The organism is Algibacter luteus, assembly GCF_030344935.1.
Classification (GTDB): Bacteria; Bacteroidota; Bacteroidia; order Flavobacteriales; family Flavobacteriaceae; genus Arenitalea; species Arenitalea lutea.
The window spans coordinates 346,029-403,699 of record NZ_CP128313.1 but is presented as its reverse complement, the minus strand read 5'-3'; the positions used below and the strand labels follow the sequence as shown (position 1 = coordinate 403,699).

Below are 57,671 nucleotides of genomic sequence, written 5' to 3'. Positions count from 1 at the left end.
ACATTTTCATTTGTTTGTACACCTTCATATATTTATCCCCTTTTTCAATATCGCTTAAAAGCGTATCGATTGCAGTTGATAAATCTACACGTTGTTCTAACAATACTTCTAATTTTTTTTGGCAAGCTGCTTTATGTTCCGAAGAAGCGTCATTACGTGTGGCTTCCTCATTCATATGATAAATTTTCAAAGCCAAAATAGATAATCTATCAATGCCCCAAGCTGGACTTTCAGTATTAATAGTTGCATCCTGTTTTGGTGTAATATGACTGTATTTTTCTAAGAAATAACTATCAATATATTCCACCATATCGGTTCTATCCTGGTTTGAAGCATCAATTTGACGCTTTAAAGTTAAGGCGGCTACTGGATCTATTTGTGGGTCTCTAATGATATCTTCATAATGCCACTGAACGGTATCAATCCAACATTTTCTGTACAATAAATGATCAATTAATTGGCTTTCCGGATAGGCATTTTCAAAAGCTTGATCTACGGTGTTTATAATGTGGTATTTTTCAATAACTTCTTGGAAAATTCTATTCGCTTTATCTGTAAACATCTTGTATAAATTTAAAGTACAAAACTACGTAAATTATATAAGAATTTTGAAAGGCCAATAGTTCTATATCATAAAGATTAATTTTCTAAGAGGGTTTCATTAACTTTACTTTTCTAAACTATGTAATCTCGCCATGAATATTCATAACCTTTCACTTCAAAATTCCATTTTAAATCAATTTATTTCAGAAATTCGAGATGTCAATATTCAAAAAGATAGCATGCGATTTCGTAGAAATATTGAACGCATAGGGGAAGTATTAGGTTATGAAATGAGTAAAAGCCTCAGCTTTGACCCTAAAGTAGTTGAAACACCATTAGGAAATTGCAAAATTGACTTACCTCAAAAAGATATTGTTTTATGTTCCATTTTAAGAGCTGGCGTTCCATTACATAATGGCTTATTAAATTATTTTGATGCTGCAGAAAATGCTTTTATATCAGCATATAGACATCATGAAGAAAACCCTGAAAGTTTCGAAATTATTGTTGAGTATTTAGCTTGCCCTGACTTAGAGAACAAAACGTTGATATTAGCAGACCCGATGTTAGCCACGGGAAAATCGATGCACGCTACTTATGAAGCTTTAAAGCCTTTTGGTACACCCAAAGCAGTTCACTTGGTAAGTATTATTGGATCTCAACAAGGCGTCAATTATGTAAATGAAAATTTTGATGACAATACCCATTTATGGATTGCGGCAATTGATAAACGTCTCAATAAATACGGCTATATTATTCCCGGACTTGGAGATGCGGGCGATTTAGCCTTTGGTAAAAAATTACAGCATTAACAACACAAACGGCACAATAATTAGCACCGCCAAAAAGATTTCTTTAAACCATTTTTCTTGAATAATATCAATGTAATTTGCTATAATAATCGCTAAGGGCGCAAATAAAAATAAAAATTCGCTTCCATCCTTATTAGGTACAAATATAACTACAAAAAAACCGATTATAGCAGCTATAATAATGGTTTTAAAGGATACACGAAATGCCTTTTTCTTCTTTTTAATATTATTCGAATAAAAAATTGAAGACCATACCCCAAAACTTAAAAGCACTGTTATAGCTATTAAATATGATATGGAATTATAATTGCTGAAGTCGTAACTTATTTCTGGTGAAAACTTATATATTTCAAAGAACTCATTATACAATATCACGGATAAACTTGCAGTAATAACTAATACGGTTAACACGCCTAAAAAAGGAATGAGCCAATGTCTAATATTATTATCGGTATACAATACAAGTGAAAGTAATATTAGAACAAAAAACAAGATGGCCCAAAAATAAAACAAGGCTGCAATAGAAATCCAAATAGCCGCATCAAATAGCTTTTTCTTTGTATTTGAGGGCGAGCGCAAGCTTATTATTCTTCTTAATCCTAAGAGCACAAATAGGTTAGACCAAATAACATTTGAGTTAATAGTTGTTTGAGTTATAAATAGTAAAAAGAGGCTAAATAACAGAATTTCATAATTGTTTTTATTAGTTAGACTGTTCTTGTTTACAATAAAATTGAGTAGTAAGATGGATGCATATACAACAATAAGCAGAAAAGCTTGTTTTAATAAAAAATCGAAATTAAAGTCTTGATTAACACCATTAATTCTTGCAATTACAAAAGCCAAAAGCGCAATAAAAAAAACAATAATCAAATATATTGATCTAGATTTATTAAAAAAGCTTGTAATCATTAACTGTTTTTGTATTTTTGCTACGTAAATATACTAACTATTAAATGGTTGGTAACTATTAAATAAATTCAAAATGAAAGATTTCTTTTACGCTATACAAGATTTGTTTGTTGATGTTCTTTTTGCTCCATTGGATGCCTTAAGAGCTTTAGAACTTGAAAACTGGTTTTTAGCCAACGGTATTTCTTGGTTATTTACAATAATCGGTTTCGTAGCAATGGTTTATTGGATGAAGCAATTAAAAAGTTTCAACGATAATAACGAGGAAGATAAAAGTATTTCTTCACACTCGTTTTTATAAATCGAAACCAATATCTTTACGATAATACATCTTATCAAAATGTAGTTTTTCTATACTTTGGTAGGATTTTTTTATGGCTTCTTGATACGTATTTCCATATGAAGTGATAGCCATAACCCGTCCACCTGATGTTACAATTTTTCCATCTTTTACTTGTGCGCCCGCGTGAAATGGAATTGAATCTGTAATCGCATTTATACCTGTTATTTCTTTACCTTTTTCATAGGCTTCAGGATAACCACCAGAAACCGTCATTATGGTTGTTGCTGCACGTTCATCAATTTCAATATTAATTTTATTTAGGGTACCACTTGCCATAGCCTGTAAAATTTCAACAAAATCGTTTTTTAATCTTGGTAAAACTACTTCCGTTTCAGGATCACCCATGCGTACGTTATACTCAATTACTTTTGGGTCATCGCCTACTTTTATTAGACCAATAAAAACAAAACCTACATAAGGCAAGTTGTCTTTTTTGAAACCATTAATTGTTGGTTTGACGATTCGCTCTTCAATTTTGTTTAAAAACTCTGGGGTTGCAAAAGGTACTGGAGAAACAGCTCCCATTCCACCAGTATTTAAACCAGTATCGCCTTCACCAATACGCTTGTAATCTTTCGCTGTTGGTAATATTTTATAATTGTCACCATCAGTTAGTACAAAACAACTTAACTCAATACCATCTAAAAACTCTTCAATAACCACTTTTGTACTCGCATCGCCAAATTTAGCATCTACTAGCATGCTTTTTAATTCAGCTTTAGCTTCGTCTAAATCTTTCAAAATCACAACACCTTTACCTGCTGCAAGACCATCTGCTTTTAAAACGTATGGTGGATTTAAAGTTTCTAAAAAATCATAGCCCAAAGCCACGGTTTCTTTTGTAAAACTTTGGTATGCCGCTGTTGGAATGTTATGTCGGAATAAAAATTCTTTCGCAAACTCCTTACTACCTTCTAACTCTGCAGCTTTTTTTTGAGGCCCAATAACCGATACATGTTTTATAGCAGCGTCATTTAAAAAATAATCGTGAACACCTTGCACTAGTGGGTCTTCAGGTCCTACAACAACTAAATCTATATTCTCTTTGAGTACTAATGCTTTAATGGCCGGAAAATCAGTAACTCCAATATTTACATTTGTGGCTACTTCGGCGGTACCAGAATTTCCGGGTGCTACAAATAGTCTATTGCATTTAGAGCTTTGTGCAATTTTCCAAGCAAAAGTGTGTTCTCTACCTCCAGAGCCAAGTATTAAAATGTTCATAGTTTTTTGTTGTTTGCGCAAAAATAAAATTAATGACTCGAATACACGAATATTTTTTATTTACTTTACAAATTATATCCTTTTTACGTGAATTTATTTGATATTTCATTGAAACTAAACGGTTTTCCTATCAAGAAAGCTATTCGCGTATTACAAGACATTCAAAACGTAGACGAAAGTTATTATTCAGAATACATCGCTTCTAAAAAACAAGAGATTCTTAAATATCATTTAAAACATAACTCGTTTTATAAATCGTTTGGAAAACAGGTTGATATTGACAATTGGAAATCGGTTCCAATCATGACAAAAAAAGAATTGCAACAACCATTAAAGTCTCGTCTTTCAAAAGGGTTTAATGAAAATAATACGTACATCAATAAAACTTCAGGGTCATCTGGCGATCCCTTTATTTTTGCGAAAGATAAATTTTGTCATGCTTTAACCTGGGCTGTAATTCAAAATAGATTTGGCTGGTTTCAACTCAATTTTAATAGTTCGAAACAGGCCCGTTTTTATGGAATTCCTTTAGATAAAAAGGGGTATTATAAAGAACGTTTTAAAGATAAATTAAGTGGGAGGTATCGTTTTTCGGTATTTGATTTAAGCGATGACGCTTTTGAAAAACATCTTGAAACATTTAAATCTAAGCCATTTGATTATATCAATGGGTATACAAGTTCCATTGTGCAATTTGCCAAATTTCTAAAGCGAAAAGACATCGTTTTAAAAACTATATGTTCTACATTAAAAGCTGGTGTGGTCACTTCCGAAATGCTATTTGATGTTGATAAAACCCTTTTGGAAACACAGTTAGGAGTGCCTATAATTAACGAATATGGGGCATCAGAATTAGATTTAATTGCCTTTGAAAATCCAAGTGGAAAATGGCAGGTTAATAGCGAAACCTTATATGTTGAAATTCTTGATGATAACAACCATATTTTACCTTATGGTGAAGAAGGGCGGATTGTAATCACTTCACTTTACAACAAAGCGCATCCATTCATTCGGTATGATATTGGCGATATTGGCATCCTTTCAAAAACAAGTTCAATAAAAATGCCTATTCTTGAAAAACTAACAGGGCGTACTAACGATATCGCCATATTACCAAGTGGTAAAAAAGCTGCAGGTTTAACTTTTTACTACATTACAAAAAGTATTATTGAAGAAGATGGCAATGTCAAAGAATTTGTAATCGAGCAATTAAAGCCAAATGAGTTTAAAGTTCTTTATGTGAGTTCTGAAACTCTTTCGGAAGAAAAAATGAAAACTATAATTTCTGAAATGGAAAATTACCTTGAAAAAGGGCTTTTAATTACTTTTGAAAAACAAGATCGACTCGTTCGATCAAAAAGCGGTAAATTGAAACAGTTTACCTCCTATTTAAACCAAAACACATGAATATAACTATAGTTGCAGGTGCAAGACCAAACTTCATGAAAATTGCTCCCATCATTGAAGCTATTCAAAATAAAAAGGAAGAAGGTTTTAACTTAAATTATAGGTTAGTACACACAGGGCAGCATTACGATAAAAATTTAAGCGGCACTTTTTTTGAGGAGTTAAACATACCGTTACCTGATAGTAATTTAGATGTGAAAAGCGGTACTCAAGCTGAACAAACCGCGGCCATAATGATTGGATTTGAAGAAGAATTAAAGCAAAATCCATGCGATTTAGTGATGGTAGTTGGCGATGTTACTTCAACTATGGCGTGTACTATTGTAGCGAAAAAAGCGCATGTAAAAGTGGCTCATGTTGAAGCGGGAATCCGTTCTGGAGATATGCGTATGCCCGAAGAAATAAATAGAATTGTTACCGATAGTTTAACTGATTATTTCTTCACAACTTCAAATTACGCCAATGAGAATTTGGTAAGATTAGGGGTTTCAAAATCGAACATCTTTTTTGTTGGCAATGTTATGATAGACACGCTGCTGAAAAACGAAAAAAGACTGCAAAAACCAGAGCTTTGGGAACAGTTAAACTTGTCTTCAAAAAAATATTTGGTTATGACGCTTCATAGACCAAGCAATGTTGATGAAGAAAAGCAGCTTAAAACACTAATAACCCAAATAGTTACATTAGGAGAAGCATATCCTATTATTTTTCCAGTACACCCAAGAACGCAAAAACTATTAAGTAACTTTAATTTGAATTTTAAAAACCTGCATTATGTGAATCCTTTGGGTTATTTAGAGTTTAATTATTTAGTAAAACAAGCATTTGCGGTAATTACAGATTCTGGAGGTATTACAGAAGAAACCACCGTAATGAATGTACCTTGTATGACCCTTCGCGACAATACAGAGCGTCCTGAAACTTGTGATATTGGCACCAATATTTTAGTGGGAAATGATCCTGAAAAAATTGAAAAAGCCTTCAAAATTTTGTTCTCAGGAACATGGAAACAAGGCGAAATTCCTGAATTATGGGATGGTCATGCTGCCACAAGAATTGTTCATCATTTAGCAACTATGTCAAGTTAATATGAAAGACATTCTGATTATAACGAATTACTTTCCACCTGAAACTGGAGCAGCATCTAACCGTATTTATCATCTAGCCGAAGGACTTCAAAAATACAATTTTGTAGTAACCGTAGTTACACCATTACCCAACTATCCTAAAGGCGAAGTGTTTAAAGCCTATAGAGGGCAATTTAAACACACTTCAACCGAAAATGACATAACTATCCATAGGCTTTGGCTTTATGCTAGTAATTCAAAGAATAAGCTGTTACGCCTATTTGCTATGTTATCGTATAGTTTCAGCCTCATTTGGTTTTTTATGTGGAATAAAATTCCTAAGAAAGTCATCATTCAATCGCCACCGTTATTGGTTGCATTTACGTCCGTGTTTTTTCTTAGATCAAAGAATCGTAAAGTCATACTGAATGTAAGCGATTTATGGCCACTTGCTGGATTAGAACTCGGAGCTTTTAAGAAGAATTTTAGTTACAAACTCTTAGAAAAAATAGAGCGTTTTAACTATAAACACGCCGATTTAATTCTGGGTCAAAGCCAAGAAATTTTAAGTCACGTAAACTCCATTTTCCCTAAAAAAGAAACTTTCTTGTATAGAAATTATCCCGATTTTGATGCCGCATTACCTAACCTACAGACTGATTCTTCTATGAAACTAAAAATGGTTTATGCAGGATTGTTAGGCGTTGCTCAAGGAATTTTAAAACTTTGCCAGGAGCTAGACTATACTAAAGTACAATTTCATATTTATGGAGCAGGGGCAGAACAAATTGCGATACAGGAGCTTATTAAAAAATATCCAGAATTAGATATTATTTATCATGGCGAAATTTCAAGGACTGCATTGCACCAAGAACTAATCAATTATGATTTTACCATAATTCCTTTATTAAATCGGATTTATGGCTCTGTGCCCTCTAAAATATTTGAATATGCCCGATTAGGTATTCCTATGCTATATTTTGGAGGTGGTGAAGGCGAATATCTTATTAAAAAGCATGAATTAGGTTGGGTTGCAGAATCAAGCAATTATAAGGATTTAAATACTGTAATTTCCAAAATAGAGCTTTCTAAGCTAGAGTTAACAAATAGAAAAAAGATTCAACTAACAGCTTTAGAGAATTTTGATTTCAATAATCAATTAATTCAACTTGTTGAGGTTATTTAATAGGCCTTTTCCTCGCCTTTTAAAGCATTAGTAAAAGTTTGGATCATTATCTTAATATCTAGAAGCAAAGACCAGTTTTCAATATAAAATATATCATACTTCACACGATTAATAATGTCTTTATCGGTTTCTATTTCACCTCTAAAGCCACTTATTTGCGCTAATCCAGTAATTCCTGGTTTTACAAAATGACGTACCATAAATTTGTCTACTCTTTGTGCATATAAATTTGTATGGCTTACCATATGAGGTCTTGGGCCAACTACCGACATATCGCCAAACAGCACATTAAAAAACTGTGGTAATTCATCAATACTAGTTTTTCTAATAAATGCTCCTATTTTTGTAATTCTTTGATCTCCTTTAGTGGCCTGATGTAAATGGGCATCTTTATTTGGCGTCATAGACCTAAACTTATAACAATCAAATTCTTTATAATTAAATCCGTTTCTTGATTGTTTAAAAAATACAGGGCCTTTCGATTCCATTCTAATAAGAATTGCCAATATTGGAGTTAACCATGATAGTACAAAAACAATAATAAACAACGACAATAATATATCAAAAAGCCTTTTAACGAACTTATTTACGGGTTCTTGCAAAGGAATGGATCGTAAGGATAAAATAGGTATGTAATCGTAATATTCATATTTAAGTTTCTTCGAGTATATATCTTTATTATCTGGTATAAATTTGAGTTCGCGTAAGTTATTATCAGCAAAATCTATGAGCTTATTTATTTGTCTATTGGATAATTCTGAAACTGAAAAATAGATTTCATCAATATTATTCTCAATAATATAATCGAAACATTTATCCAATGAGAAATTACCATCTTTTACACTAAACTTAGCTTGTAGTTTATACCCAAAATCTAATCTCGTATTAAACGTTTTTATTAATTGTCTCGCCTTTTCATTACTCCCAATTACTATTACATTTCTAGTATTACCATGTAGAACAGTTCTGTATTTCTTCAATAAAAAAGTTGTGAGAAGCTTAAAAACAGAAATTAGAAAGAAGGTGAATATCAAATAATTCCCAAGAGCTAATCTACTTATTATAGGTTGTTTAAAAAACCCAATAAAGGCATATACAAGAATTGAAAAAATAATAATTTGCCGAAACAATAATGGAATAATTTGAATAATTCTTGTGTGTCTTTGCACTTCATAAAAATGATTTTTCACAGATATAATTATCCACATTAAAGAAATATAGAGCAGAAATAAATAAACATTATTCTTTAGGTTTATTTCATAGTTAAAAACTGTTACATTTATAATAACTAAATCAATTAACCCAAATAACGGTTTTATTAAACCAGAATATCGTCCCTTTTTATAATTCACTTATTTCTTTATATGTTTCTTAAAATCTTTATGTGCACTCTTATATAACTCCTCTTTTGATAAGGATTTAAAATAATTGTATGTTAATTTCATTCCTTCTGCTCTACTAATCTTTGGTTCCCAATTTAGTATTTTTTTTGCTAAAGTAATATCTGGCTGTCGTTGCAATGGATCGTCTTGTGGTAATTCTTTATAAATAATTTTTTGTTTTGTTCCAGTAAGTTTTATAACCTCTTCTGCAAATTCTTTTATTGTTATTTCATGAGGATTACCTATGTTTACCGGGTCGGAATAATTGCTTAATAACAATCGGTATATACCTTCTATTTGATCGTCAACATAGCAAAATGAACGTGTTTGAGAACCATCTCCAAAAACTGTTAAATCTTCTCCTCTTAGCGCTTGACCAATAAATGCAGGAATAACTCTGCCGTCATTAAGCCGCATTCTGGGGCCGTAAGTATTAAATATTCGCGCAATTCGAGTTTCTATACCATGAAATCTATGATAGGCCATTGTAATTGATTCTTGAAATCGCTTGGCTTCATCATAAACCCCACGTGGACCAATAGCATTCACATTGCCATAATAATCTTCTGATTGTGGATGTACTAAAGGGTCTCCATAAACTTCAGAAGTAGAAGCTATTAACATGCGAGCATTCTTAGCTTTAGCCAACCCCAAAAGATTATGAGTGCCTAACGCACCAACTTTTAATGTTTGAATTGGTATTTTTAAATAGTCTATAGGGCTTGCAGGTGACGCAAAATGTAAAATATAATGTAGTTTGCCTCGAAGCTCAATAAAGTTTGTCACATCATGCGCTACAAATTCAAAATGCTCTAAACCCATTAAATGTTCAATGTTTTTTTTATCACCAGTGATAAAATTATCCATTGCAACTACATGGTAACCTTCTTTTATAAATCTATCACAAAGATGTGAACCCAAAAAACCTGCGGCGCCTGTGATTAAAACTTTTTTTTTCATTTAAAGATTTAAGCTTTTAAACGTTTTTATAAAGATGGATTAAGCAGGTTAATAGATTATTCATAACAATGAACTAATTCAATTATAATATCGTTATATACATTTTTAATATTAGCGCAATGGATATAATCAAAGGTTGCAATTTGTGCAAAATATTAACTTAAGTACATTTTTTTTAACGTTTCTTCGAACTTAAGACTATTATTCGAATTATTAATAATTGAATTTAATTTTTTATTAGAACCTTTCAATATCTTGATTTCATTCTTTCTAACAAATTCTGGATTAATCATTACCTTGATATTATAGCCGGCTATTTCTTCCATCAAGCTTATTATTTTTTTAATATTTATGGCGTGTCCACTACAAACATTAACTATTTCAGATTTAGAGTTGGATTGCATAAGTTTGGTATAACAGTTAACAACGAAATCTACATTGTTAAATTCTCTATATACGTCTATATTTCCTAATTCTATTATTTGTTTATTATCTTTAAAATGAGAAACTATCTTTGGTACCAAAAAATTACTTTCTTGACCAATGCCAGTATAATTAAATGGTCTCATTATTATGATATCTTGCTTCTCAAAATAAGTCTTGGCCATATTCTCCATAACCAATTTACTATTACCATAATGATTTACAGGTTGCGGACACATATCTTCGTTTAGCTCGCCTTCAATATTCCCATAAACAGCAGCACTGCTTGCAAGTAGTATTTTATTAGGCTTGTATTGAAGTTTTTGGACAGCATCTAATAGATTTAATGTTCCGAATATATTTACATTATATATTTGTTGTTGATTTTTTGATGCTACAAACGAGATTGCAGCTAAATGAATTATATAATCAGGTTTGATATTATTTAAAACTTCGAATAAAGAATTTATGTTTAAAATATCACAAGAAAAATGTTTTTCTTTTTTGGGCCCGCTTAATACAGAGCCATAAACATCATATCCTAAACTTTTTAGATAACTTTCTAAATGTTTACCAGTAAATCCTTCAATTCCTGTTATGAAAACTTTTTCTTTAGAAAGTTCCTCCATTTTGATTTCTTTCAATATCTTTTTTAACCATCATATCACATAATTCTTTAAGAGTTGTTTTTGGTTTCCAATTTAATTCTTCATTTGCTTTTGAAGCATCACCAATTAATAAATCAACCTCAGCTGGACGATAGAATTTCGGGTTAACCTTTATCAGTTCTTTTCCTGTTTTATCATCAAACCCAATTTCATTTTCTTCTTTTCCTTTCCATGAAATATCAATGTCAATTGCTTGAAAAGCTAAATAAACAAAATCTCGCACTGTTTGGGTTTGATTTGTAGCTAATACAAAAGTTCCTGGTTCATCTATTTGAAGCATCTGATACATTCCAACTACATACTCTTTGGCAAAACCCCAATCTCTTTTTGCATCCATATTACCAAGTTCTAATAGTGATTGTTTTCCTAAATGAATTTTTGCTACTGCATCAGTAATTTTTCTAGTCACAAACTCCTTTCCTCTAAGAGGAGATTCATGATTAAATAAAATACCACTTGTGGCAAATAGATTATAAGATTCTTGATAATTTAAAGTTGCCCAATGCGCAAATACTTTTGCTACGCCATAAGGACTTCTTGGGTGAAAAGGCGTTTCTTCATTTTGAGGAATCGCATGAACTTTACCAAACATTTCAGAAGTGGAGGCTTGATAAAATTTTATTTTTGGATTAATTGTTCTAATGGCTTCCAATAAGTTCATCGCCCCAACACCAGTTATTTGAGCTGTAGCAATTGGTTGCGTAAATGATACGCCTACAAAACTTTGTGCTGCTAAATTATAAATTTCATCTGGTTCGATTTCTGAGATAATTCTATACGCACTAGACAAATCAATTAAATCATATTCCAATAAAGTTAAATTAGGGTTTTTATCAACTCCTAATTCTTCTATTCGCCAAAAATTAGTGGAACTTGTTCTTCTATATGTTCCATAAACTTTATACCCTTTTTCCAATAAAAGTTCAGCTAAATATGCTGCATCTTGACCTGTAATTCCTGTTATTATTGCTTTTTTCATTTTATTGGTTTTCTTTCCAATTGTTATACAATGTTTCTACTGTTTCTTTAAATTCATTTTCAAATCGTTCAATACTAAACCGATCTGTATTTTTTCTAATCGTTTTTTTGTCAAATAAAGCCTCATTCATTTCAAAATAATCAATTGCTTCCAAAAGAGAATTTACGTTTTGTTTGTTAAAAAACACCCCTGTTACCTCGTCCGAAATCTTATTTTTACTTGGAAAGACCCCATTAATCGTTTCAAGAGCCCCTCCCTTGCCAAATGCAATAACCGGAATACCACAGGCTTGAGCTTCAATTGGTGCTATACCAAAATCTTCTTCAGCTGCAAAGATAAATGCTCTAGATTGTTTTATCAACTTTTGCATCTCATCTTTTTCAACATACCCCATTAATTCTATATTTGGCTTCGCTAATTTTTTTATTTTTTTAAAATCTGGTCCTTCTCCAACAACAACTAATTTTTTTCCTGATTTGGAAAACGTTTCAACAATCAAATCAATTTTTTTGTAAGGAACCATTCTTGAACAAGTTATGTAATAGTCCTTTGTTTCATCTGTGAGTGTAAATGAATTCGTGTCAACTGGAGGGTATATAACAATAGCTTCTTTATTATATATTTTTTTTACTCTCTTAGCTACGTATTTAGAAATAGCAATATAATGATTTGGCCTATTGGCTGTTGAATAATCCCATTGCCTTAATTTAAACAAGAAATACCTAGCAAAAAAACCTTTTATTCCTCGATCTAATTTTGCTTCTTTGATATACTGTGAATACAAATCCCAGGCATACCTTACCGGTGAATAGACATAAGAAATGTGTAATTGATCTGGTCTTGTTAAAACACCCTTTGCAACAGAAGATGAAGATGAAACTATTAATTCGTATTCTGAAAAATCTAATTGTTCAATGGCAAGTGGAAATAAAGGGAGGTAACTTCTATATTTTTTTTTTCCAAAGGGTAATTTTTGAATAAACGAATTTTTTGTTTGTTTTCCTTTTAAAATTATATCTCTGTTTTTTTGCGATAAATCATCTATCAAAGAAAAGTGATCGAAATCATCCCAAATGTTGTTAAAACTTTCAACACATCGTTCTGCACCTCCATATACAGTATACCAATCATGTACTAAAGCTTTTTTCATATTAATTCTTTTATTATCGATTCTAATTCAGTGGTTGCTGTATCCCAACTAAAACGTTTTGAGTTTTCAAGTCCTAATTTTTTAAGTTGCTCTATTTTATTTTTATTATTAATTACTTCTTCTATTTTATTTCTCATACTTTCAACAGAATAAGGGTCGAAATATTCAACAGATTGTTCATAAACTTCAGGCAAAGACGTAGCATTAGATACGATACAAGCGCTCCCACAGGCTTGAGCTTCTAGAGGCGGAATGCCAAAGCCTTCAAAAACTGACGCATAAATAAATATCTCAGCGGTATTATAAGCATCAATTAGCTCTTCATCTGTTAAATACCCTGTAAATATAATATTCTCATTAAGTTGTTTATCATCTATACCAATATTAGAAAATGTTTTGTTTTTCGCGCCTACAATTTTAAGTTTATAATCTGAATCTATACCGTTAAAAGCTTTTATAATTCGTTTTAAGTTCTTTCGAGGATCTATAGAAGACACGGTTAATATAATCTTTTCTTTTTTTAATCCTTTATTCACAAATTGTAATGATGGTGCCGGATAAATAACATCAATTTTATTTTCAGAAATTTTATAGGTTTCAATGATGTCAGACTTTACATAATTACTATCTGTAACTATTCGTCTGGAGTTCTTAATGCTTTTAGGAATTAATAGATTGTATGATTTTTGAAATGCAAAAGAGAACCATTCCGGATGATGTTTAAAAGCCAAGTCATAAAGAAATATTAATTTATTCTTATAAAATACTGGGCCTATTCCAACAAAATTAATAAGCAACGGATTCCCGTTTTTTTTCAGATAAAGCGGTAAATCTATTTGTTCCCACAACTGTCCTTTAAGTTTTCCAGTAAAAACTATATTAAAGTCTCCGTCCAAATGATTAAGGATTTCATCATTAGGCGCAACGAAAATAACTTTTTTATTGCCTATTTGATTTTGAATCCTATTACAAATTTCAAAAGCAACACGTTGTACTCCGGTTAGCCTTTGTGTCAAAAATCTTGCGTTAATTACTATCATAAGATTTTTTTAGAATAAATAAGAGTAAAAAAATGAACCATATGAACTCAAGAAAATATTTTCTGCTAAAGAAAAGAATATTATGATTAATTAAAAAACAAAAGTACATATAATTAACCCATTTAAACGTTTTCTTAGTTTTATAAAAACTAATCTCAAAATGTGAAAAAATGTATCATTAAGCTTCTTTAAACATTTTGAAAACAAAGCACTTATTTAATCTTTCATTAACTGGGATAAAAATTGGAAACAATTGCTAACATTATTAGTTACTTATTTTTTTATTAAATAAGGTAGAGTAAGCCATTAAACAATTAAAACTTATAAACAAAACTATTCCTGTGTTTCTGACTAAAAAATTCTCCGTAAAAAACGACGAGTAAAATAAGATTAAAATATTAAAGTACTCATTGTTTTTGTATACTATAGCAATTCCTAAAAAATATATAAAGGAAAATAAAATTAAGATTAAGCCAATTACCCCAAAAGAAAGAATATAATCAAGATACTGATTATGAGTGTTGTAATTCTTGTTATTGAAGGCACTAGTGTTAAATTTTTTATAACAATTATTGAGTTCTTGTTGCACATCACCTGGTCCGTAACCCATAATTGGAGTTTCCTTAATTAGAGAAAAAGAGCAATTATATATAGCCATTCGTAAATTAAATGAATTATAGTATTCCTCCTTTGGATAAATATGTTTAGTCTTTATAATTTCATTTACTCTATCTTTAATTGGTGAGAAATAAGCAATAGTTACAAAACCGAATAACGACAAGGCAATTACCATGATTACTTTTACTTTACTTTTTATTTCTTGAAAAGCCAGCAAAATTCCAACAAGCAAAACAGATAGAATAACTCCCTTTGAACTCGCTATCACAATACCCATTATAAATAATAAACACAAAAAAATATTCAGCCATTGATATTTAAATCTATTATAAAAAAGCAATAATAATGCTATTGCCATTATTAACGAAAAGTAAATAGTATGCTCTCCAATGATAGGTGTTAATTCAATAGTCTCTCTAAGTTTGATATTAATAGAATATTCGTTTCGCTGATTAAAAATATTATTTATTCTAAAAAGAATATAAATAACTGTAATAACCATAGAAATGGCAGATGCCATTATAAATACTTTATTAAAATTTTTAAATTGAAGTGTCGATTTAAATGGTTTTAATATAAACACCGTAATTGGTAAAACAAAAAAAGACAATGTTTTTCCAGCATACCTAAATCCTACATCCAAATTTTCTGTCCAAAAAAGTGATATTAAATACAATAAAAAAGGCAATATACAAAACAAAACTACTTTATTTATCTGTAGTTTACCATTGTTGTTTCCCGATTTTTCGTAATAAATTAAACTTAAAAAAGATCCTATAAAGAAAACAGTAATAGCAACACTTACCATAAACAACGACATAAGTGGTAAAAGTGCTAATATATAAATGTATTTCTCTTTGAAAAATCTCAAACTCATTTTATGATTTTTTCTTTATATTTCATGGCATAAGGTATAGCCAAAAACACCCAAATGAATAGCATTATAAAAGAAGGAAATGCATTAAATGAAATTAAAGTAGCAATAACTCCTCCTGTAATAATATCGTTTTTATTTTTAATTGCTACAATTAAAGTTTTACTTAAAAAAACTATAAAAAATAGAAATCCAACTATACCATACTCAGACCACACTTCTAAATACACATTATTTGTAATACCTCTTCTGTTTCTCCTTGCAATAAAATTATCAAACCATTTAGAAGGATTTTTTACAATTTTTTTATAATCATTATATCTATCATAGTGAAGCGCATAGTTATAGGGTCCAACTCCTATTATTGGATTATCAATGCCTTGTTTGAACGCAATTCTTCCTGTTAAATATCTATCTACTTTAGAAAAATTTCCTTCAGTAAGGTAACTAACTGGTTGAAAAATTTTTGCTTTTATAAATTTTTGATAATACTCTGTTTGAGCGAAAAACAAAAATCCGGCTAAAATTAAAGGGTAAATAATTAAAATTTTTCCTGTAAATAATTTCTTTCTATAAATATAAATTAAAAAAATGGCTCCGCTTACTATTGAAATCGTAGACATAGTAGTGATAATTGTAAATAATAAAAACCATCCTACTTTTGTTTTCCCTTTAAAAAAAGCAACTGCAGAGGATAATATTAAAAAAAGACCAAAGAAGTTTCCTTCTTTAAATGTGCCACATCTTATGATTCCAAATAAATTTTGTGGAGATGGCTCCATGCCAAATAATTTTACATAAGGAAAATCAAATGCAGAAAAAATAAACAAATACCAAGAATACCAAGCCGCTATTAAAGCACCCTTAACCCAGTATTTTAATACATTTTCATTTTTTGATATGAAATATAAACTAGCAAAAAATGCTATTATATTTAATTGTATATAACAAAATCTTAAAAAACTGTCCCCGAATGCACTTATTCTGAATGGAACTTCCTTTAAAGGATATTCATATTTCCATAAACTGTTTATTGTAAATGAAAATAGTGTCCAAAGCAAAAACAAGACTAATGTTTTACTATTTACAACAAAATACAAATATTCTTTAGGTAAATACCCAACAAACATATAGAGAACAATTATTATCATTAATAATAATTCTGATCCTTTTAAAGGAAATCCTATATTTATTGTAAGCGCTTGAGTGAAAGGCAAAAAAAACAAAAATAAGCAAAAAAACGTAGTGAATTTAACTTTCATTATTATGTTTTAAATAGACTTTAATACTCCTAAATATCTTCTCTTATTATACTTTAAAATTCAATTAATGGGTTGTATTTTGTAACAAAATCAAGCCTTATTAATTGTTCCTTTCTTCTTTCAACAAATTCGTCATGATTTTTTAAAATATCAGATATTACATTAACAGTGCTTTCCCATGTCTTACAAACTGTACCTATATCCAGTCCTAAAAAATCATAATAAAAATTTACCCTTCTAGTATACTCAACTAAATCATGGCACATAAATACGATAGGTCGATTTAATAGTAGAAAATCAAAAAAAACACTTGAATAATCAGTTATCAATACATCAGTGAATTTAAGCAAAGGATATGGATCCGAATAAGGGTAAACTAAAACGTTTTTAAACTCCTTTGTAATATCTTTTAATAGATTAAAATCTAAAAAATGAGCCTTTATAACGAAAATGCTTTTGTTGTTTTTGCAATACTCATTCATTTTACCTAAATCCAAACCTGAATCTTTAATTACATCCAAAATCGTTTTATTAAATAGTTTTCGTTGCGTTGGTAACCACGAAATTATACCATTGTAATTTTTTCTAAGCTCTAATAGCTTATCTGCTTCTGGAAAATAGTTTTTATTTAGATTGTATGAGTCTTTAAAGCAAAGAGTTCTAGGCTGTTGAGATAATACGATATTGTCTTTAATCTTATTGTCTCTAAATGATTTAGAAAATGGCTCAATATAATTATCCTTTGCCTTTGCACATGGTGCCAATAAAACATCACATTTCATATAATATGCATATGGCAGCCATTTAGAAATAAAAAGCTTAGTTTTTCCAGAAAGACTATTGTCGTTCCAATCGCCTCCATATCCAATCTTTCTTAAAGGCATACCGTGCCAAAACTGAATAATTGTTGCCCCCCCGATTAACGGACCATTAATATCTTGTAATTGATGAGAGAGATATGCTTTTTGCGCTCTTAATGCAGTATAAAACCCTTTAATAGAATAAAGAAATTCGGCAGGAAGCCCTTTTAACTTTAATTCTTTCACTAAATTTCTGTTTTTTGTAATCCAAACCAGGTTTAAATCATTCCTTTCTTTACTATAATACTCTATATAATAATACTTAGAATTATCAGCAAAATGATTACCTAAAGAAGAGCCTATTACAGCTAAGTTTTTTTTCTTTGGGAAGAATATGGAAAGATAATAAATAGGGAACCCTATGCCTATATTAATTACTGTTAATAAACCCTGTAAAATCCTCCTCATCTTATTAAATAGCTTTTTTATTTATAAATCGTTGTTGTTTTAAAAACTTTCTAACTCCTATATATCTAATTCCTAAGACAATAAATTGAGTGAAAATTAGCAATAATACCATTAAATAAATTGAAAGGAACGTAGAAATAAAGAACAAAATAATTACGTGAATTATACAAGCAATAACCACACTATAATTGGCATATTTTTCAAAACCAAAAGCGCCAAGTAATGGGTAGCCTATAAAAGTGGCAGGAACAATAATTAACGATAAAAAGCAGAAGTATTTTAATAATATCGCACTTTCTTCATATCCTTCTCCAAATACAAAATAAACTATTTCACTTGAAAAATAAATTGTGATTAAGCTAACAAAACAATTAAAGACTATAGCCGACAAAAAAACCTTTTTAAAAAGATTTAGATCTTTTTTTTGAACCATATAAGGGTAAATCGCGTCGGACAATGGGCTATAAATTACTGTCATTGCAGTAAATAACCTTTCTGCTACGCCGAATATACCTGCATAAAATTCTCCTAGAACTAGTCCAACAATAAAATTGTTACTAGATGTATATAAAGCAACTGATGCTCGAGAAAAGAAATATTGTGAGCTACCTTTTAATTGTTCAATAATATTATTCCATTTTGTAAAATAAAAAGTAACTCCAAATTCTTTATAAGCAAAAATTAATGATAGAATGCCCGCAATTACAAACCCAATAGAATATAGTAATGGTACATAAATGAAATCTTCTATGTTTTTTATAAATACAAAAATTAAAAGAGTAAACAATGACTTTGAAACCAAGTTAACTATAGTAATATATTTCATTTTTTCCATCCCTTGAAACAGCCATGTAGGTGTTAGAACTTGGCCTAATACAATCCCGAAACCCATAAAATATGCAGCCTTATTAGTTGCTAAAACCGGAACATAAGTCGTCAATATCAATAAAATTAATAGAGAAATTATTAGTAACCCAACTTTCGCTAATAGAATACTGCTGAAAATAGTATTTACCTTGGAAATATTTCTTCTAAACAATGATATTTCTTTCGTAGCTGACAAATTAAAACCATAATCACAAACTACTGATAGCAACTGCATTATTGAATAGACCATTGCCACAACTCCATAATTAGAAACTCCAAGAACTCTGGTTAAGTAAGGCAATGTCACAAATGGTAAAATAAGATTAACTCCTTGTAGTGTCGAAAGTGCTAAAAAATTTTTTACTAATGCGTGCTTAAAATAAGAAAGTTTCATGTAATTAATTAACTAATTATTTTCAAAATTTCTATCCCTATGTTAAAAATTTACTTCTTTGCTCTTAAGTTTTTTAATGTTTCATTTATTAGGGTAGATGATGTACCCTTTGTATAAGGGAAGTAAATAATTTTAACACCAACAGCTTCAAACTTTTCATCTAATTCTTTCCATTTATCACTCTCAAACCAATCATCTCCCACAAACATTACATCAAATTTAAGACGCTCCCACATTTTATATTTATCCATATCGTTTTGAGGGACAACTGCATCAACATGTCTAATATTCCTGACTATTTCCATGCGTTCCTGATGTCCTATAACTGCCTTTTTGTTTTTATAAGCAACCAACTCATCAGAAGTTACTCCTACTATTAATTTATCACATAAGCCTTTTGCATTTTTAATTAAATTTAAATGCCCAATATGAAATAAATCGTATACTCCAGAAGTATACCCAACTATTGTTTTTTCGTCTCCTCTTTTATACATAATTAACTTTTTTTACCACTTCCACTGTTTGTCAAAGTAGTTTCTTTTAAATAATTCTATATTAATGAACATCCAGAGAATTTGTCCAGCCCTAGGTTCCGTTTTGCTTTTTTTAATTAAGTCGTAAACCACTCCTTTTTTCAACCACTCGGCATTTGGTAAAAGTTCAGTGGCTAGAGATTCCAAGTTTTCAAACCATTCTGTTAACGGCACAGGGAATCCTATTTTTTTGCGTTCTATAATTTCTTTGGGTAAGTATTTATAGGATACTTTTCTAAGTAAGTATTTTGGAGTATCTAAGGTTTCACTATACTTACTAGAGTTCATTGATCTTGCTTCATTTTTAGCATCATTACTTATCCATCGTAATTTTAAATCATAAGGAATATTACTATACGAAAATTCGATTAAGTTATGATCTAAAAAAGGTACTCTAGCTTCTACAGAGGTCTGCATTGTTGTCATGTCTACACGCTGCAATAAACCTTTTACGTGATATTTATGAAAGAATTTAAATATACTCTCTTCATTCGATCTATTGCTGAAATCAGCCCTCAACTTAATATCAAATTCTTCCCTATAGTTTTTTGGTGTATTAATTAATTCATCTCTCATGGATCTTGGTACGTAATCATATTTTGAGATAAAATAATCGTAAAAAGGAACTTTCGAGCCTTCATTTTTATAGTCAAAAGGAGCTCTGTAAATTCTACCATATCCACCCATTAATTCATCTGCCCCTTCCCCTGATAACACTACTGTTATTTTTTCTTTTAACTTGCTAGACATTACAGCTAATGGGATTTCATTAGGGACGCCTAATGGTGCGTCTTTAAAATTAATAAGACGTTCCCAATTAGACATATAGTCCTCTTTTCGCATTAAGATTTCATGATGATTTGTTTTGTATTTTTCGGCAATAACCTCTGAATACTCAAACTCATTTATTTCCTCAAACCCAATAGTATAGGTGTTAACTTCTTCCTTCTTATTTAAAGCAGTGATCGCGGTAATTAAACTAGAATCTACACCGCCACTTAAGTAGGTGCCTAATGGAACATCTGCAATAAGTCTATATTTAATGGCTTTATTAATTTCCTCATCTAATCCATTAAGTATTTCCTCTTCATTATACTCCTTGGACATATTAAACACTTCTGGTATATCCCAATATTTAATCTCGTCAATTGATAGCTCTTTGTCAATGCGTAAATAAGTGCCTGGATTTACTTGAAAAACATCTTTAAAAAATGTATAAGGGGTTCTTATATATCTGTTTGCTAAATATTCATCTACTGCCTCATCATTAAATTGAGCATCAACTAAACCACTTGATAGTATCGCTTTAATTTCTGATGAAAAAACTAAATGCTCTCCATCATTATAAAAATAAAGAGGTTTTATTCCCATTCTATCTCTAACCAATAATAAGGTTTTGGTTTCAGAATTATACAATGCCATGGCAAACATCCCGTTCGCTTGATTTAGAAACCAATCTATTCCTTTTTCTTGAACTGCGGCAATGATAACTTCTGTGTCAGAATTTGTTTTAAATTCATAATTTAGTTGCGATTTGATTTCAAGAAAATTATAAATCTCCCCATTAAAGACAATATGCCAAGAATTATTATTTGAATGCATAGGTTGATTAGAAACCTCTCTTGTGTCTATAATACTTAATCGTCTATGACCAAGCGTCAGGTTATTATCTTTATAATAACCTCCAGCGTCTGGCCCTCTATGCCTAATTGAAGTATTCATTTTCAGAATTCTTTCTTCAATATTTGAAATATTTTTTTTTGAGTATATTCCTGTTATTCCACACATTTAAAAATTGAATTTTTTTATAATAAAACGCTATTTTTAGGTCTAGCTGCAAAAGTACGATAATTCTTTGCCTTAGCAAGTTTTACTTTATTTGATAAATTGTTTTCTTTTATTATTTCCTCAGCAAAATCAAACCAGGTCATAACTTTTTCATCACAAAAATGTTTTACACCATATTCGATAGATTTATTAAGTATAAAATCTATTATATATTTTGCCAAATTTATTGTATTTGTTGGACATCCTATTTGCTCTGTTGTAATAGTTAACTCCTTTTCCGTTTTAGCTTTCTTTAAAATGGTCCTATAGAAGTTATTGCCGTATTTTTTACTATATAACCAGGAGGTTCTTATAATAAAATAGTTTTTCAAAATTTGTTGAATATATTGTTCTCCTAAAAGTTTAGATTTTCCATATTCGTTGATTGGATTTGGTAAATCTTTAATCGTATAAGACCCTATTTTATTTCCATCAAAGACATAATCTGTTGAAATATGAATCAATACAACATTATTATCTTCACAAGTTTGGGTCAAATACTTTACACCTTCAGCATTAATAAGATATGCTATTTCAGGCGTTTTTTCGGCTTGTTCCACATTGGTATAAGCTGCACAATTTATACAATAATCGAAGCTTCTTTTACTGAAAAAAGATTTAATATCATCTTTTTTTTTAATATCTAATTCTTGCTTTGTAACAAAAATAAATTCTAAACCCAGATCATTTATTTGATATAACTCTTTAATGGTTTTTCCTAATTGACCATTGGCACCCGTAACTAAAACTTTCTTTATCATCTGAATAGGTTTTCAAACGTTTCTAAGTTTTTGTCTTTTTCAGACACGATTATTTTTTCTTCAGGAAAATTCCAGTCAATATTTAACGTTTTATCATTGAAAATGATTCCAGATTCTGAATTCTTATCATAAAAATTATCACATTTATATGAAAAAATGGAGTTGTCTTCTAATACTATAAATCCGTGAGCAAAGCCTCTAGGAACATAAAGTTGAACTTTATTCAAACCATCTAATGTTATTGAAAAATGTTTTCCGAATGTTAGCGAATCTTTTCTTAAATCTACACATACATCTAAAACTTTCCCTTTTATAACTTGAACTAGTTTTGCTTGTGCAGCCTCTCCTTCTTGAAAATGTAGCCCTCTAAGTACACCCTTTGAAGACTTCGATAAGTTGTCTTGAACAAAATGCGTTCTAATTCCTGTTTCTTTTGAAAAAACTTGCTCATTAAAGGTTTCTAAAAAGTAACCTCTGTCATCTTTGAAAACTTTAGGCGTAATTACAAAGCAGCCTTCTAAATATGTTTCTTCAACTTTCATTTTATATTAGACTATTTGTTGAAGATAATCTCCATAACCACTTTTAAGTAACGGTAGAGCTAATTTTAATAATTGAGCTTTATTTATATAACCCATTTTATAAGCCACCTCCTCAATACAACCAATTTTTTGGCCTTGACGTTCCTCAATAACTTGAACAAACTGAGAAGCCTGCATTAATGAGGTAAACGTGCCGGTATCTAACCAAGCCGTTCCTTTATCTAAAATTTGAACATTAAGCTTGTCTTTATTCAAGTATGCCTTATTTACATCTGTGATTTCCAATTCACCACGCTTACTTGGTTTTATTGCTTTGGCTATTTCAACTACAGTGTTATCATAAAAATAAATACCTGGAACAGCAAAATTAGATTTTGGTTTTTCAGGCTTTTCTTCAATTGAAATGGCTTTATTGTTTTGGTCGAATTCGACCACACCATAGCGTTGCGGATCTTGAACATGATAAGCAAAAATAACACCTCCTTTAGGGTCTATATTATTTTGCAATGTAATATCTAAACCAGAACCATAAAAAATATTGTCTCCTAAAATTAATGCGACACTATCTTTCCCTATGAAAGATTCACCAATAATAAAAGCATCGGCTAAACCTTTTGGTTCCTCTTGAACAGCATATTCAAACTTACAGCCATATTCATTCCCATCGCCAAAAAGTGCTTTAAAATTAAGTAAATCTTTTGAAGTTGAAATAATTAATATCTCTGTTATGCCTGCGGACATAAGTGTCGTTAACGGATAATAAATCATGGGCTTATCATAAACGGGCATAAGCTGTTTACTTACTACTTTCGTAAGCGGATACAGCCTTGTTCCTGAGCCTCCAGCTAATATAATTCCCTTCATGATTTAGTTGCAATATTGTTTTTTATAGTATGATTGATATGCTCCACTCGTTACATTGTTAAGCCATATTTGATTATTTAAATACCAATAGATTGTTTCTTTTAGACCTTCTTCAAAAGTTACCGATGGAGTCCAACCTAATTCATTCTTTATCTTTGATGCATCAATCGCATATCTTAAATCATGTCCTGGGCGATCTTTAACAAATGTTATCAATTTTTCTGATATCCCTTTTTTTCTACCTAAAGCGACATCCATTTGTTGACAAAGTAATTGAACTAAATCAATGTTTTTCCATTCGTTTAAACCTCCGATATTGTATGTGTTTCCCTGTTTTCCTTTATGAAACACTAAATCTATTGCTATGGCATGATCTTTTACATATAGCCAATCTCTAGTATAATTACCATCTCCATACACTGGTAATTCCTTGTTATTTATTATATTATTAATAAATAAAGGAATTAATTTTTCTGGAAATTGATTTTGACCGTAATTGTTAGAACAATTTGTAATCACATATGGCAGGCCATAAGTTTCGCCATAAGCTCTTACAAAATGATCTGAACTTGCCTTTGAGGCTGAGTATGGAGAATTCGGATTATAGGCGGTAGTCTCAGTAAATAAACCCGTCTCTCCTAATGTGCCGTAAACTTCATCAGTGCTTACGTGATAAAATAGTTTGTTTATAAAATTACCTTTCCAATTTTTCTTTGCAGCATTTAAAAGATTAATTGTTCCAATTATATTAGTTTTAACAAATAATAAAGGGTCCTCTATAGACCTATCAACATGAGATTCTGCGGCCAAATGAATTATGCTCTCAAACCTATAAGTTTTAAAAAGCGCGTTTAAAGTACTTTCATCAATTATGTCTGCTTTTATAAAGGTATAATTAGGTTTGCCTTCAATATCCTTTAAATTTTCTAAATTTCCCGCATAAGTTAAAGAATCTAAATTAAAAATATGATAATGAGGGTATTTTTCTACAAAAAGCCTTACGACATGTGATCCTATAAAACCTGCTCCTCCTGTTATCAAAATAGAATTCATTAATACTTTTTTAACTTTTTATCTTCCTCGGATAAAAACTGACCAAAACCAATTAACAGGAAGCCAATAAATGTTAGTATAAAAAACAATATTGGTAAGACAAACGTTTTTCGGTCTGTCCATTCAGAAATGTCGTAACCCGCATCAGGAAAATCTGATATAACACTGACAATATCATTATTCACCACAAGATCCTTTTCAATATTTCTTCTCTGTGCTTCTAGTCCTGAAATCTTTTCTATAAGTTCTGATTCATTGACTAACAAATCACTTTTTTGTTGTCCGTTAGCCATAAAAAAATTAGTTCCAGAACCGGCTTGAGCCTCCTTTTTAGATTCCCGTTCTCTGATCATTAAATATACGTCTACCAATGAATCTATTTTTCTTTGTTCTTCTTGTATTGAAATATCTTGGGTTTTAAAATTCTTCAGAGTTACATTTTTTAAATTAATTAAATAATCATTATCCGTAATTGCTTTGACTAATTTACCTCGCAGTTTTCGGTATACAAAACGGTCCGTTGATGCTACCCCTATTTTATGACGTTTGAAACTATAATAATTTATAGACGCAGTAAATTCTTTATATGTATACTCAGCTCTCGCTACGGAATCCAATCCATTTTTGAAATTAACAAACATTTTAATTTTATCATTCTCGTCAATGTCTGGTTCTATATAAAATCCTTTTAATTTAGCGGCATCTGCAACAGGTATTTCTAGTTTTCTTGCTAATTCTGTTGAATCTTTATCTACATATGCCAATTGATGCAAGTACTGCATGTTTTCATATACTTGATGTGAAGCATTATAATTAGTCTCAATAAATACATTGGCGCCATATATTTCCCCACTTAATTTATCTAAGAAATACCCTGAAATTAAACCTAAAAAAATTGCTAAAGCATACCATTTCAATCGTTTAAAAACGTGGATTAAAAACAATAAAATTATTCTATATATTCCTTTAAAAATAGATGAAACAAAATCAAATAAACGTTGAAATAAATTACCAATTATTTTAAACAACTGCCCTAAGTCGACTTCTTCTCTTTGTGGTTGTTCTTGTAAATTTTTGCTCATGATATTAATTAAATATTTGTTCTAAAATAGTTCTTGTTATTAAATATGTCGGTTTCACGCCCGAAGTTCCCAAGCCACCCGATGCCAATGTTGCTCCCGTTTTTAAAGGATTATCACTAGCATAATATGCGTATCTTACTTTAACATCTGGTTTTATACTTCCACGAACTTTTGAAGCCGCTTGGATTGCTTTTTGATAATGTGCACCTTCCATTTCCAAGCCTATAACCTGCCATGTGGAATTATAAAAGAATTTTAATATGTCCTTATTCTGTAAAGAGGTTCCTAGAACTGTTATCATTGATCCTTTACATATATTTATTCCATGACCTTCTAAAACTTCCTTTTTTAATTCATTTTCAAAAGGATAATTGTCGGCAGTCCCTTCAAAAATATGAGCTGAAGGAATCATAATATCTCCTTTATCACCTTCTAAAATACCCGCTTTCCCCATAATAGATATCGACTCTACATTAAGATGGTGTTTCTTTCCTTTTTGTTTATAAGGTTTTAGTAACTCATCTATGGTTTCGTAAGCTTGCTCTCCAAAAGCATAATCCATGACTAATATAACAGGTTTATTTTGTTTTATACTAGTCTGAGAAATTTTAATATCCATTTTAGAAATGTCCAATTTAGTCGTATCAAATATTTGAACATCTATATTCGTCCCAGAAGTATCTTCTATATAAATCATGCCTTTTTGCAACGCTTCTTTTGTTACTTTATTGCGCAATAATTTATTTTCATTTTTACTTAAAGATTGATAGACCGCAAAAATGTCTTGTTTATATGAATTAGGCTTTAGCGCATTATAAGCGTACAGCGTATTCATAACACTATGCATGTTAGCACTAATGATATGAATTGGTCTTTCTAATAAATCATTTTTAAAAAGTGTGTCTTTGATTTCGTCAGCCCAAATTTCCCCATGGATATGATGCCCAATTCGTTCTCTTAAAACAGGGCTAAATGTAATTGTGCGTTTGTTATTATTTATTAATTCTTCTATGGCCAGTTTACCCAACCAATAAACTATATGTAGTAACCTTTCAGGTTGTGAAGGTTTAGCAAACGCCTTATAAACCGTACTTAACTCATTAAACGTTCTCCCTAAAATATTAGCTGTATGAGTAATAGCTACCTCTCTTTCTTCTTGAGTAAGCTTCTTTTTAGATAAAACTGCCTTTTCTAGTTTAATCCAATCTCTGGTGGTTGATCCATGCTCGTCAATTAATACACGTTTACTTATTTTGTGCGATTCAATAAAAAGAAAAGTGAGGTGAGTGAGAATATCATAAATTTCAGATCGCCCTCTTGTGATTTCGATATTCATTTGTTCGTTATCAATCCTATAACAGTTTCGACGACGTTTCTCTGGAATTATAGGTTTGAAGTGCGATTCTGAATAGCCTTCATCACTTGTTAAGTTAATAAACGTGCATTCTTCTATACCTTGTGGCAATCTATCTATAACATAAATTAAGCCTTCTAGTTCTGCTTTTTCATCTCCAATTGAACCGTAAATTTCTGGTCTTAAAAGTAATAATGCATTTCGTAGTGTTTCACCAGAAATACCCATTGGTTTGTAGAAACCTCTATTAAATAAATGGCGCATAGTAACGTACATTCTTTCAATAGCGTTTGAGCTTTCTTGAGCTCTAGTTCTTTCATGATGCTTTTTACGACTCATAGTTTGGTTTGGTTGTGGCAAATATACTACTATTTTGATTTAATTTAACCGAAGTAAATCGAGGAAAACAATAATGTGATTTTAGTGGTCTAACTTATTTATTTAGGTACCATTGATAAAGTTTTTCAACCCCTTCTTCTATTTCTATTTTATATTGCCAGCCCATGTTATTTATTTTTGATACATCTGTTAGTTTCCTTGGTGTACCATCGGGTTTATCGTGATTAAATACTAACTCGCCTTTATACCCTACAGTATCTTTAATTATTTCAGCAAGTCTTTTAATAGAAATATCTTTTCCTGTGCCAATGTTTATGTGTGTATTAAGTATTTCTCCATTTTCTTCAGAATAAGTGTCTTTAAAATCACAGTTTTCCATTAAAAAAACACATGCCTCACCCATCTCTTCACTCCATAAAAACTCTCTTTTTGGTTTACCTGTCCCCCAAATTTCAACGCTAGTTTCTGTAACCCCAAAAGGTAATAAGTATGTTTTGGCTTCTTTAATAGAATCAACGTTCAGGTCTTTTAACACCTCATCATATTTCGATTCAGATAATAATTTAGCCAAATGAATTTTTCTAATTAATGCAGGTAGCACATGCGATGTTTCTAAATCAAAATTATCGTTAGGACCATAAAGATTAGTTGGCATAACAGAAATGAAATTTGTGCCATATTGTAAATTATAGCTCTCGCACATTTTAATCCCTGCAATTTTTGCAATCGCATAAGGTTCATTGGTATACTCAAGTGGCCCTGTTAACAAACTATTCTCTTTCATAGGCTGAGACGCGTTTTTAGGGTAAATACAGGTGCTCCCTAAAAACAATAATTTTTTAACGTTATTTAAATAACATTGGTGAATAACATTGTTCTGTACCATTAAATTCTCATAAATAAAATCAGCTCTATACTTATTATTGGCAAGTATTCCGCCAACCTTAGCAGCTGCTAGTACAACATATTCAGGTTTTTCTTTTTTAAAAAATTTAATGACGTCTTCCTGAATGAGCAAATCTAATTCCTTATGAGTTCTAGTTATTAAATTAGTATATCCTTTACTTTTTAGGTTTTTAAGAATAGTTGATCCTACAAGACCTTTATGACCAGCAACATATATTTTTGAATTTTTTTTCATTTCTTAATTAATTTAATATTACCCTTTTACTAGAAACAATAATCTTTTAAGACTTTGTATTTATATTAGATCAACAAAAACGTTCAACAATTTTCCTGTCATTAGACAATCTAGGTAATTTATTCTGCCCACCCAATTTCCCGACGGATTTCATATACTCTTGAAAACCTCCAGTTTTTACTTTTGTAATCTTGAGTGGCTGCAACACTTTACCTTCAATTAGATCGAAATAATAAGAGTTTTGTTCTTGAAGTGACTCGTCTATTTTTTTCGCTAAAGCCGATAGGTTGTCCGGTTCATTTTCAAATTCTATAAACCATTCGTGATATGGCAACCCCTCATTAGGATTAATTTGAGGCGCCACAGTAAATTCTGAAACTCTAATATTTGTATTTGCCGTTGCTTCTTGAATGGCTTGCTCTACCTCTTTACCTATTACGTGCTCACCAAATGCCGAAATAAAATGTTTTATCCGTCCTGATACTATAACACGATATGGTTTTGTTGATGTAAACTCTACAGTATCTCCAATATTATAAGCCCATAAACCTGCATTAGTTGAGATAATCATGACATAATTTACACCAAGCTCAACATCTTTAATAGTGATACGTTTTGGGTTCTCTTCAAAAAATTCATCTGCTTTAATAAACTCGTAAAAAATACCCGAATTTAACTGAAGTAGCATCCCTTTTTCATCCTGTTTATCTTGGAAAGCAAAAAACCCTTCACTTGCAGGATACAATTCTATGCTATCAACTTTTCTGCCTATTAGATTTTCAAATTTAGCCCTGTAAGGTTCGTAATTTACACCTCCAAATATAAATAAGTTGAAGTTTTTAAATACATCACCTACTTTTTTTCCTGTTTTCTGTTGAATTTTTTCAAAATACATTTGAACCCAAGAAGGGATTCCAGAAATAACTGTCATGTTTTCGGGTAAAGTTTCTTCAACTATTTTATCAACCTTTGTTTCCCAATCTTCAATACAGTTAGTCTCCCAAGAAGGCAACCTGTTTTTTTGCAAATATTTAGGCACATAATGGGCTACTATACCTGATAAACGCCCTAGCTGAATGCCGTTTTGCTCTTTTAAAATAGGACTTCCTTGTAAAAAAATCATTTTCCCATCTACAAATTTGGCGTTTCCAGTTTCATGAATGTACATTAAAATAGCGTTTCTTGCTGCTTCAATATGCGATGGCATACTCTCTTTTGTGATTGGAATATATTTCGATCCTGAGGTTGTACCGGATGTTTTGGCAAAATAAATTGGTTTTCCTTTCCAAAGAATATCTTCTTCACCGGCAACTACTCTTTCAACATAAGGTTTTAAGTCTTCGTAATCTCTTATTGGAACACGTTTTACAAAATCTTCATGATTATTAATACTTACAAAATCATGGTCCTTTCCAAACTGAGTTTTTGTAGCCTCAGAAATTAAATCTTGAAATACTTGTCGCTGGTTTTCAATTGGATGCGTTGCCCATTTTTGGATTTTTTTATAAATACGTTTTGCAAAAGGTTTTGCCAATGCAGACTTTAATGAAATCATATCTATTTAAAATCTATAAAATTAGTTGGGTTAATGGGATAACCATCATTCCAAAGTTCAAAATGCAAATGTGGTCCTGTTGAAAGTTCGCCAGTATCTCCTGCCGTTGCAATTACTTCTCCTGCTTTAACTAAATCACCCTGACTTTTTGTTAAGGATGCATTATGCTTGTAAACTGAAATTAAACCATAACTATGCTCTAGAATGATTACGTATCCTGTACTAGCGGTCCATTCTGCAAAAACCACAATGCCATCGGCAGTTGCTTTTATTGGTGTATCTTTTGCTAATACAATATCTACTGCATAGTGCTTTTCTTTTGCATTATATGGCTCGCTTATCGTACCGCTAACTGGTGGGAACAAAACAAAATTAGTGGCTGAGGTTGCTGATTCAAACAAGTTATATTTATCCTCTTTATTTACTTTTTCACGAAGGAGTGAATCCTCGGCAATTGGCGTTAAATCTACTTCGCTAGCTTCTAGTTTTACAGCCTGAACAATAGAGTCTTTATTAAAGTCTATCGCATTTAAATCGCCTGTTAACACTTTTTTAATAGACTCGTAATATCGATCGTTCATAGCTATAACACGTTGCAAAGAATCCGTTTTATAACTTAATTCCGTAGCTTTCTTTTTTAGGGCTGTAGAAGAATATCCAGGGATATATTCTCTTAGCGGCGTAAATGCTATAAGCAAGTAAGTTAATGTGATAAAAAAAATAGCAACCAAAGAGCTCATCACAAAGACATTGAGTCGCGTTAATTTAAACGACAAACGTTCTTCAAAAGTATTTTCGTTAAGTATCATCAATCGATACTTATCGAGTAATTTTCGCTTTATCTTTTTGGGTTTCTTTTTCTTGTTTGCCATGTTGAAACAAAAATAAATAGAATTTATTTAATATTATTGGTTTTAACCAAGAGTGTTTTTTATTCTCTTAGGCTATGTTCTGATATATAGAATATGCTAAAGTTATGCATAAAACGATTTTATTTAACTTTAATTATTAACTTTGCTTTTTAAAATCATTATTATGAATTTACTTATGATACCCTTAGCTATCGGGCCTTGGCAAATAGCATTAATAGTTGTGGTTGTTTTACTGTTATTTGGAGGTAAAAAAATACCAGAATTGATGCGTGGATTGGGCAGTGGAATTAAAGAATTTAAAGACGCTAGCAAAGAAGAAGAAACTTCAGAAGATAAAAAAGATTAAACTAAATTTTCCTGATAGAAAAAAACCAGCTCATTGAGCTGGTTTTCTTTTTATAATGTCTTCTTTATCTATTCAATTTTTGCTGATTTAATTATAGCTTCAAGTTCCAGCATATAATTTCGTTTTTCAACCGATGGTGCAAAGGCAAAACCTTCAATAACTACCCAACGCTTGTTTATTTTATCTTCAATGGCATAATTTATAAAAGGCCCTCCCATAAACGCATTTTTAACATCCCAAATACCTTTAGTTTCTAGGGTTGGTTTATTATCAATAATGGTTTCTCCATGAAAAGGTGTATACGCATTTTCGGTAATAAGATAGGAGCCTTCCACGGGGCCTTCAATATGTTCTTTACCAATAGAATCTCTAATTTTTATAATTTGATTTACAACACTGTCATTTCTTGTAATCGCATCATATGGCAATTCATATATCATCAAATTATTTGTTCCAGTGGTTATATCTTTTCTAATCCAGAAGAAATTATCTGTTTCTTTGGCAATGCGATAAATAGATGCAAACTGAATGGTTAACCCTAGTTTTTCCTTAATGGCAGTAAAACTATGAGGTGATTTAGACATTTGCCTGAGTCTTTCGGCTAATTCTTCATTTCTAAAAGTGTCTATAATTTTGTCTTCATTTGCCTTTAAAACTTCGATAATTTCTTCTTTGGTTTTTCCAAAAACCGTAATTACTTTCTGAGGTTTGGCATATACATCTTCGGCAATGTTCATACCCGCTTCTTTATTGGTTTCAATTTTTAGAACCGTTCTGTTTTTAGTAACAAAACCAGAAAAAACAGCTGGTGGAATTTGACTAATAGTAAATGTTGGCTCGTCTTGTGGTAAACCGTAAATTGGTTTTGCCAAAACATTTCTTATCGCGTCTCCAACACGTCCATCCCATAGCTCATTTTCGGCAACAACCGAAACGTTATTGATGGCACCAGAGGCGTCCGGAAGAAATTTTTCGTTACTTGATTTTTTATCTCCACAAGAAGTGAAAAGGGTAACTGTAAATACTAAATAAAGAAGATTTCGCATAATATTTTTTAAATTTTAAAGCGTTTTAACCTTTAGATATTTTAAGTTTCATACCTGGTTTTAATTTACTACCACTAATACCGTTCCAATCTTTAATGTTTTGGATAGAAACTCCAGGAAATTTTTGAGAAATACTCCAAAGCGAATCTCCGCTTTGTACAATATAGGTTACTACTTCTCCTGCTATAGGTTTTGGTTTTGTTGTCGATTTTGTAGAAACTGGCTTGTTTACAACTGGCTTTCTTGGATAAATAGTTAATCTTTGACCGATACTTAAATTGTTACTTCTTAGTCCGTTCCATCTTTTAATATCGCTCACTCTAACCGAATACATTCTAGAAATTTTCCCCAAATAATCACCAGATTTTACTCTATAAGTAACTTTATCGTTCGCATTAAAAAACTGCGGTAAAGGCTTTTCCCGTTTATCAAATTCCGCTTTGGCATAAGCATAAATTTGTTCCTCGTTATTTACAAACTCTCCTATCACATCAATTGGTAATCTGAGGGTGTAATTTTCGTCTTTAACAAAAGGAATAATATCTAATTTATATGACGGGTTTAAAAACTGAAGCTTCTCAATGGGCGTTCCAGTTAGTTCTGAAACTTGGTCGAGTGTTATCATCTGTTTAACTCTAACCGTATCTGTTTCAAAATAAGCCAATTCTGGTTTGTATTTCTTAAACCCATGCTCTTCGGCATATTCAAAAATGTACATATGCGCTAAAAAGGCTGGTAAATAACCTGCTGTTTCACGAGGAAGGTTATGCCTAATATTCCAATAATTTTGATAACCTCCAGAGCGACGAATCGCTTTTGAAACATTTCCTGGTCCAGAATTGTATGCTGCCAAAGCCAAATCCCAATCGCCAAATATTTTATATAATCGCGCCAAATATTTTGCAGCTGCTTCGGTAGATTTTATAGGGTCGCTTCGCTCATCAACATAACTGCTTACATCTAATCCGTACATTTTACCCGTACTAAACATAAACTGCCAAATACCTGTTGCACCAACTCTAGATTTTGCTCGTGGCTTTAAAGCAGACTCCACAATGGCTAAATATTTTACTTCTAAAGGGATGTCATAAAGATCTAATTCCCTTTCGAACATTGGGAAATAAAAGGCACTTAAAGTGATGAGTTTTTGAATGGAGTTACGCCTATTTTTTAAATATCCTTTTATGACACTTTCTAAAGAAGGATTGTATTCTACATTAAAGGGTGTTCTAGCATCAAGCTCTTTTAGGCGCTCCTTGAGTACATCGGTTGGTAATTCTGGATAATCAACAGATTTATAATCTAGATTTTGCACCGAATTATAAATGGTATCAAATAAATTATTGCTATAGAGTTCTTCGTACCACTTGTCATCAAGTTGGGCAGCAAACTCATTATCTTTTAAATTAGTTATTGATGTGCTGTCAACCTCTGCTTCAATTACTTTATTAACAACTGGGTTGTCTTGAATTTCAGCGTTTTTTACTGGAACATTTTGGACCAGAATAGTGTCTTTGATTTTATTGCTTGAAGGAATAGAATCTAGGGCTTGCGAAAAGCAAATCCCTGTATTTATGAAGCATACTATTATAAAAAATCGAAAAGCCATAATATCTATTCCGTTGATGAATGATGTTATGGCTAAATTCGTATTTTTAAAGGTAATTTGAAAACTTATTTCAAATTATTCTAGAATGGCTGCAATTCCAGGAAGTGTTTTTCCTTCTAAACTTTCTAACATAGCACCACCTCCGGTACTTACGTAACTTACTTTATCTTCAAAACCAAATTGCTTAACGGCAGCAACAGAATCACCTCCTCCAACTAATGAAAAGGCTCCTTTTTTAGTAGCTTCAGCAATAGAATTTCCAAGTTCAATGGTGCCATTGGCAAATTTTTCCATTTCAAAAACACCTAAAGGACCATTCCATAATATGGTTTTAGATTGCATTACCACATCGTGAAACAAAGCAATAGATTTTGGTCCAGCATCAACACCTTCCCATCCGTCTGGAATTTCATTTATATCTACAGTTTGCGTATTGGCATCGTTACTAAAAGCATCGGCAGCAACCGTATCAACAGGAATATGAACTTGTACATTTTTAGCTTTTGCTTGCTTTAAAATTTCTAAAGCCAAAGGCATTTTATCGTCTTCACAAATAGAATTTCCTATTTTTCCGCCTTGTGCTTTTACAAACGTAAATGCCATACCACCTCCAATAATCAAGTGGTCTACTTTATCTAATATATTTTCAATAATAGTGATTTTTGAAGATACTTTAGCACCACCAAGAATAGCTAAAACAGGTTTTTCGCCCGTTTTCATTACTTTATTAATGCTTTCAATTTCTTGAGCTAATAAATTTCCGAAGCACTTTTTGCCTTCAAAAAATTGAGCAACAATAGTTGTAGAGGCATGTGCTCTATGCGCTGTGCCAAAGGCATCGTTTACGTATATATCTCCTAATTTTGATAATTTTTCGGCAAACCCAACATCGCCTGCAGTTTCTTCTTTGTAGAAACGTAAGTTTTCTAATAATAAAATTTGTCCTGGTTCTAAACTAGCAGCGGCAGCTTCAACTTCGTCGCCAATACAATCGTTCACCGTTTTTACCTCAACGCCTAAAATATCTTCCACTTTATTGGCAATATGTTTTAATGAAAACTCATCTTGAAATCCTTTTGGTCGACCTAAATGAGACATTAAAATACAGCTTCCGCCATCTTCTAAAATTTTAATAATAGTAGGTTTTGCAGATACAATTCTTGTAGCATCTGTAACTTCAAATTTTTCATTTAAAGGCACGTTAAAATCTACTCGGATTAATGCTTTTTTATTTTCGAAATTAAAATCGTTAAGCGTTTTCATTTATATATATGTTTTTGTTTCTTAGTATTTTGAACAACAAATGTAACTAAATATAGAAGGATAAAAAATGACTTTTTTCACGAAAACGATATAGCTTGAAAGAAATATTTAATTTTCTTGAAAAACGCGATTTTGCGTTAGGGATTGAGGTATTGTTGAAGCTCTCCCGATTTTTTTATCGGGAAGCAACTACCGAAAGCCCGACCCTTGCGGTAACGCCCTAATAATAATTTATATCTCATTTACTGTGTTTTTGGTGCTTTGCATCTAATAAAATTGATTTACTTTTGTTTTATGCTTTTTGAAGACATTTTAGGTCAAGACCACATAAAAAAACACCTTACGCAAAGTGTAGATAATGGTAGAATACCGCATGCTCAACTATTTGTTGGCAATGAAGGTTCTGGCACTTTACCTTTGGCTTTGGCTTATGCACAATATATTTTATGTGCGAATTCTGGCGGTGAAAATAATACAGGAAATCAAGCTTGTAACTTGAAGTTTCAAAATTTTTCGCACCCAGATTTGCATTTTGCTTTCCCTGTGACTACTAGCGATAAAGTGAAAAGCAAACCGGTTTCTAGTTTTTATCTTGAAGAATGGCGCCAACTTTTAAAAGAACAACCTTATGGTAACTTATTTGATTGGTACAAATTGCTTGGGGTTGATAATAAACAGGGGCAAATTGGGGTTGATGAGGCTTACGAAATTGTAAAATCGCTTTCGCTGAAAGCTTACGAAGGCGGTTATAAAGTGATGCTGATTTGGATGGCAGAAAAAATGAATACGGCCTGCGCCAATAAACTGCTAAAACTAATAGAAGAACCGCCTAATAAAACGATATTTTTGTTAATCGCTGAAGATGAAGAATCGATTATTAGCACGATTAGATCGCGTTGCCAGATTTTACATTTTCCGCCTTTAGCTGAAGATGTGATTAAAAATGCGCTAGTAAAACAGTATAATATTGAAATGGGTGTTGCAACAAAAATTGCACATCAATCTAACGGAAATTATAACAAGGCTTGCGATTTGGTTTATCAAGATTCTGAAGATACCCAGTTTGAAACTTGGTTTGTTTTCTGGATTAGAAGCGCTTTTAAAGCCAAGGGTAATAAAGCTGCAATTCACGATTTAATTTCTTGGAGTGAAGATATTGCAAAAACAGGAAGAGAAACCCAAAAACAATTTCTTAATTTTTGTTTAGATTTTTTTCGTCAGGCATTGCTATTGAATTATAATGCTACCGACTTAGTTTACCTTGAACCACAAACTGAAAAATTTAAACTTGAAAATTTTGCGCCTTTCATCCATGGCAATAACATTATGGATATAAGCAACGAATTGCAAGATGCTATCTATCATATTGAGCGTAACGGGAATTCTAAAATTATATTGACAGATTTGTCGATTAAATTAACACGACTACTTCATAAAAAAGCAGACTAATGAGTGCTGCTCCTGTAACATGGTTTGTTATTATTAACCCAACTTCGGGCAATGGTTTGAGCCGGAAAAAATGGCCAAACATTAAAGCGTTGCTTGAAAAATATGAATTTAACTTTCAATTTGAATTTACAAGATACCCGAAACACAGTACTGAACTTTTACATCAAGCTTTAATACAAAACATAAAGCATTTTATTTGTGTTGGTGGTGATGGGACTTTACATAATATGGTAAATGCTATTATGACTCAAAATCTCATACCAACAGCAGAGATTAAAGTTGGAGTTATTCCTATTGGAACTGGCAACGATTGGGTAAAAACACATAACATACCTAAAGATTTTGAAAGCTGCATTCAAATTATAAAAAATGGCCAATTGAAGACCCAAGATGTTGGTGAAATTGTAATTAGGAACAACTCAAATAAACCCATTTTTTTTATTAATCTAGCCGGTATTGGTTTTGACGGATTTGTTGTTAGTAAAGTTCATAAATTTAAACACCTTGGAGCTATTGCTTATTTATACGGAACTATAATAAGTTTATTTAGGTTTAAAAATTTTAAGGCTAAAGTTGCTTCCAAATCTGAAACGATTTCTGGAAAAACTTTAATGATTCTTATTGGTTTGTGCCAGTATTCTGGTGGTGGCATGCAACTCACTGAAAGTGCAAATCCGTTTGATGGTTTATTAGATATTTCGGTCGCTAAGAATTTAAGAAAGTTAGAAATTGTGAGTAATCTTCCTAAATTATTTAATGGAAATGTTACCAGACACCACAAAGTGAAAACGTTCAAAACAGAAGGTTTAACTGTCGAAATTGATCAAATGAAGGAGCCATTAATACAAGCTGATGGAGAACTTGTGGGTTCTGGTAGTTTTGAAGTCATAATTATACCAAAAGCGTTTTCTTTTTACACGTAAATGGTATAATTACACCTCTTGTTTTAAATTTTTAAAAAACAATTGAGAAATTGGAATAAACATTAAACCGCAAAACATAATAATTAAAAACGCCTTTTGTAAACCAAACGCGTGCGATAAATAACCAATTAAAGGTGGTCCAATAAACATACCCACAATAGAGTATGTTCCTACTATTGAAATAGCCATTCCTGGAGAATATTTTTGAGATTTACCTGCCAACATATAAGTCATTGGGAAAATAGGAGAAACACCTATACCTACCAAACAAAAACCTATTAATGCAGTCCAGAAGTTAGGAAACAACACCGCAGATAAAATACCTGTTGTAATTAAAATACTGCTGAATATATACATTTTTGGCATTCCGATTCTATCCAATAATCGATCTATAAAAAACCTTGAAAGCGCCATACAAATCATAAACAATAAATATCCATATGTGAAGACTTCTTCTTTAACCACTTCTTTAAAATAAATTCCGCTCCAATCAAACATACCACCCTCACAAATGGAAGCGAAAAAAATGAGCATTCCTAAGTATAAAATAAAGGTGTCTGGCTTGCCAAAAATTAGTTTGTTTCCTGTAACAGACTTATCATTAGTAAGTAAATTCTGATACATTACTATAGAGCCTAAAATGGTAATTACTGCTATTATTGAAAGATGCGTTCCCATAGAAACCTCAGCTTTTACCATTAGAGTAGAAAACAATACACCAAAAACACCACCGATGCTCCATAAACCATGAAATGAGCCAATTATCTTTTTATGATATGTCTTTTGAAGCGTTATAGATTGGGCGTTCATTGCAATGTTTAATACGCGCATAAAAATTGAAAATGAAGCTAATAATACCATTAATAAGAATGTCGTGTTTACGTAAGATATGCCTATTAACGATAAGGCAAAAAAGATAAATGCAATTACCAACGGGTCTCGACTATCAAATTTAGAAACTAACCAACCTGAAGCAACGGTTCCTATTAAAGCACTAATGGGCATGACCAATAAAATGGTTCCTAATTGCGCATCATTAAGCCCAAAATTGTCTTTTATAGTAGGAATTCTCGATGCCCAAGTAGCAAAACACAATCCAGATAAAAAGAAATAGGTGTTTAAGGCAATGCGTTGAAGCTTTTTAGTTTCCATGAATTCATTTAAGCTGTAAAAATAACACTATTTTATTCCTTAAAAGACACAAAAAAGCTGGCTAATTAGCCAGCTTTTAAATTCTAAATTGTTTTGTTTTTACTTTTTATAACTAGCGTTTAAAGCATCTGATATCGTCTGTGTTAAATCGCTTGCTTCGTTTCCGTACATCACCGTGGCTGCCGCGTCACTTGTTCCCAGAATGTAGTCGTAGCCATTAGTTTTTCCGTAATCTTTTACAAAATCTTTAACATGAACAATCACCGAATCTATTTCTGTTTGAAAAGATTGATTTAATTGCTGTTGTTCCATTTGCATTTGTTGTTGCAACTGTTGTTGTTTTTGTTGCAAACCTAACATCAACTCTTCAGCTTTCTTTCTATTACTTCTAGCTAATCTTTGCGCTTCGGCTTGTCCTTTTTGTGCTTCAGCCTGAAATGCTTGACTTATACTATCGGCTCTTTTTCCAAAAGCTTCTTGCTTAACTTGAAAATTGGCTTCAACATCTTTTTTCTCTTGGAAATCGTTAATTACTGTTCCGTTATCTATAAAACCAATTTTATTTGGTTTTTGACAAGACGCTAAAACTAACATTGTTAAAGCGACATAAACTACGTTTTTCATTTTTTTATATTTAATAATTAATCTATGGTGTTCAAAATATATAATCCGCACAAATGTAATAAAGTATGGTAAATACAAAACTTAATTTTGACTGAATTTAACTTATAACAAACATTTATTAAGTATTTTTTTTAAATAAGAATTATCTATTAAAAATAAACTCAAATAAAGCGTTCTAAAGCGCTTTTAGAAATCTAGCTAGTATTTGTACGTTTTAGTTAAAGAAAAAAGACTAGACTTTCTAAGAATTGATTTTAGCTGTTTTTGATGACATAAATTAATGAAGAAGCCTCTTTGCTACTTATTGCTTTAAAATTAGACAGCAATCCTACCCATATTCCCTTAATAGGATTCATGGCTCCAGATTTATATTTTTCTGAAAGCATGCTCACATAAAATGAATCAAACCACATGGGTTTAACTTTTACAACTTTAAAATTAAAATTGGAAACTAGTTTTGAAACAGAATCTTTATTAAAATGCCAAAGGTGTCGAGGCACATCGTAAGCAGCCCAAAATTCTTTATAAAATTTGGCGTCATAACTTTTATAATTTGGAACCGCAATAATTAAAGTACCGTTTGGTTTTAAAAGTTTTTTAAAAACCGCCATATGATCTTCTAAGTTTGGTAAATGCTCTAGCACATGCCAAAGTGTAATCACATCAAAACTGGAAGCTTGAAATTTTAAAAGTTGCTCGATTTCAAAAACAGCATTGTTTGTTTTTTTATTAGCAATTTCTCGAGCTTGTACATTAGGTTCTATTCCTGAGACTTGCCATTTGTTTTTTAATGCCGTTTGCAAAAAATCTCCTGTTCCGCATCCAACATCTAATAGTGTTTTGCTTTCAGATGAAAAAGAATTAATTAAGTTCAATTTCTTTTTAAGGGATAAACTTCTAACCAAATGATACACTTTTTCAAATAGATTTCTTTTGGAATCTGTATGCGAAATATAGTCTTCACTTTTGTAATATTCAGATAATTTATCAGAAGATGGTTGTGGTTTGGTTTCAAGAAATCCGTATTCTGAATTCTCAACTAATTCGAATTTCTCTCCTGAAACGGAGTGATCTTTTATTATTAAATGAATATGATTTGTGTGTTGTTTTGTCACGAATTTTAAATAGAAGTTAGCTTTAAAAAAGATCTTTATACTAGGTTTAAGTTTATAAAAATAAAGTGTTCCACGTGGAACGTTTCAAAATTATCTTCCCATATAAACCAATAAAACAGAAATATCGTTAGGAGAAACACCACTAATTCTTGATGCTTGAGAAACAGTTGTTGGTTGTATTTTTTTTAATTTTTCACGCGCTTCATAACTCATCGATTTTATTTGAGAGTAATCAAAGTTAGCTGGAATTTTTACATACTCCAATCTTGATAATTTATCTGCATTATTTTTTTCTTTGGCGATATAACCAGAATATTTTACTTGAATTTCGGTCTGCTCTATTACCTCTCTATCTAGATTGTTTTCTTGAATATATGCTTCAACACTTTGAACTTTTCTAACATCATCCATTTCAATATTAGGTCTAGAAAACACTTTAAAAAGTTTTCCCGATTGATTAACTGGTGCCGAATTTTTAGATTCTAAAATCGGATTAATCTCTTCTGGTTTTACACTTTGAGTTTCAAAAAAACTTACGAATTTTTCAGCCGCTTCGTGTTTTTCTTCCATGCGCTTCAAACGCTTTTCTGAGGCTAAACCTAACTCATAGCCTTTAGGTGTAAGTCTTAAATCTGCATTATCTTGACGAAGCAAAGTTCTGTATTCAGCTCTAGATGTAAACATGCGATAAGGCTCTTCTGTACCTTTCGTAATTAAATCGTCTATTAATACTCCAATATAAGCTTCGTCTCTTTTTAAAGTAAACGCTTCTTTTTCCTGAACTTTTAAACTCGCATTTATTCCAGCCATTAAACCTTGCGACGCGGCTTCTTCGTAACCAGTGGTTCCATTAATCTGACCTGCAAAATACAAGCCCTCTACAAGTTTAGTTTCAAGAGTATGTTTTAATTGAGTAGGTGGAAAATAATCATATTCAATGGCATAACCTGGTCTGAAAAACTTCACATTCTCAAAACCAACTACCGAACGTAAAGCTTTAAACTGAACATCTTCTGGCAAAGACGTTGAAAAGCCATTTACATATACTTCGCATGTATTCCAGCCTTCCGGTTCAATAAATAATTGATGTCTATCCTTATCAGCAAAACGATTTATTTTGTCTTCTATAGAAGGACAATATCGAGGACCCAAACTTTTTATTCTTCCATTAAACATAGGTGATCTATCAAAACCTTCACGTAATAAATCATGCACTTGTTCACTTGTGTAAGTCATATAACAAGACCGCTGATTTACTAATGGTTTTGTAATATCTAAATAGGAAAATTTCTCAGGGTTTTCATCCCCAGGTTGTTCCGTCATTTTTGTAAAATCGAGAGATCTACCATCAACACGAGGAGGTGTTCCCGTTTTCATTCTTCCCGATTCAAAACCTAATTGAACTAACTGCTCTGTAATTCCAGTTGCTGCTTTTTCTCCAGCTCGTCCTCCACCAAAATTTTTATCACCTATATGAATTAATCCATTCAAAAAAGTACCGTTAGTTAGTACAACAGATTTTCCTTTTATTTCAACTCCTAAAGATGTTTTAATACCAACCACTTTATGATTCTCAACCAACAACCCAGAAACCATTTCTTGATAGAAATCAAGATTAGGCGTACCTTCTAATAGTAACCTCCAATCTTCAGCAAAACGCATTCTGTCACTCTGAACTCTCGGACTCCACATAGCGGGTCCTTTAGATTTGTTTAGCATTTTAAATTGAATTGCTGAAGAATCAGAAACAATTCCACTGTAACCACCAAGAGCATCAATTTCACGCACAATTTGCCCTTTAGCAATGCCACCCATAGCAGGATTACAAGACATTTGTGCAATGTTTTGTAAGTTCATGGTAACTAGCAACGTTTTGCTTCCCATATTTGCAGCAGCAGCAGCAGCTTCACTTCCTGCGTGTCCTGCGCCAACAACTATAACATCATAAAGCTCGTTAAACATAATTCTATAATTCAATTTGCATGTTCCACGTGGAACATGTCGCTAATTTAAGTTTGCAAATATACGTTGAAATCTTTAATTATTAATACGTTGCGCCAGGTAGAAATTTTCTTTGTTACGCATGGTTTTAGCCTCTTCAGCTGTTTTGTCTTTGTAGCCACAATAATGTAATATACCATGAATGATAACCCGATGTAGTTCTTCAATAAAATTAACACCGAAATCTTTAGCGTTTTCCTTCACCCGTTCAACAGAAATAAAAACATCGCCCTGTATTATTTTTCCTATAGAGTAATCAAAACTAATAATATCTGTTAACGTATCATGCTTTAGAAATTCTACATTTAATTTGTGAAGATAGTCATCATCACAAAACACATAATTGACTTCTTCTAATTTAAATCCTTCAGCAGAAATGGTTTCTATTACCCATTTGATAACTTCCTCTTCTGATTCCAAAATAAAATCGGTTTCGTAATTGAAATTAATCATTAGCGTTTTTAAAATACTCTTGAACTTTCTTTTTATAAACTTGCTGCAAAGGTAAAGCTTGACGATTTAAAATTTCAGTAGTTTGAAAATATTGTTTGGCTTTGGGGATCTGATTGGTAGAAGAACCGTCAAATTGCTTTCTATTTGTTTCTGATTCGCGTTTATTATCTTCTCCTTGTTGAAAGGTTGCATTTTCTAATTTTAATAATTGATGCTTCAATTCCATCATTTTTTGAAGCACTTGATTTGTAAAACCATTATTTAGTAAATCCAATTCAATATCCTCCATTTTACGAACTAGCGCATCCCCATTACCACCTAAACCTTCTTTTTCTATTTTATCCTGTAAAGCCTGTCGTAATTGCTGTTGTTGTTGATAAATTTGAAACAATAGCTCATTTTCTTCTTCACTATTACCTTCGCCTTCGCCTCCTGATTGTTTTCCATTCTCACCTTTCTCTTTTCCTTTTTCCTTTCCGTCTTTACCAGATTTTCCATCTTTGCCTTTTTCGTCTTCTTTTTCACCTTCTCCCTCTTTTTCACCTTCACCTTCATTAGGCTTTCCCTTCTTGCCTTTTTTCATACCCTCCTCCATCATTTTATTAAGTTCTTCTTGATTCATAATAATGTCCGGTAATTGCATATCCCCATCACCTCCTTTACCAGCCGACATACTCATACTTTCCTGCATACTATCAAGCATATTACTTAAAAAATCTGCCAAATTATTTGCTGCAGTAACCGTAAATTGTTGATTAGATATACCTTGATACAATTGGCTTTCGGCTAACAAACTCAATGCCTTATCCATGTTATAATACACTTCCGTAATTTCCTTATTAACGTGTTCTGAAAGTTTTGGTTGACGTAAAGACAATGCAAATAAACTATCATCGATGTGTTGAAAATGCTCCCGTAAATTACTCTGCTTTTTCAGGTAACCAGCATATTTATTATGATTAATCTCTACGCTTTTAAAACGCTCCATTAACGCTTCCTGATCAAAAGAAAATAACACTAAATTGTCAAGTATTTGACGTAGCATATCCATGTCTTCTTGTATCTGCTCTCCTCCACTAGCTTGCATCATGCTTTGCATTTGCTGACTCATTTGCTTCATCTTTTGAGCTGCCTTCTTCTGACTCTTTTGGGCGTTTTTTGTATTCTGATTTTCTTGAGTATTTTCAGGTGTTTGGTTTTCTTCAGAGTTTTGTTGCTCCTCTTTCTTCTGTAATTCTTCCGAAGCTTTTTGCTGTTCCTTTTTTACTTCATTTTCATCCAACTTATCTCTAGGGATATCTATTGGCTTTTTTAAATCTTCACTTTCTTGCTCTAATTCTTCTAATTGCTTTACAAGGTCTTCAAATTGTTTATTTAAATCGTCTTGTTTTTCTTTGGTGTTTTCTTCCTCATTCTCACGCGACAGTTTTTCTTGTTCGTCTGCTAACTTATCTAAATCGTCTCCTAGTTTTTCTAATTTCTTTTCAACGTAAAAGCGCTTCGTAAGTTCTAATAACTGTTCTAAACTTCGCTTCTTATTTTTATTCTGTTTTGCTAAATCGTCGAGTTTTTTTACCAACTCTTCATTATTTATCTTTTCTTGTAACTTCTTAATCTCATCCAAAAGTTTTTCGTCCTTCTTTAATTGCTCCTCATTATCTTTTAAACGCTCTTTTAAATCTTCTTTAAACTGATCTTGCTCTGGATTTTCTTTTTGAAACTCCTCCAAATTATTCTTCAATTTTTTATTGAAGTTTTTCATCATTTCATCTTGCTGTTGTTGGCGCTTAAAAAATGATTCTAGCTTCTTTTTATCATTAAAATTTAAACTGGTTTTCTCTTTCTGAGTCTTGGTAAGTTCTTGCAATTGTTTGTCTTGTTCATCAAACTTTTTCAAAGACTTATTTAAATCTTTAATTGTTTCGCTTTGCTCTTCTAACTTCTTCTCGGCTTCTTCACTTTCAGTACGCTTTCTATAAGTAAAAACGCTACTATTGGTGCTTTTGTAGTTGTTAACTCTATCATTATCAGTAATTTGAAAAAATAATTCATATGAAACCCCAGCTTCTATATCTAATTGATTTGGAAATGCACTAATAAAATCTGCTATATTAGAATTCGATAATGGTATGCCTTCATACTTCTTTTCCTTTGGCTTATCAGAAGGATAATAAACCATTTGCAACTTGCTAAACCCATAATCGTCGCTTACTTGTCCGTAAAAATATAGCGTTTGTAAATCCAAACTATCACGCTTTACTTTTAGATCAATTTCTGGATATTCATCTTTAATAACATCAATGCTAAAAGATAAATTTTCGTAATCTTTAAGATTTTTATTGCTTGTACTTAAGGTGTAATCAAAATTAGAAAATAGTTGCTTTGTTGCTTCAAAAATATTTCGTTTTTGTGATTTAAAGCCCATAGTATCTTTGGCATAAAGAAACACCTGATCTGTTGATTTAGTTTGAAGTTGCCACCTCACAAGAGTGCCTTCAGGAACAATGGCATTTCCTGTACTCTTTAAAACCTCATCTTTCTTTTTTGTATAACTGGGGTAATCTAATACCATGTTGAAGCTCAATAAAGAAGGGGTTTCAACAACATTAATTGTGTAAGGTTTAGATATGACTTCGTTTGCCAACAACTGAAAGGTTATGGCTTCTTTAGGCTGCGTAAACACATATTCAAACTCACCAGCGCTTTCTTGTTGTAAAAAATAAGTTTCATTATTATAGCTTATTTGAGCACTTTCAGGGATTATTTCGCCTGCTGTTTTCACAATAAGTTTAAAATCTTTATTCTCAATGGCATCTAAATTTTCATTTACCACAAAAAACTGAAACGGTGCCGGTGGTTCGTAAGCTGTTTTATAATGAACAACTCGTTTATAGCTATCGCTAAACCAGTTAAAATTTCCTGTAGCAAAAGTTAGAAGCAAGATAACTACCGGAATTGCAGCATATTTTAAGTACCCTAAATTCTTTTTAAAATTAATAGCGAGTTTAAAAGGGACAGGTTTTAACTCTAAAGACTTCTGCTCTATACTGGCTAAAAGTAATTCGGATTCTGATAGTGTTTGATGTAATTGAAGTACATTTAATAATTTATCGTTCACTTCAGGAAAATGCTGCCCAATTATTTTTGAAGCCGCATGATAGTCTATCCCTTTTTGAAGCTTAAATAACTTTGCTAACGGAATGAAAATAAACTTTACAAGCAAGCCAAATTCTACTCCAATAAATAGCCAAAATAATACCGTTCTAGAGGTTGTGTTTAGCCATAAAACATGCTCAATAAATACGGTAAATAGAAAATATAGCAAACCAATAGCGAAAAATAAAATAGCGCCTTTAAGCAACTCATTAGTGTAATAGCGCCTAATAAATGCTTCTAATTTGGTTTGTATGTGCTCGAAATCACTCAACTTGCCTTATTTAACTTACTAAACTACAATTTTATTTTGTACTTCAATTTACTAACTTTACTAAAACTTCGTTAATACGTTGTTCATCATTAAAATCTAAATGAAAGATTTAAAATACTTAGCCGCTTATACGATTCCTTTGGTTACTTTTTTTGCTATACATTTCCAAGGGGTGTTTTCATATTTAACGCCTTTTTACGGTTTTATTATAATTCCTATTTTAGAACTGATATTTCCCATAGACAACAAAAATTTGGGTCCGGAAGAAGTGGAATCCCGAACAAACAAAATACTATTTGATTGGTTGCTATACCTTAATCTGCCTATTGTGTTTGGCTTGTTAATTTTTGCATTAGTGACTGTAACAACGAACTCTCTTGAGAGTTATGAATTTGTTGGATTAATAATTTCAATGGGTATTGTTTTAGGTGTAAACGGAATTAATGTAGCGCACGAACTTGGGCACAGACAAACCACAAACGAGCGTTTTTTAGGCAAAGCCTTATTGCTACCAGCTTTGTATATGCATTTTTATATTGAGCACAATTACGGGCATCATTTACATGCTGCGACTAAAGAAGACCCCGCAACTGCCAGGTATAACCAAAGCGTGTATTCGTATTGGGTAACCTCAATTTTTAGGCAGTACATAAGTGCTTGGAAAATCCAGAAAAAACTTCTCGTTAATAATAACTTAAGTGTCTTGTCTTTTAAAAATGATATGTTATGGTATCTTATTCTTCAGTTATTATATCTTGGTATAATTGCCTTTGTTTTTGGCCTTACAGGGTTCCTTTTTGCATTGTTTTCCGGTATCGTTGGGTTTGTATTGCTTGAAACTGTTAATTATATAGAACATTACGGATTGCTTAGAGCTAAAACTAAATCGGGCAGATACGAGCGTGTAAAAGCCATTCATTCGTGGAATTCAAACCATATAATTGGAAGAATCATTCTATATGAATTAACCCGCCATAGCGATCATCATTATAAATCTTCTAAAAAGTATCAGATTTTAGAATGCCACGAAGAAAGTCCACAAATGCCTTACGGCTATCCAACCTCGATGGTTTTGTCTTTAGTGCCGCCTTTATGGTTTAAAATCATGAACAAACGTATACCTGAAGGAATGAATTTCTAAAAATTATTAAATCTTCTGGGTTAGAACTTCCCTCTTCTTTCTTAATATTTATCTTTGCAGTCATAACTAACAAAACATGACTAAAAATGTTCGCGTGCGATTTGCACCAAGCCCAACAGGACCACTACATATTGGTGGTGTAAGAACTGCATTGTTCAACTATTTATTTGCTAAAAAAAATAACGGCACTTTTGTGTTAAGGGTTGAAGATACCGACCAAAATCGCTATGTTGAAGGTGCAGAACAATATATAATTGACAGTTTAAATTGGTGCAACATTCCGTTTGATGAAGGCCCAAGAAAGAACGAAAAATTTGGACCCTACAGACAAAGTGAACGCAAACATTTATACAAACAATACGCCGATGAACTGATTGCTTCTGGAAATGCGTATTATGCTTTTGATACTGCCGAAACCCTCGATTTTCATAGAAAAGACCACGAAGCAAAAGGCAAAACCTTTATTTACAATTGGCATAATCGATTAAAATTATCGAATTCTCTTTCGCTTAGCGCGGAAGAAACTCAGACTAAACTAGAAGCTGGTGAAGACTATGTGATTCGATTTAAAAGTCCGCAAGACGAAACATTACACCTAACAGATATTATTCGTGGCGACATTAAAATTGATACCAATATTCTAGATGATAAAGTATTATTTAAAAGTGATGGTATGCCAACGTATCATTTGGCAAATATTGTAGACGATCATTTAATGGAAATCACTCACGTTATTCGTGGAGAAGAATGGTTGCCATCATTAGCATTGCACTATCAGTTATATAAAGCATTTGGATGGGAAACACCTGAATTTGCACATTTGCCATTAATTTTAAAACCAACAGGAAAAGGTAAATTAAGCAAGCGAGATGGCGATAAATTAGGCTTTCCTGTATTTCCTTTAAAATGGACAGATCCAAAATCAGGCGATGTTTCTAGAGGATATAAAGAAGATGGTTATTTCCCTGAAGCTATGGTTAATTTCTTAGCTTTTTTAGGTTGGAACCCTGGAACCGAACAAGAAATTTTTAATTTAGATGCACTGATAAATGCTTTTGAATTAGAGCGTGTAAACAAATCTGGCGCACGATTTGATCCTGATAAAATCAAATGGTTTAACCATCATTATATGCAAGAGCAATCGAATGAGGTATTAGCCGAATCTTTTAAATCTCAACACAGTGAACTTGCTGAAATTGATGTCAACTACATCGCAATGGCTATTGGTTTAGTAAAAGAACGCGCTACATTTATAAGCGATTATTGGGATTTAACCCATTACTTTTTTGTTGCACCACCTGAATACGACGAGAAAGCTTCGAAAAAAGCGTTTAAGGACGATACAAAACCATTAATGACTCAACTTATTGAAATTATTGATGGAATTGACGATTTTAGCGTTGTTAACCTTCAAACTAAAATAAAAGGCTGGATAACCTCAAACGACATTGGTTTTGGAAAAGTTATGATGCCTCTTCGTTTAGCATTGGTGGGAGCTCTACAAGGTCCTGATGTGTTTGATATCATGTTTATGATTGGTAAAAATGAAAGTATCAAACGCATTGAAAAGGTAATTAACAAACTGTAATTTTAGGCTCCAAAAGTCTTATTAAATACAGACACTTACCATTTTTCATTCTAAATTACACAGCAAAATCATAAAAATATTTTGCTGTTTCATCTATTAATCGTAATATTGCAATAAACAAATTAAAGAAAACATGGGATTAGCTAAAACAGAAATGTTTACCGACCTGCAAAACGAAATCGCTCTTTTTGCAAAGGTGTTTGGACATCCTGCCCGAGTGTCCATTTTACAGCACTTATTTAAAATTAACACTTGTGTATGTGGCGATTTGGTGGAGGAAATTGGACTAGCACAACCAACTATTTCTCAACATCTCAAAGAACTTAAACACTTAGGTTTAATTAAGGGTAATGTTGAAGGCACAAGTGTTTGCTACTGCATAGACCAAGATAATTGGAAGGCCATGAAAAAAGTTATGACCGAATTTCTGAATCAAGATCTGACTAAAAAACAAGACTGCTGCTAAAAAAATTTAAATTTATTAATCGCAATAAACATATAACATTATGAAACTTTCACAAGTAAAATTAATTTTAGAAGAACTGAATAACATTGCTTTTAAATTACCTAACGGAGACTTAGTTCCAAAGCATTTTCACGTTACCGAAGTTGGTAAAATTACTAAACATTTTATTGATTGTGGTGGTACAATTAGAAACGAGGAGGTTGTAAACTTTCAACTTTGGAATGCCAATGATTACGACCATAGATTGCATCCTGAAAAACTATTAAACATTATAAAACTTTCTGAAAAACAACTTAATATTGGTGATTTAGAGGTTGAAGTTGAATATCAAGGAGAAACAATTGGAAAATTTGGACTTGATTTTGATGGGAAAGATTTCCTATTAACCTCAAAACAAACAGATTGTTTAGCTAAAGATAACTGTGGTATTCCTGCTGAAAAAGTAAAAGTGAGAATGTCTGATTTGAATGATGAACCTTGTTGCACACCAGACGGAAACTGCTGTTAAATTATACTTTAAACAAATAAATAACTCCAACTTAATCAACCATGTATTCGGAAATTGAAAAATTAATCCAAACGTTACAACCTGATACCATTTCAGAATCGCGTAAAACCATATTACAACCTTTAATAGATTTTGTTCAACAGAAAACAAACAACAATCAAGAGATAAGAATCAACTTTATTTGTACACACAATTCTAGAAGAAGTCACTTGTCTCAAGCATGGGGGCAAACAATGGCTAATTATTTTAATATTAAACAAGTGTTTTGTTATTCTGGCGGAACAGAAGCCACAGCGCTTTTTCCTATGGCTGCAGAAACCCTAAAAAAATCAGGGTTTCTGATTAAAACCATCTCTGAAGGTAGCAACCCGGTTTACAGTATAAAATATTCTGAAAATGTGCATCCAATTATTGGGTTTTCAAAAAAATTAGATGACGATTTTAATCCTAAATCTGAATTTGCAGCAATTATGACTTGTGATTCTGCCAATGAGGCCTGCCCTTTTGTTCCTGGAGCTGAAAAACGTATACCAATTACTTTTGAAGACCCTAAAGCATTTGATAACACACCGCTTCAAGCAGAAAAATACAATGAGCGTAGTCTTCAAATAGCTACGGAATTATTTTATGTTTTTTCTCAAATTAAATCCTAACAAATGGCAACAAAAAAATTAAGTTTTTTAGACAGAAATCTAACCTTATGGATTTTTGTAGCCATGGCCGTTGGTGTTGTATTGGGTTACTTTATACCATCGTTTCCTAACATTATCAATTCATTTAACAGCGGAACCACCAATATTCCCATTGCTATCGGATTAATTTTAATGATGTATCCGCCCTTAGCAAAAGTTAATTATGCGCTTTTGCCTAAAGTGTTTCGCAATGTTAAAATCCTGTCCATTTCTCTAATTTTAAACTGGATAATTGGCCCCGTTTTAATGTTTTTATTAGCCATTACCTTTTTACGTGATTATCCAGAATATATGGTTGGACTCATTTTAATTGGTCTTGCCCGATGTATTGCCATGGTTTTAGTTTGGAATGATTTGGCCGAAGGTAGCAGTGAATATGGCGCAGGACTCGTTGCGCTAAACAGCCTTTTTCAAGTTTTTGCTTATAGCTTTTATGCATGGATTTTTATTACTGTTCTGCCTCCATATTTCGGATTTGAAGGCGCAATAGTAGATATTTCCATTGCAACCATAGCAGAAAGTGTGGCTATTTATTTAGGTATTCCTTTCCTTTTGGGGATTTTAAGTCGCGTTATACTAGTGAAATTAAAAGGCGAAGAATGGTATAGCAAAAAATTCATTCCAACTATTTCTCCATTAACCTTAATCGCTTTATTATTTACTATTGTAGTGATGTTTTCACTTAAAGGCGAGTTAATTGTAGAAATCCCTATGGATGTATTAATTATAGCAGTACCGCTACTCATTTATTTTACTCTAATGTTTATTATTGGGTTCTTCTTTACCAAAGCTTCTGGCGCCACCTATGATAAAACCGCTTCTGTAGCATTTACTGCAGCTGGAAACAACTTTGAGTTGGCTATAGCTGTTGCTATTGCCGTTTTCGGATTAAATTCAGGACAAGCTTTTGCAGGTGTTATAGGACCATTAGTGGAAGTCCCAGCATTGATTTTATTAGTAAGAGTCTCGTTTTGGCTACGGAAAAAATATTTTCGAAAACCAGAATTAACCAGTTAGAAAAAAGCTGTAGCGCCTAATACCAACATGGTCTGGTTTCCTTTAAAACGAGCATCGCCACCGGTGGTGTCTAAATTTTCACTCTCTAGTTTGCTCAAAATATTAGTAAACCCATAGATATATTGTGCTTTCAACTTAAAATTGCTAACACCTAATGAGGCACCAATAGCGCCATTAAAATTAAACTGAGAAATATTGGTAATATCTTGAGCGGTTAAATTACTGTAATTGTTTATGTAATACCCTTCTTGGTTTCTATCTTTAAATTCTAGCTTTCCGTTGTATTGCAACATGGGACCAACATCAATAGTAAAATAATGCGGTATCACTTTTACATGCAACAACATAGCTACCTGTGCTGCAAACATTTTATATTCAATAAATTCTTCTTCAGAACTAATTAAAGCAGGTCTGCCTGAAATTTCAATTGTGCTTTCAGAAAGTTGCATGCCAAAACTTACGTTATACCACCTTACAGGAATATCTACGGTGGCGCTTATTCCACCTACGAATCCGTTCGCCTCTTTCGTTTTAAAATTATCAGTAACAATATTAAATTTAGTAAGGCCACCGGTTATTCCAAATCCATTGGTAATTGGGTATTTTCCCTTTTGGGAATAACTTTTTGTAACAAAACATATAGCTAAAGCTACTAATAAGAAAAGTTTATTAATTTTCATTCTGTTTCAGGGTTAAATGCCCAAATATAGCGTAAATTAGTAAACCTATTTGTTAACCATTAAATTATTAGTCATGAACTTCGTTTTACTTCCATTCATTATCTTGGGCTTAGTTATATTAATTTCGTCCTTTTTTATAGTTAAACAACAAACCGCAGCCATAATAGAACGCTTTGGTAGGTTTCAAAGTATCCGTCAATCTGGATTACAATTAAAAATTCCATTAGTAGATAAAGTGGCAGGCAAACTAAGTTTAAAAATTCAGCAATTAGATGTAATAATAGAAACCAAAACGCTTGATGATGTGTTTGTACGCTTAAAAGTTTCGGTACAGTATAAGGTTATAAAATTGAAGGTTTACGATGCCTTTTATAAACTAGACTATCCGCACGAACAAATTACAAGTTATGTATTTGATGTAGTTCGAGCTGAAGTACCTAAAATGAAACTTGATGATGTATTTGTGAAAAAAGATGACATTGCATTAGCTGTAAAAGCCGAATTAAATGATGCGATGTTAGATTACGGTTTTGATATCATTAAAACCTTAGTTACGGATATTGATCCAGATTCTCAGGTGAAACAGGCCATGAACCGAATTAATGCTTCTGAACGTGAAAAAATAGCAGCACAATTTGAAGGAGATGCGGCTCGTATTTTAATAGTTGAAAAAGCAAAAGCTGAAGCGGAAAGTAAGCGTTTACAAGGACAAGGTATTGCAGACCAACGTCGTGAAATTGCACGTGGATTAGAAGAGTCGGTAGAGGTTTTAAACCGTGTTGGTATTAATAGTCAAGAAGCCTCTGCATTAATTGTTGTAACACAACATTATGATACCTTACAATCTCTAGGTGAAGAGACCAATAGCAACCTTATTTTACTTCCTAACGCACCACAAGCAGGAAGCAATATGCTAAACGACATGGTAGCGAGTTTTGCCGCAAGTAACCAAATTGGTGAAGCCATGAAAGCTGCTAAGAAAAAGAAAGAGTAATTAAATTAAAACATAGGCACACCCAAACCTTCAATTGTAAAATTTGAAGGTTTTTTATTTTCTGTTTTTACCATAACTCTGAATTAACTCTTTTAAAGTTTCTCTGTAATCTTCAAGAGATTTCATATCCATCGAACTATTTTCGTTGCCGTGTGGTAATGTACTTCTAGTTTCATCAAGATATTTTAGAAGTTCAGGATAGTCCTGTTCGATTTCTAGAGTTAAGGCAGAAATTTCACTAAGCACGTTTGTTTTTAGCTTTTCCATAATCCTTAAATTACTAATTTTTAAACAAAAACTATCTTAAAGAATTACTAAAATTATTTAAACGGATGGCGTTCCTCCCAGGTTTGTATTGGGTTCATATACTTCACGATACCCTTTAAAAGTGTATTGGCTATAAAGTTATTGGTGTGATTTAAATACACATGCATGGTGTGTGGTTTGGCTCCTATAGAGCTTTTTATTTCCATGGCTGTTCTTGCAAAAACTATGGTTTTAAATCCGTTATCAATTCCAAAAGAAGCCATATTAAAAAGCATGTTTAAGTACATTTGATATTGGTGCTGAAGCGCTTTATTATAACCTAAAAAATAGGTTTCTAAGATTTCATTATTTAAAATCAGCGTGTAAAAACCTACCAATTGATCTTTTGAAAAAACTCCAAAAACTCTAAATTTATCTTTTAAATGCGTTTTTAATTCATAAAAATGATTTGCATTTAACTTGAACGAATTAACCCGAGCATTATCTGATACGTTTTCATATAAATCAAAAATGATATCCTCATGTGCTTTCAAAAAGGTTTCATCCAACTCTTTAAAAGTAAGATTCGTGGCTTTTTTTCTAGCCGTTTTATAGCGTCGTTTGTACTTTTTGTTGAAGGCAGAAATATAATCTTCCGTACTTCTCCATGACTTAGGAATATTGAAAATCATATTGGGTTGTACTTGAATCTTATAAAGATTATTGGTTTCAAAGAAGTCTAAACTTTCATGAATGCTGTCAGTCTCAAAATAATCTTTAAACACAATAATGCGTACTTTTTTATTGAATTTCAGTTTAATTTCTTCAATCAAAGCATTCAGAGCTTTTTCTATTTGGTATAAATAATCGGATTGTGAAATGGCATGGTCAATAAAGTAAATTCCGTGCTGCCCAGTATGCATCAAATTCCCAACTACCAAAGCGTTTCCTTTAACTATTTTAGAAATCATTTGTTTAGCAAACTGCTTTAAACCATTGGTATTACTTTTTCTAAAAATATCATCAGCATACATTTGCACACGCTGAATGATAGCAATACCAACTAATTTCTGGTTATTAAAAACACCTACGTAATATGCCGTTATATTTGTTGGAAAAGACTTTTCTAGTCCTTCTAAAAAACTAGATTTTAAAAAAATATCGTTAGTAGGTAGCTTATCCCAAGATTCGGGAAGTTGGCTAACACTATTATATATTTTGAATTGTATCAATAGAAAAATAAAAGACCGAAAATTAAACATCTTCAGTCTTTAAATATGTTAAAACATTACAAAATTTTAAAGCCCACAAAGGATGGCGCCCATTACAGCTAATGTAACAATCCAATAACCAGCATTTATAAAAATGTATTTTGCGCTTTTTCGTTCAAATAAGGCATTCGTCCCGATGATTGGTAGGGCTACAAAAATTCCAGCAAGTGTGCCGTGAAAAGCACCATGCTTAAACGTTCGATAAGCCGTTCCGTAATCAGCCATAAAAGCTTCAAATGAAGGTAAAGCGCCTGTTGGATCTCCTCCAACCATTCCTAAGGCTCCCCATTGGTGATTGGTCATTTGCATAAGTTGTACTGCTAGTAAAAGTGCGAAAACAAACGCTAATCCGAATATTTTAGCCATGTTTCCTCCTTTAATTTTTTCTTCAGTCATACCTGAAGCTTTCATCCAAGCATTTCCAAATACTTTTGGGTTGTACCATATAAATCCTACGACTAGGGCTGCAATGGCAGCAATAGGTATTGCAATGGGGTTAATTGGCATTTCCATAATTGATGTGTTTTAGTTAGTGCACTAAATGTACAAAAAAACTATGATTTTACAGATTTATGGGTTCTGCCTCTTAATATAAACTTGATTAAAGTTGTTTAGCCTCGGCAACGAGAAGCTCATTTTTATCCTCTAGAGCTTTGGCAATGAAATTATTAATTGCTTCATTTTTTTCTAAACCATTTTCTAACAACACACCAAGCGTAATCATGGTAATGATTCGAGTTCCAGATTTTTTAACCGCAGTGTTAAATAATGGCTCAACATCTTCATAAGTTACATTTTTTGCCAGCTCCTTAATTTCTGCTTTTACCTTTGCTTGCTTGTCTTCAGGCAATCTGTCGTACTTTTTACCATACGATTTAATCTGCTCAATGGCGGGTCGGATATTTTGATGTGGTTGCTTTTGTTGATTTTGATTTGAGTTTTGTTTGGGTTTAACCTTGGCCCAAGTATCACGTAAACCAACTGTTTTATTAAATACTAACTTTTCTGCAGATGAGTCATGGTCAACATTAAAATAACCTACACGTTGAAACTGAAATCTATCACCAATTTTAGCATCTTTTAAACTAGGTTCAACATAAGCTTCTACAATTTTTAAAGAATTAGGGTTTAAAAACTCCATAAAATCTTTGTCTTGATAACTGTCTGGTGCTTCATCTAGAAATAAACGATCATACTCTCTCACTTCAGCCTTTATAGCATGTGCTATAGATACCCAATGTAAGGTGCCTTTTACTTTTTTAGAAGTGTCTTCAGAGTAGGTGCAATGAATTTCTGTGATGTTGCCTTCAGCATCTTTTACAACACTTTCGGCTTTTATGATGTACGCATTTTTTAGTCGGACTTCACCTCCAAGTTTCAATCTAAAATATTTATTCCCTGCTTCTTCTTTAAAATCTTCTTTTTCAATATAAAGCTCTCGTGAAAAAGGTACTTTTCTAAAGCCAGCACTTTCATCTTCTTGATTATTTTCAGCATCCATCCATTCCACTTTGCCTTCAGGATAGTTGGTTATAACCACCTTCACAGGATCTAATACCGCCATAACACGTGGCGCTGTTTTGTTTAAATCTTCGCGAATACAGAACTCTAATAGTGATACATCAATAACATTATCTCGTTTAGCAACACCTACGGTTTCAACAAATTTTCTTAGTGAATTTGGTGTATACCCTCTTCGGCGCAAGCCAGAAATTGTTGGCATTCTGGGGTCGTCCCAACCTTTTACAATACCATCTTCTACTAGTTTAAGTAACTTACGCTTACTCATAATGGTATAGCTTAAGTTTAAACGTGCAAATTCTCGCTGTTTTGGTCTTAGTTTGCTTGAGTCTACTATTTGGTCTAGAAACCAATCGTAAAGCTCTCTATGAGGCTTAAACTCAAGTGAACATAAAGAATGTGAAACTTGCTCTATATAATCACTTTCACCATGAGTCCAATCATACATAGGGTAAATACACCATTTATCATCGGTTCTGTGATGATGTTTCTTTAAAATACGATACATTATAGGGTCGCGCATCAACATATTAGTGTGCTGCATGTCTATTTTTGCTCGTAAAATATGCTCGCCTTCGTCAAATTCACCCGCTTTCATTCTTTCGAATAAATCTAGGTTTTCCTCAATGCTTCTATTTCTAAAAGGGCCATCGACACCAGGTTGTGTTGGGGTTCCTTTTTGTTCTGCCATTGCTTCGCTAGATTGTGAGTCTACATAGGCCTTTCCTTCCTTTATTAAGTAAACTGCCCAATCATATAACTGTTGGAAATAATCAGATGAATACAGTTCCTTATCCCATTTATATCCTAACCAAGCTACATCTTCCTTTATGGCAT

General features: G+C 32.0%; 53 protein-coding genes (2 of these 53 cut by a window edge). 15 read left to right on the top strand and 38 right to left on the bottom strand.

The features are described 5' to 3' along the window. Positions 1-562 carry the 5' portion of a DUF4254 domain-containing protein gene (locus O5O44_RS01750; protein ID WP_289195495.1) on the bottom strand. 44 nt of this gene lie to the left of the window's left edge, so 562 of the gene's 606 nt are visible here — the first part of the coding sequence; its start codon is at positions 560-562; the stop codon falls past the left edge of the window. 133 nt (positions 563-695) lie between these two features. On the opposite strand from O5O44_RS01750, the gene upp reads away from it, so the two are divergent. Continuing rightward, positions 696-1,355 carry a uracil phosphoribosyltransferase gene (upp, locus tag O5O44_RS01745; RefSeq protein WP_289195494.1) on the top strand — a complete coding sequence of 220 codons (660 nt, stop codon included), beginning with the start codon at positions 696-698 and terminating at the stop codon, positions 1,353-1,355. Here the strand turns inward: upp and O5O44_RS01740 are convergent. Continuing rightward, positions 1,344-2,267 (bottom strand): DUF6427 family protein, encoded by a 924-nt coding sequence (locus O5O44_RS01740; RefSeq protein ID WP_289195493.1) that lies wholly within the window; start codon positions 2,265-2,267, stop codon positions 1,344-1,346. The genes upp and O5O44_RS01740 overlap by 12 nt on opposite strands. Before the next feature lie 73 nt (positions 2,268-2,340). Between O5O44_RS01740 and O5O44_RS01735 the strand changes: the two genes are divergently transcribed. Then, complete coding sequence (locus tag O5O44_RS01735) at positions 2,341-2,568, top strand: DUF6341 family protein (protein WP_019388024.1); 228 nt, start codon at positions 2,341-2,343, stop codon at positions 2,566-2,568. On the opposite strand, the gene purD is transcribed toward O5O44_RS01735, so the two are convergent. Further along, complete coding sequence (gene purD, locus O5O44_RS01730) at positions 2,563-3,834, bottom strand: phosphoribosylamine--glycine ligase (protein ID WP_289195492.1); 1,272 nt, start codon at positions 3,832-3,834, stop codon at positions 2,563-2,565. The genes O5O44_RS01735 and purD overlap by 6 nt on opposite strands. Positions 3,835-3,921: 87 nt before the next feature. On the opposite strand from purD, the gene O5O44_RS01725 reads away from it, so the two are divergent. From O5O44_RS01725 to O5O44_RS01715, 3 genes are read left to right on the top strand one after another with little or no spacing between them, the layout of a single operon-like run. After that, positions 3,922-5,241 carry a phenylacetate--CoA ligase family protein gene (locus O5O44_RS01725; protein ID WP_289195491.1) on the top strand — a complete coding sequence of 440 codons (1,320 nt, stop codon included), beginning with the start codon at positions 3,922-3,924 and terminating at the stop codon, positions 5,239-5,241. Continuing rightward, positions 5,238-6,329, top strand: a complete 1,092-nt coding sequence (gene wecB / locus O5O44_RS01720; protein WP_289195490.1) for a non-hydrolyzing UDP-N-acetylglucosamine 2-epimerase — start codon at positions 5,238-5,240, stop codon at positions 6,327-6,329. Before O5O44_RS01725 ends, wecB begins: the two co-directional genes overlap by 4 nt. Before the next feature lies 1 nt (position 6,330). Next, a complete protein-coding gene (locus O5O44_RS01715; RefSeq protein ID WP_289195489.1) occupies positions 6,331-7,494 on the top strand; it encodes a glycosyltransferase family 4 protein in 1,164 nt (387 codons plus the stop codon). Here O5O44_RS01715 and O5O44_RS01710 read toward each other — a convergent pair. From O5O44_RS01710 to O5O44_RS01610, 21 genes are all read right to left on the bottom strand, one after another. Then, entirely contained in the window at positions 7,491-8,846 is a 1,356-nt protein-coding gene (locus O5O44_RS01710; protein ID WP_289195488.1) for an undecaprenyl-phosphate glucose phosphotransferase, read from the bottom strand. The two genes, O5O44_RS01715 and O5O44_RS01710, sit on opposite strands and share 4 nt — an antisense overlap. Further along, positions 8,847-9,836 (bottom strand): UDP-glucuronic acid decarboxylase family protein, encoded by a 990-nt coding sequence (locus tag O5O44_RS01705; RefSeq protein WP_289195487.1) that lies wholly within the window; start codon positions 9,834-9,836, stop codon positions 8,847-8,849. 155 nt (positions 9,837-9,991) lie between these two features. Next, entirely contained in the window at positions 9,992-10,903 is a 912-nt protein-coding gene (locus O5O44_RS01700) for a GDP-mannose 4,6-dehydratase (RefSeq protein WP_289195486.1), read from the bottom strand. Continuing rightward, positions 10,872-11,906, bottom strand: coding sequence for a GDP-mannose 4,6-dehydratase (gene gmd, locus O5O44_RS01695; RefSeq protein WP_289195485.1), 1,035 nt, complete (start codon positions 11,904-11,906; stop codon positions 10,872-10,874). The genes O5O44_RS01700 and gmd overlap by 32 nt, the downstream gene beginning before the upstream one ends. Position 11,907: 1 nt before the next feature. Further along, positions 11,908-13,056: a glycosyltransferase gene (locus tag O5O44_RS01690; RefSeq protein WP_289195484.1), complete on the bottom strand. Its 1,149-nt coding sequence runs from the start codon at positions 13,054-13,056 to the stop codon at positions 11,908-11,910. Next, positions 13,053-14,096 carry a glycosyltransferase family 4 protein gene (locus tag O5O44_RS01685; RefSeq protein WP_289195483.1) on the bottom strand — a complete coding sequence of 348 codons (1,044 nt, stop codon included), beginning with the start codon at positions 14,094-14,096 and terminating at the stop codon, positions 13,053-13,055. The genes O5O44_RS01690 and O5O44_RS01685 overlap by 4 nt, the downstream gene beginning before the upstream one ends. 265 nt (positions 14,097-14,361) lie before the next feature. Then, entirely contained in the window at positions 14,362-15,591 is a 1,230-nt protein-coding gene (locus tag O5O44_RS01680) for an O-antigen ligase family protein (RefSeq protein ID WP_289195482.1), read from the bottom strand. Beyond that, entirely contained in the window at positions 15,588-16,850 is a 1,263-nt protein-coding gene (locus O5O44_RS01675) for an O-antigen ligase family protein (RefSeq protein ID WP_289195481.1), read from the bottom strand. Before O5O44_RS01675 ends, O5O44_RS01680 begins: the two co-directional genes overlap by 4 nt. A 53-nt stretch (positions 16,851-16,903) precedes the next feature. After that, positions 16,904-18,118: a CDP-glycerol glycerophosphotransferase family protein gene (locus tag O5O44_RS01670; protein ID WP_289195480.1), complete on the bottom strand. Its 1,215-nt coding sequence runs from the start codon at positions 18,116-18,118 to the stop codon at positions 16,904-16,906. Positions 18,119-18,122: 4 nt separating this feature from the next. Then, entirely contained in the window at positions 18,123-19,379 is a 1,257-nt protein-coding gene (locus O5O44_RS01665) for an oligosaccharide flippase family protein (RefSeq protein ID WP_289195479.1), read from the bottom strand. A 50-nt stretch (positions 19,380-19,429) separates the two neighbouring features. After that, positions 19,430-19,873: an FAD synthase family protein gene (locus O5O44_RS01660; RefSeq protein WP_289195478.1), complete on the bottom strand. Its 444-nt coding sequence runs from the start codon at positions 19,871-19,873 to the stop codon at positions 19,430-19,432. Positions 19,874-19,885: 12 nt separating this feature from the next. Continuing rightward, the gene (gene asnB, locus O5O44_RS01655; protein WP_289195477.1) at positions 19,886-21,700 is read right to left on the bottom strand and encodes an asparagine synthase (glutamine-hydrolyzing); all 1,815 of its coding nucleotides are present in this window, start codon (positions 21,698-21,700) and stop codon (positions 19,886-19,888) included. 17 nt (positions 21,701-21,717) lie between these two features. Beyond that, positions 21,718-22,500, bottom strand: coding sequence for a dTDP-4-dehydrorhamnose reductase (gene rfbD / locus O5O44_RS01650; RefSeq protein ID WP_289195476.1), 783 nt, complete (start codon positions 22,498-22,500; stop codon positions 21,718-21,720). After that, positions 22,497-23,042 carry a dTDP-4-dehydrorhamnose 3,5-epimerase gene (gene rfbC, locus O5O44_RS01645; protein WP_289195475.1) on the bottom strand — a complete coding sequence of 182 codons (546 nt, stop codon included), beginning with the start codon at positions 23,040-23,042 and terminating at the stop codon, positions 22,497-22,499. Before rfbC ends, rfbD begins: the two co-directional genes overlap by 4 nt. Before the next feature lie 6 nt (positions 23,043-23,048). Further along, positions 23,049-23,906 carry a glucose-1-phosphate thymidylyltransferase RfbA gene (gene rfbA, locus O5O44_RS01640; protein ID WP_289195474.1) on the bottom strand — a complete coding sequence of 286 codons (858 nt, stop codon included), beginning with the start codon at positions 23,904-23,906 and terminating at the stop codon, positions 23,049-23,051. 3 nt (positions 23,907-23,909) lie between these two features. Next, positions 23,910-24,959 carry a dTDP-glucose 4,6-dehydratase gene (gene rfbB / locus O5O44_RS01635; protein ID WP_289195473.1) on the bottom strand — a complete coding sequence of 350 codons (1,050 nt, stop codon included), beginning with the start codon at positions 24,957-24,959 and terminating at the stop codon, positions 23,910-23,912. Next, positions 24,959-26,041 carry a hypothetical protein gene (locus O5O44_RS01630; RefSeq protein ID WP_289195472.1) on the bottom strand — a complete coding sequence of 361 codons (1,083 nt, stop codon included), beginning with the start codon at positions 26,039-26,041 and terminating at the stop codon, positions 24,959-24,961. Before O5O44_RS01630 ends, rfbB begins: the two co-directional genes overlap by 1 nt. 4 nt (positions 26,042-26,045) lie before the next feature. Further along, a complete protein-coding gene (locus O5O44_RS01625; protein WP_289195471.1) occupies positions 26,046-27,734 on the bottom strand; it encodes a DUF6909 family protein in 1,689 nt (562 codons plus the stop codon). 94 nt (positions 27,735-27,828) lie between these two features. Then, positions 27,829-28,875, bottom strand: coding sequence for a GDP-L-fucose synthase family protein (locus tag O5O44_RS01620; protein ID WP_289195470.1), 1,047 nt, complete (start codon positions 28,873-28,875; stop codon positions 27,829-27,831). Between the two features lie 70 nt (positions 28,876-28,945). After that, positions 28,946-30,430: a GH3 auxin-responsive promoter family protein gene (locus O5O44_RS01615; protein ID WP_289195469.1), complete on the bottom strand. Its 1,485-nt coding sequence runs from the start codon at positions 30,428-30,430 to the stop codon at positions 28,946-28,948. 2 nt (positions 30,431-30,432) lie between these two features. Next, a complete protein-coding gene (locus O5O44_RS01610; RefSeq protein WP_289195468.1) occupies positions 30,433-31,302 on the bottom strand; it encodes a M23 family metallopeptidase in 870 nt (289 codons plus the stop codon). Positions 31,303-31,465: 163 nt separating this feature from the next. Here O5O44_RS01610 and tatA point away from each other — a divergent pair, with 163 nt between their 5' ends. Continuing rightward, complete coding sequence (gene tatA, locus O5O44_RS01605) at positions 31,466-31,648, top strand: twin-arginine translocase TatA/TatE family subunit (RefSeq protein WP_019387994.1); 183 nt, start codon at positions 31,466-31,468, stop codon at positions 31,646-31,648. A 68-nt stretch (positions 31,649-31,716) separates the two neighbouring features. Here tatA and O5O44_RS01600 read toward each other — a convergent pair whose 3' ends face one another. The 3 genes from O5O44_RS01600 to O5O44_RS01590 all read right to left on the bottom strand — a co-directional run bounded on the left by O5O44_RS01600 (position 31,717) and on the right by O5O44_RS01590 (position 35,566). Next, positions 31,717-32,694: a DUF4837 family protein gene (locus O5O44_RS01600; RefSeq protein ID WP_289195467.1), complete on the bottom strand. Its 978-nt coding sequence runs from the start codon at positions 32,692-32,694 to the stop codon at positions 31,717-31,719. A gap of 25 nt (positions 32,695-32,719) precedes the next feature. Continuing rightward, positions 32,720-34,303, bottom strand: coding sequence for a LysM peptidoglycan-binding domain-containing protein (locus O5O44_RS01595; RefSeq protein ID WP_289195466.1), 1,584 nt, complete (start codon positions 34,301-34,303; stop codon positions 32,720-32,722). Between the two features lie 75 nt (positions 34,304-34,378). Further along, positions 34,379-35,566: a phosphoglycerate kinase gene (locus O5O44_RS01590; RefSeq protein ID WP_019387991.1), complete on the bottom strand. Its 1,188-nt coding sequence runs from the start codon at positions 35,564-35,566 to the stop codon at positions 34,379-34,381. Between the two features lie 294 nt (positions 35,567-35,860). On the opposite strand from O5O44_RS01590, the gene O5O44_RS01585 reads away from it, so the two are divergent. Both O5O44_RS01585 and O5O44_RS01580 read left to right on the top strand, forming a co-directional pair. After that, positions 35,861-37,015: a DNA polymerase III subunit gene (locus tag O5O44_RS01585; RefSeq protein ID WP_289195465.1), complete on the top strand. Its 1,155-nt coding sequence runs from the start codon at positions 35,861-35,863 to the stop codon at positions 37,013-37,015. Beyond that, entirely contained in the window at positions 37,015-37,938 is a 924-nt protein-coding gene (locus O5O44_RS01580) for a diacylglycerol/lipid kinase family protein (protein ID WP_289195464.1), read from the top strand. Before O5O44_RS01585 ends, O5O44_RS01580 begins: the two co-directional genes overlap by 1 nt. Before the next feature lie 9 nt (positions 37,939-37,947). Here O5O44_RS01580 and O5O44_RS01575 read toward each other — a convergent pair whose 3' ends face one another. From O5O44_RS01575 to O5O44_RS01550, 6 genes are all read right to left on the bottom strand, one after another. After that, on the bottom strand, positions 37,948-39,090 hold the full coding sequence (locus O5O44_RS01575; RefSeq protein WP_289195463.1) for an MFS transporter: 1,143 nt from the start codon (positions 39,088-39,090) through the stop codon (positions 37,948-37,950). 99 nt (positions 39,091-39,189) lie between these two features. Next, a complete protein-coding gene (locus tag O5O44_RS01570; RefSeq protein WP_289195462.1) occupies positions 39,190-39,714 on the bottom strand; it encodes an OmpH/Skp family outer membrane protein in 525 nt (174 codons plus the stop codon). 254 nt (positions 39,715-39,968) lie between these two features. Beyond that, a complete protein-coding gene (locus O5O44_RS01565; protein WP_289195461.1) occupies positions 39,969-40,829 on the bottom strand; it encodes a class I SAM-dependent methyltransferase in 861 nt (286 codons plus the stop codon). A gap of 90 nt (positions 40,830-40,919) precedes the next feature. Next, a complete protein-coding gene (mnmG, locus tag O5O44_RS01560) occupies positions 40,920-42,791 on the bottom strand; it encodes a tRNA uridine-5-carboxymethylaminomethyl(34) synthesis enzyme MnmG (protein WP_289195460.1) in 1,872 nt (623 codons plus the stop codon). A gap of 75 nt (positions 42,792-42,866) precedes the next feature. Continuing rightward, a complete protein-coding gene (gene ybeY, locus O5O44_RS01555) occupies positions 42,867-43,283 on the bottom strand; it encodes an rRNA maturation RNase YbeY (protein ID WP_289195459.1) in 417 nt (138 codons plus the stop codon). Further along, on the bottom strand, positions 43,276-46,710 hold the full coding sequence (locus O5O44_RS01550; RefSeq protein WP_289195458.1) for a DUF4175 family protein: 3,435 nt from the start codon (positions 46,708-46,710) through the stop codon (positions 43,276-43,278). Before O5O44_RS01550 ends, ybeY begins: the two co-directional genes overlap by 8 nt. 100 nt (positions 46,711-46,810) lie before the next feature. On the opposite strand from O5O44_RS01550, the gene O5O44_RS01545 reads away from it, so the two are divergent. The 6 genes from O5O44_RS01545 (at position 46,811) to arsB (ending at position 52,122) form a co-directional block, all read left to right on the top strand. Continuing rightward, positions 46,811-47,851: an alkane 1-monooxygenase gene (locus O5O44_RS01545; protein WP_289195457.1), complete on the top strand. Its 1,041-nt coding sequence runs from the start codon at positions 46,811-46,813 to the stop codon at positions 47,849-47,851. A gap of 76 nt (positions 47,852-47,927) precedes the next feature. Further along, a complete protein-coding gene (gene gltX / locus O5O44_RS01540; protein ID WP_289195456.1) occupies positions 47,928-49,439 on the top strand; it encodes a glutamate--tRNA ligase in 1,512 nt (503 codons plus the stop codon). 133 nt (positions 49,440-49,572) lie between these two features. Continuing rightward, positions 49,573-49,905, top strand: coding sequence for an ArsR/SmtB family transcription factor (locus O5O44_RS01535; RefSeq protein WP_289195455.1), 333 nt, complete (start codon positions 49,573-49,575; stop codon positions 49,903-49,905). Positions 49,906-49,945: 40 nt separating this feature from the next. Beyond that, positions 49,946-50,413: a DUF6428 family protein gene (locus O5O44_RS01530; RefSeq protein ID WP_289195454.1), complete on the top strand. Its 468-nt coding sequence runs from the start codon at positions 49,946-49,948 to the stop codon at positions 50,411-50,413. Between the two features lie 41 nt (positions 50,414-50,454). Continuing rightward, the gene (locus tag O5O44_RS01525) at positions 50,455-51,066 is read left to right on the top strand and encodes an arsenate-mycothiol transferase ArsC (protein ID WP_289195453.1); all 612 of its coding nucleotides are present in this window, start codon (positions 50,455-50,457) and stop codon (positions 51,064-51,066) included. Between the two features lie 3 nt (positions 51,067-51,069). Continuing rightward, on the top strand, positions 51,070-52,122 hold the full coding sequence (gene arsB, locus O5O44_RS01520; protein WP_289195452.1) for an ACR3 family arsenite efflux transporter: 1,053 nt from the start codon (positions 51,070-51,072) through the stop codon (positions 52,120-52,122). On the opposite strand, the gene O5O44_RS01515 is transcribed toward arsB, so the two are convergent. Further along, on the bottom strand, positions 52,119-52,802 hold the full coding sequence (locus tag O5O44_RS01515; protein ID WP_019387976.1) for a hypothetical protein: 684 nt from the start codon (positions 52,800-52,802) through the stop codon (positions 52,119-52,121). The two genes, arsB and O5O44_RS01515, sit on opposite strands and share 4 nt — an antisense overlap. 73 nt (positions 52,803-52,875) lie before the next feature. Between O5O44_RS01515 and O5O44_RS01510 the strand changes: the two genes are divergently transcribed. After that, positions 52,876-53,796, top strand: coding sequence for an SPFH domain-containing protein (locus O5O44_RS01510; RefSeq protein ID WP_019387975.1), 921 nt, complete (start codon positions 52,876-52,878; stop codon positions 53,794-53,796). 54 nt (positions 53,797-53,850) lie between these two features. Here the strand turns inward: O5O44_RS01510 and O5O44_RS01505 are convergent, their stop codons facing one another. From O5O44_RS01505 to O5O44_RS01490, 4 genes are all read right to left on the bottom strand, one after another. Then, positions 53,851-54,063: a hypothetical protein gene (locus O5O44_RS01505; RefSeq protein WP_019387974.1), complete on the bottom strand. Its 213-nt coding sequence runs from the start codon at positions 54,061-54,063 to the stop codon at positions 53,851-53,853. A gap of 53 nt (positions 54,064-54,116) precedes the next feature. Further along, positions 54,117-55,274 (bottom strand): GNAT family N-acetyltransferase, encoded by a 1,158-nt coding sequence (locus tag O5O44_RS01500; RefSeq protein WP_289195451.1) that lies wholly within the window; start codon positions 55,272-55,274, stop codon positions 54,117-54,119. Positions 55,275-55,340: 66 nt separating this feature from the next. Then, positions 55,341-55,820 (bottom strand): DUF1761 domain-containing protein, encoded by a 480-nt coding sequence (locus O5O44_RS01495; protein WP_289196458.1) that lies wholly within the window; start codon positions 55,818-55,820, stop codon positions 55,341-55,343. A gap of 94 nt (positions 55,821-55,914) precedes the next feature. Then, on the bottom strand, positions 55,915-57,671 hold the 3' portion of the coding sequence (locus tag O5O44_RS01490) for a glutamine--tRNA ligase/YqeY domain fusion protein (protein ID WP_289195450.1). The gene runs 238 nt beyond the window's last position; the window shows 1,757 of its 1,995 coding nt (coding positions 239-1,995); its start codon lies beyond the right edge, outside the window — the gene reads right to left on this strand; its stop codon occupies positions 55,915-55,917.

Excerpts from the sequence above, each read along its gene's own strand:
- arsB (WP_289195452.1), top strand. The coding sequence starts at position 51,070 with ATGGCAACAAAAAAATTAAGTTTTTTAGACAGAAATCTAACCTTATGG.
- O5O44_RS01600 (WP_289195467.1), bottom strand. The coding sequence starts at position 32,694 with ATGCGAAATCTTCTTTATTTAGTATTTACAGTTACCCTTTTCACTTCT.
- rfbD (WP_289195476.1), bottom strand. The coding sequence starts at position 22,500 with ATGATAAAGAAAGTTTTAGTTACGGGTGCCAATGGTCAATTAGGAAAA.
- O5O44_RS01625 (WP_289195471.1), bottom strand. The coding sequence starts at position 27,734 with ATGAGTCGTAAAAAGCATCATGAAAGAACTAGAGCTCAAGAAAGCTCA.
- O5O44_RS01575 (WP_289195463.1), bottom strand. The coding sequence starts at position 39,090 with ATGGAAACTAAAAAGCTTCAACGCATTGCCTTAAACACCTATTTCTTT.
- mnmG (WP_289195460.1), bottom strand. The coding sequence starts at position 42,791 with ATGTTTAACGAGCTTTATGATGTTATAGTTGTTGGCGCAGGACACGCA.
- gmd (WP_289195485.1), bottom strand. The coding sequence starts at position 11,906 with ATGAAAAAAGCAATAATAACAGGAATTACAGGTCAAGATGCAGCATAT.
- O5O44_RS01545 (WP_289195457.1), top strand. The coding sequence starts at position 46,811 with ATGAAAGATTTAAAATACTTAGCCGCTTATACGATTCCTTTGGTTACT.
- purD (WP_289195492.1), bottom strand. The coding sequence starts at position 3,834 with ATGAACATTTTAATACTTGGCTCTGGAGGTAGAGAACACACTTTTGCT.
- gltX (WP_289195456.1), top strand. The coding sequence starts at position 47,928 with ATGACTAAAAATGTTCGCGTGCGATTTGCACCAAGCCCAACAGGACCA.
- O5O44_RS01715 (WP_289195489.1), top strand. The coding sequence starts at position 6,331 with ATGAAAGACATTCTGATTATAACGAATTACTTTCCACCTGAAACTGGA.
- rfbA (WP_289195474.1), bottom strand. The coding sequence starts at position 23,906 with ATGAAGGGAATTATATTAGCTGGAGGCTCAGGAACAAGGCTGTATCCG.
- O5O44_RS01510 (WP_019387975.1), top strand. The coding sequence starts at position 52,876 with ATGAACTTCGTTTTACTTCCATTCATTATCTTGGGCTTAGTTATATTA.
- O5O44_RS01590 (WP_019387991.1), bottom strand. The coding sequence starts at position 35,566 with ATGAAAACGCTTAACGATTTTAATTTCGAAAATAAAAAAGCATTAATC.
- O5O44_RS01660 (WP_289195478.1), bottom strand. The coding sequence starts at position 19,873 with ATGTATAAAAGAGGAGACGAAAAAACAATAGTTGGGTATACTTCTGGA.
- O5O44_RS01580 (WP_289195464.1), top strand. The coding sequence starts at position 37,015 with ATGAGTGCTGCTCCTGTAACATGGTTTGTTATTATTAACCCAACTTCG.
- O5O44_RS01735 (WP_019388024.1), top strand. The coding sequence starts at position 2,341 with ATGAAAGATTTCTTTTACGCTATACAAGATTTGTTTGTTGATGTTCTT.
- tatA (WP_019387994.1), top strand. The coding sequence starts at position 31,466 with ATGAATTTACTTATGATACCCTTAGCTATCGGGCCTTGGCAAATAGCA.
- rfbB (WP_289195473.1), bottom strand. The coding sequence starts at position 24,959 with ATGAATTCTATTTTGATAACAGGAGGAGCAGGTTTTATAGGATCACAT.
- ybeY (WP_289195459.1), bottom strand. The coding sequence starts at position 43,283 with ATGATTAATTTCAATTACGAAACCGATTTTATTTTGGAATCAGAAGAG.
- O5O44_RS01630 (WP_289195472.1), bottom strand. The coding sequence starts at position 26,041 with ATGAGCAAAAATTTACAAGAACAACCACAAAGAGAAGAAGTCGACTTA.
- O5O44_RS01675 (WP_289195481.1), bottom strand. The coding sequence starts at position 16,850 with ATGAAAGTTAAATTCACTACGTTTTTTTGCTTATTTTTGTTTTTTTTG.
- O5O44_RS01685 (WP_289195483.1), bottom strand. The coding sequence starts at position 14,096 with ATGATAGTAATTAACGCAAGATTTTTGACACAAAGGCTAACCGGAGTA.
- O5O44_RS01665 (WP_289195479.1), bottom strand. The coding sequence starts at position 19,379 with ATGAAACTTTCTTATTTTAAGCACGCATTAGTAAAAAATTTTTTAGCA.
- O5O44_RS01705 (WP_289195487.1), bottom strand. The coding sequence starts at position 9,836 with ATGAAAAAAAAAGTTTTAATCACAGGCGCCGCAGGTTTTTTGGGTTCA.
- O5O44_RS01530 (WP_289195454.1), top strand. The coding sequence starts at position 49,946 with ATGAAACTTTCACAAGTAAAATTAATTTTAGAAGAACTGAATAACATT.
- O5O44_RS01620 (WP_289195470.1), bottom strand. The coding sequence starts at position 28,875 with ATGAAAAAAAATTCAAAAATATATGTTGCTGGTCATAAAGGTCTTGTA.
- O5O44_RS01680 (WP_289195482.1), bottom strand. The coding sequence starts at position 15,591 with ATGAGTTTGAGATTTTTCAAAGAGAAATACATTTATATATTAGCACTT.
- O5O44_RS01610 (WP_289195468.1), bottom strand. The coding sequence starts at position 31,302 with ATGGCAAACAAGAAAAAGAAACCCAAAAAGATAAAGCGAAAATTACTC.
- O5O44_RS01525 (WP_289195453.1), top strand. The coding sequence starts at position 50,455 with ATGTATTCGGAAATTGAAAAATTAATCCAAACGTTACAACCTGATACC.
- rfbC (WP_289195475.1), bottom strand. The coding sequence starts at position 23,042 with ATGAAAGTTGAAGAAACATATTTAGAAGGCTGCTTTGTAATTACGCCT.
- O5O44_RS01570 (WP_289195462.1), bottom strand. The coding sequence starts at position 39,714 with ATGAAAAACGTAGTTTATGTCGCTTTAACAATGTTAGTTTTAGCGTCT.
- O5O44_RS01595 (WP_289195466.1), bottom strand. The coding sequence starts at position 34,303 with ATGGCTTTTCGATTTTTTATAATAGTATGCTTCATAAATACAGGGATT.
- O5O44_RS01505 (WP_019387974.1), bottom strand. The coding sequence starts at position 54,063 with ATGGAAAAGCTAAAAACAAACGTGCTTAGTGAAATTTCTGCCTTAACT.
- O5O44_RS01585 (WP_289195465.1), top strand. The coding sequence starts at position 35,861 with ATGCTTTTTGAAGACATTTTAGGTCAAGACCACATAAAAAAACACCTT.
- O5O44_RS01670 (WP_289195480.1), bottom strand. The coding sequence starts at position 18,118 with ATGAGGAGGATTTTACAGGGTTTATTAACAGTAATTAATATAGGCATA.
- O5O44_RS01535 (WP_289195455.1), top strand. The coding sequence starts at position 49,573 with ATGGGATTAGCTAAAACAGAAATGTTTACCGACCTGCAAAACGAAATC.
- O5O44_RS01615 (WP_289195469.1), bottom strand. The coding sequence starts at position 30,430 with ATGATTTCATTAAAGTCTGCATTGGCAAAACCTTTTGCAAAACGTATT.
- wecB (WP_289195490.1), top strand. The coding sequence starts at position 5,238 with ATGAATATAACTATAGTTGCAGGTGCAAGACCAAACTTCATGAAAATT.
- O5O44_RS01495 (WP_289196458.1), bottom strand. The coding sequence starts at position 55,820 with ATGCCAATTAACCCCATTGCAATACCTATTGCTGCCATTGCAGCCCTA.
- O5O44_RS01690 (WP_289195484.1), bottom strand. The coding sequence starts at position 13,056 with ATGAAAAAAGCTTTAGTACATGATTGGTATACTGTATATGGAGGTGCA.
- O5O44_RS01515 (WP_019387976.1), bottom strand. The coding sequence starts at position 52,802 with ATGAAAATTAATAAACTTTTCTTATTAGTAGCTTTAGCTATATGTTTT.
- upp (WP_289195494.1), top strand. The coding sequence starts at position 696 with ATGAATATTCATAACCTTTCACTTCAAAATTCCATTTTAAATCAATTT.
- asnB (WP_289195477.1), bottom strand. The coding sequence starts at position 21,700 with ATGTGTGGAATAACAGGAATATACTCAAAAAAAAATATTTCAAATATT.
- O5O44_RS01740 (WP_289195493.1), bottom strand. The coding sequence starts at position 2,267 with ATGATTACAAGCTTTTTTAATAAATCTAGATCAATATATTTGATTATT.